This window comes from Pseudonocardia wallangbongensis (genome assembly GCF_054486945.1).
In genome coordinates this window covers 55,510-112,017 of the sequence record NZ_JBRERS010000018.1, presented here as the reverse complement: position 1 = coordinate 112,017, position 56,508 = coordinate 55,510, and the positions used below count along the sequence as shown (strand labels likewise).

The 56,508-nt window shown below is 73.3% G+C and carries 55 protein-coding genes (2 of these 55 cut by a window edge); 23 read left to right on the top strand and 32 right to left on the bottom strand.

What is annotated here, in order from left to right; all coding sequences use genetic code 11:
- The 6 genes from pheT to infC form a co-directional block, all read right to left on the bottom strand.
- Positions 1 to 2,372, bottom strand: the 5' portion of a protein-coding gene (gene pheT, locus ACU436_RS38880; RefSeq protein WP_459032126.1) for a phenylalanine--tRNA ligase subunit beta. 115 nt of this gene lie to the left of the window's left edge; the window shows 2,372 of its 2,487 coding nt (coding positions 1–2,372); its start codon is at positions 2,370 to 2,372; its stop codon lies off the left edge, out of view.
- 22 nt (positions 2,373 to 2,394) lie between these two features.
- Positions 2,395 to 3,450: a phenylalanine--tRNA ligase subunit alpha gene (pheS, locus tag ACU436_RS38875; RefSeq protein WP_459032125.1), complete on the bottom strand. Its 1,056-nt coding sequence runs from the start codon at positions 3,448 to 3,450 to the stop codon at positions 2,395 to 2,397.
- Positions 3,451 to 3,500: 50 nt separating this feature from the next.
- Positions 3,501 to 4,334 (bottom strand): TrmH family RNA methyltransferase, encoded by an 834-nt coding sequence (locus ACU436_RS38870; RefSeq protein WP_459032153.1) that lies wholly within the window; start codon positions 4,332 to 4,334, stop codon positions 3,501 to 3,503.
- Complete coding sequence (gene rplT / locus ACU436_RS38865) at positions 4,331 to 4,708, bottom strand: 50S ribosomal protein L20 (RefSeq protein WP_459032124.1); 378 nt, start codon at positions 4,706 to 4,708, stop codon at positions 4,331 to 4,333. Before rplT ends, ACU436_RS38870 begins: the two co-directional genes overlap by 4 nt.
- Before the next feature lie 83 nt (positions 4,709 to 4,791).
- Complete coding sequence (gene rpmI, locus ACU436_RS38860) at positions 4,792 to 4,986, bottom strand: 50S ribosomal protein L35 (RefSeq protein ID WP_459032123.1); 195 nt, start codon at positions 4,984 to 4,986, stop codon at positions 4,792 to 4,794.
- A gap of 75 nt (positions 4,987 to 5,061) precedes the next feature.
- A complete protein-coding gene (gene infC, locus ACU436_RS38855) occupies positions 5,062 to 5,649 on the bottom strand; it encodes a translation initiation factor IF-3 (RefSeq protein WP_459032152.1) in 588 nt (195 codons plus the stop codon).
- A 256-nt stretch (positions 5,650 to 5,905) separates the two neighbouring features.
- On the opposite strand from infC, the gene ACU436_RS38850 reads away from it, so the two are divergent.
- Together ACU436_RS38850 and ACU436_RS38845 are read left to right on the top strand one after the other, a co-directional pair.
- Positions 5,906 to 6,874, top strand: a complete 969-nt coding sequence (locus tag ACU436_RS38850) for an ATP-binding cassette domain-containing protein (protein WP_459032122.1) — start codon at positions 5,906 to 5,908, stop codon at positions 6,872 to 6,874.
- Positions 6,871 to 7,659: an ABC transporter permease gene (locus ACU436_RS38845; RefSeq protein ID WP_459032121.1), complete on the top strand. Its 789-nt coding sequence runs from the start codon at positions 6,871 to 6,873 to the stop codon at positions 7,657 to 7,659. The genes ACU436_RS38850 and ACU436_RS38845 overlap by 4 nt, the downstream gene beginning before the upstream one ends.
- Here ACU436_RS38845 and ACU436_RS38840 read toward each other — a convergent pair.
- On the bottom strand, positions 7,641 to 10,760 hold the full coding sequence (locus ACU436_RS38840; RefSeq protein ID WP_459032120.1) for a BTAD domain-containing putative transcriptional regulator: 3,120 nt from the start codon (positions 10,758 to 10,760) through the stop codon (positions 7,641 to 7,643). The two genes, ACU436_RS38845 and ACU436_RS38840, sit on opposite strands and share 19 nt — an antisense overlap.
- A gap of 81 nt (positions 10,761 to 10,841) precedes the next feature.
- On the opposite strand from ACU436_RS38840, the gene ACU436_RS38835 reads away from it, so the two are divergent.
- The 7 genes from ACU436_RS38835 to ACU436_RS38805 are packed head-to-tail and all read left to right on the top strand — an operon-like array spanning position 10,842 to position 16,734.
- Positions 10,842 to 11,369, top strand: a complete 528-nt coding sequence (locus tag ACU436_RS38835) for a hypothetical protein (protein WP_459032119.1) — start codon at positions 10,842 to 10,844, stop codon at positions 11,367 to 11,369.
- A 55-nt stretch (positions 11,370 to 11,424) separates the two neighbouring features.
- Positions 11,425 to 12,285: a DUF4097 family beta strand repeat-containing protein gene (locus ACU436_RS38830; protein WP_459032118.1), complete on the top strand. Its 861-nt coding sequence runs from the start codon at positions 11,425 to 11,427 to the stop codon at positions 12,283 to 12,285.
- The gene (locus ACU436_RS38825; protein WP_459032117.1) at positions 12,282 to 13,238 is read left to right on the top strand and encodes an ATP-binding cassette domain-containing protein; all 957 of its coding nucleotides are present in this window, start codon (positions 12,282 to 12,284) and stop codon (positions 13,236 to 13,238) included. Before ACU436_RS38830 ends, ACU436_RS38825 begins: the two co-directional genes overlap by 4 nt.
- Positions 13,235 to 14,014: an ABC transporter permease gene (locus tag ACU436_RS38820; RefSeq protein WP_459032116.1), complete on the top strand. Its 780-nt coding sequence runs from the start codon at positions 13,235 to 13,237 to the stop codon at positions 14,012 to 14,014. The genes ACU436_RS38825 and ACU436_RS38820 overlap by 4 nt, the downstream gene beginning before the upstream one ends.
- Positions 14,015 to 14,027: 13 nt before the next feature.
- Positions 14,028 to 15,230: a cytochrome P450 gene (locus ACU436_RS38815; protein WP_459032115.1), complete on the top strand. Its 1,203-nt coding sequence runs from the start codon at positions 14,028 to 14,030 to the stop codon at positions 15,228 to 15,230.
- A 42-nt stretch (positions 15,231 to 15,272) separates the two neighbouring features.
- The gene (locus tag ACU436_RS38810; RefSeq protein ID WP_459032114.1) at positions 15,273 to 15,701 is read left to right on the top strand and encodes a MerR family transcriptional regulator; all 429 of its coding nucleotides are present in this window, start codon (positions 15,273 to 15,275) and stop codon (positions 15,699 to 15,701) included.
- A 46-nt stretch (positions 15,702 to 15,747) separates the two neighbouring features.
- On the top strand, positions 15,748 to 16,734 hold the full coding sequence (locus ACU436_RS38805) for an aldo/keto reductase (protein ID WP_459032113.1): 987 nt from the start codon (positions 15,748 to 15,750) through the stop codon (positions 16,732 to 16,734).
- 570 nt (positions 16,735 to 17,304) lie between these two features.
- On the opposite strand, the gene uvrA is transcribed toward ACU436_RS38805, so the two are convergent.
- Positions 17,305 to 20,208, bottom strand: coding sequence for an excinuclease ABC subunit UvrA (gene uvrA, locus ACU436_RS38800; protein ID WP_459032112.1), 2,904 nt, complete (start codon positions 20,206 to 20,208; stop codon positions 17,305 to 17,307).
- A gap of 286 nt (positions 20,209 to 20,494) precedes the next feature.
- On the opposite strand from uvrA, the gene ACU436_RS38795 reads away from it, so the two are divergent.
- On the top strand, positions 20,495 to 20,908 hold the full coding sequence (locus ACU436_RS38795) for an OsmC family protein (protein WP_459032111.1): 414 nt from the start codon (positions 20,495 to 20,497) through the stop codon (positions 20,906 to 20,908).
- A 149-nt stretch (positions 20,909 to 21,057) separates the two neighbouring features.
- On the opposite strand, the gene ACU436_RS38790 is transcribed toward ACU436_RS38795, so the two are convergent.
- From ACU436_RS38790 to ACU436_RS38770, 5 genes are read right to left on the bottom strand one after another with little or no spacing between them, the layout of a single operon-like run.
- Complete coding sequence (locus ACU436_RS38790; RefSeq protein ID WP_459032110.1) at positions 21,058 to 21,759, bottom strand: ABC transporter ATP-binding protein; 702 nt, start codon at positions 21,757 to 21,759, stop codon at positions 21,058 to 21,060.
- Positions 21,756 to 22,589: an ABC transporter ATP-binding protein gene (locus ACU436_RS38785; protein ID WP_459032109.1), complete on the bottom strand. Its 834-nt coding sequence runs from the start codon at positions 22,587 to 22,589 to the stop codon at positions 21,756 to 21,758. Before ACU436_RS38785 ends, ACU436_RS38790 begins: the two co-directional genes overlap by 4 nt.
- Positions 22,586 to 23,554: a branched-chain amino acid ABC transporter permease gene (locus tag ACU436_RS38780; protein WP_459032108.1), complete on the bottom strand. Its 969-nt coding sequence runs from the start codon at positions 23,552 to 23,554 to the stop codon at positions 22,586 to 22,588. Before ACU436_RS38780 ends, ACU436_RS38785 begins: the two co-directional genes overlap by 4 nt.
- Positions 23,555 to 23,571: 17 nt before the next feature.
- Entirely contained in the window at positions 23,572 to 24,435 is an 864-nt protein-coding gene (locus ACU436_RS38775) for a branched-chain amino acid ABC transporter permease (protein ID WP_459032107.1), read from the bottom strand.
- The gene (locus tag ACU436_RS38770; RefSeq protein WP_459032106.1) at positions 24,435 to 25,661 is read right to left on the bottom strand and encodes an ABC transporter substrate-binding protein; all 1,227 of its coding nucleotides are present in this window, start codon (positions 25,659 to 25,661) and stop codon (positions 24,435 to 24,437) included. Before ACU436_RS38770 ends, ACU436_RS38775 begins: the two co-directional genes overlap by 1 nt.
- Before the next feature lie 153 nt (positions 25,662 to 25,814).
- Here ACU436_RS38770 and ACU436_RS38765 point away from each other — a divergent pair, with 153 nt between their 5' ends.
- The 3 genes from ACU436_RS38765 to ACU436_RS38755 all read left to right on the top strand — a co-directional run bounded on the left by ACU436_RS38765 (position 25,815) and on the right by ACU436_RS38755 (position 27,432).
- Complete coding sequence (locus ACU436_RS38765) at positions 25,815 to 26,498, top strand: MBL fold metallo-hydrolase (protein ID WP_459032105.1); 684 nt, start codon at positions 25,815 to 25,817, stop codon at positions 26,496 to 26,498.
- A 213-nt stretch (positions 26,499 to 26,711) separates the two neighbouring features.
- On the top strand, positions 26,712 to 26,978 hold the full coding sequence (locus ACU436_RS38760; protein ID WP_459032104.1) for a type II toxin-antitoxin system Phd/YefM family antitoxin: 267 nt from the start codon (positions 26,712 to 26,714) through the stop codon (positions 26,976 to 26,978).
- Positions 26,950 to 27,432, top strand: a complete 483-nt coding sequence (locus ACU436_RS38755) for a PIN domain-containing protein (RefSeq protein ID WP_459032103.1) — start codon at positions 26,950 to 26,952, stop codon at positions 27,430 to 27,432. The genes ACU436_RS38760 and ACU436_RS38755 overlap by 29 nt, the downstream gene beginning before the upstream one ends.
- Positions 27,433 to 27,644: 212 nt before the next feature.
- Here the strand turns inward: ACU436_RS38755 and ACU436_RS38750 are convergent, their stop codons facing one another.
- The 8 genes from ACU436_RS38750 to ACU436_RS38715 form a co-directional block, all read right to left on the bottom strand.
- Entirely contained in the window at positions 27,645 to 29,165 is a 1,521-nt protein-coding gene (locus ACU436_RS38750) for a tripartite tricarboxylate transporter permease (RefSeq protein WP_459032102.1), read from the bottom strand.
- Positions 29,166 to 29,181: 16 nt separating this feature from the next.
- Positions 29,182 to 29,727: a tripartite tricarboxylate transporter TctB family protein gene (locus tag ACU436_RS38745; RefSeq protein WP_459032101.1), complete on the bottom strand. Its 546-nt coding sequence runs from the start codon at positions 29,725 to 29,727 to the stop codon at positions 29,182 to 29,184.
- Positions 29,724 to 30,710: a tripartite tricarboxylate transporter substrate binding protein gene (locus ACU436_RS38740; RefSeq protein ID WP_459032100.1), complete on the bottom strand. Its 987-nt coding sequence runs from the start codon at positions 30,708 to 30,710 to the stop codon at positions 29,724 to 29,726. The genes ACU436_RS38745 and ACU436_RS38740 overlap by 4 nt, the downstream gene beginning before the upstream one ends.
- Before the next feature lie 48 nt (positions 30,711 to 30,758).
- Entirely contained in the window at positions 30,759 to 31,757 is a 999-nt protein-coding gene (locus ACU436_RS38735; RefSeq protein WP_459032099.1) for a hydroxymethylglutaryl-CoA lyase, read from the bottom strand.
- Positions 31,757 to 32,947, bottom strand: coding sequence for a CaiB/BaiF CoA transferase family protein (locus ACU436_RS38730; protein ID WP_459032098.1), 1,191 nt, complete (start codon positions 32,945 to 32,947; stop codon positions 31,757 to 31,759). The genes ACU436_RS38735 and ACU436_RS38730 overlap by 1 nt, the downstream gene beginning before the upstream one ends.
- Positions 32,948 to 33,014: 67 nt before the next feature.
- A complete protein-coding gene (locus tag ACU436_RS38725) occupies positions 33,015 to 33,794 on the bottom strand; it encodes an IclR family transcriptional regulator (protein ID WP_459032097.1) in 780 nt (259 codons plus the stop codon).
- A gap of 195 nt (positions 33,795 to 33,989) precedes the next feature.
- Positions 33,990 to 34,394, bottom strand: a complete 405-nt coding sequence (locus ACU436_RS38720) for a VOC family protein (RefSeq protein ID WP_459032096.1) — start codon at positions 34,392 to 34,394, stop codon at positions 33,990 to 33,992.
- 136 nt (positions 34,395 to 34,530) lie between these two features.
- Entirely contained in the window at positions 34,531 to 35,433 is a 903-nt protein-coding gene (locus ACU436_RS38715) for a hypothetical protein (protein ID WP_459032095.1), read from the bottom strand.
- Positions 35,434 to 35,744: 311 nt separating this feature from the next.
- On the opposite strand from ACU436_RS38715, the gene ACU436_RS38710 reads away from it, so the two are divergent.
- Positions 35,745 to 37,037: an LCP family protein gene (locus ACU436_RS38710; protein WP_459032094.1), complete on the top strand. Its 1,293-nt coding sequence runs from the start codon at positions 35,745 to 35,747 to the stop codon at positions 37,035 to 37,037.
- Positions 37,038 to 37,064: 27 nt separating this feature from the next.
- Positions 37,065 to 39,143 carry a S9 family peptidase gene (locus ACU436_RS38705; RefSeq protein ID WP_459032093.1) on the top strand — a complete coding sequence of 693 codons (2,079 nt, stop codon included), beginning with the start codon at positions 37,065 to 37,067 and terminating at the stop codon, positions 39,141 to 39,143.
- A 43-nt stretch (positions 39,144 to 39,186) separates the two neighbouring features.
- Here ACU436_RS38705 and ACU436_RS38700 read toward each other — a convergent pair whose 3' ends face one another.
- The gene (locus ACU436_RS38700; RefSeq protein WP_459032151.1) at positions 39,187 to 40,584 is read right to left on the bottom strand and encodes an MFS transporter; all 1,398 of its coding nucleotides are present in this window, start codon (positions 40,582 to 40,584) and stop codon (positions 39,187 to 39,189) included.
- A gap of 177 nt (positions 40,585 to 40,761) precedes the next feature.
- Here ACU436_RS38700 and ACU436_RS38695 point away from each other — a divergent pair, with 177 nt between their 5' ends.
- From ACU436_RS38695 to ligD, 3 genes are all read left to right on the top strand, one after another.
- Positions 40,762 to 41,130 (top strand): FKBP-type peptidyl-prolyl cis-trans isomerase, encoded by a 369-nt coding sequence (locus ACU436_RS38695; protein WP_459032150.1) that lies wholly within the window; start codon positions 40,762 to 40,764, stop codon positions 41,128 to 41,130.
- Complete coding sequence (locus ACU436_RS38690; RefSeq protein WP_459032149.1) at positions 41,127 to 41,624, top strand: metallophosphoesterase family protein; 498 nt, start codon at positions 41,127 to 41,129, stop codon at positions 41,622 to 41,624. Before ACU436_RS38695 ends, ACU436_RS38690 begins: the two co-directional genes overlap by 4 nt.
- 131 nt (positions 41,625 to 41,755) lie before the next feature.
- Positions 41,756 to 42,715 (top strand): non-homologous end-joining DNA ligase, encoded by a 960-nt coding sequence (gene ligD, locus ACU436_RS38685; protein ID WP_459032092.1) that lies wholly within the window; start codon positions 41,756 to 41,758, stop codon positions 42,713 to 42,715.
- Positions 42,716 to 42,720: 5 nt separating this feature from the next.
- Here the strand turns inward: ligD and ACU436_RS38680 are convergent, their stop codons facing one another.
- Positions 42,721 to 44,145, bottom strand: a complete 1,425-nt coding sequence (locus ACU436_RS38680) for a gamma-glutamyltransferase (RefSeq protein ID WP_459032091.1) — start codon at positions 44,143 to 44,145, stop codon at positions 42,721 to 42,723.
- A gap of 140 nt (positions 44,146 to 44,285) precedes the next feature.
- Positions 44,286 to 44,684, bottom strand: coding sequence for an NUDIX hydrolase (locus ACU436_RS38675; RefSeq protein WP_459032090.1), 399 nt, complete (start codon positions 44,682 to 44,684; stop codon positions 44,286 to 44,288).
- Positions 44,685 to 44,775: 91 nt separating this feature from the next.
- On the opposite strand from ACU436_RS38675, the gene ACU436_RS38670 reads away from it, so the two are divergent.
- Positions 44,776 to 45,549, top strand: coding sequence for a GntR family transcriptional regulator (locus ACU436_RS38670; RefSeq protein ID WP_459032089.1), 774 nt, complete (start codon positions 44,776 to 44,778; stop codon positions 45,547 to 45,549).
- Positions 45,550 to 45,627: 78 nt separating this feature from the next.
- Positions 45,628 to 45,843, top strand: a complete 216-nt coding sequence (locus ACU436_RS38665; protein ID WP_459032088.1) for a hypothetical protein — start codon at positions 45,628 to 45,630, stop codon at positions 45,841 to 45,843.
- A gap of 27 nt (positions 45,844 to 45,870) precedes the next feature.
- Here ACU436_RS38665 and ACU436_RS38660 read toward each other — a convergent pair whose 3' ends face one another.
- Positions 45,871 to 46,263, bottom strand: coding sequence for a cupin domain-containing protein (locus ACU436_RS38660; RefSeq protein WP_459032086.1), 393 nt, complete (start codon positions 46,261 to 46,263; stop codon positions 45,871 to 45,873).
- A 51-nt stretch (positions 46,264 to 46,314) separates the two neighbouring features.
- Here ACU436_RS38660 and ACU436_RS38655 point away from each other — a divergent pair, with 51 nt between their 5' ends.
- The 3 genes from ACU436_RS38655 to ACU436_RS38645 are packed head-to-tail and all read left to right on the top strand — an operon-like array spanning position 46,315 to position 50,271.
- Positions 46,315 to 46,620: an antibiotic biosynthesis monooxygenase family protein gene (locus ACU436_RS38655; RefSeq protein ID WP_459032085.1), complete on the top strand. Its 306-nt coding sequence runs from the start codon at positions 46,315 to 46,317 to the stop codon at positions 46,618 to 46,620.
- A gap of 46 nt (positions 46,621 to 46,666) precedes the next feature.
- Positions 46,667 to 49,375, top strand: coding sequence for an alpha/beta fold hydrolase (locus ACU436_RS38650; protein ID WP_459032084.1), 2,709 nt, complete (start codon positions 46,667 to 46,669; stop codon positions 49,373 to 49,375).
- Complete coding sequence (locus ACU436_RS38645; RefSeq protein ID WP_459032083.1) at positions 49,372 to 50,271, top strand: ABC transporter permease; 900 nt, start codon at positions 49,372 to 49,374, stop codon at positions 50,269 to 50,271. Before ACU436_RS38650 ends, ACU436_RS38645 begins: the two co-directional genes overlap by 4 nt.
- A 70-nt stretch (positions 50,272 to 50,341) precedes the next feature.
- Here ACU436_RS38645 and ACU436_RS38640 read toward each other — a convergent pair whose 3' ends face one another.
- The 7 genes from ACU436_RS38640 to ACU436_RS38610 form a co-directional block, all read right to left on the bottom strand.
- A complete protein-coding gene (locus ACU436_RS38640) occupies positions 50,342 to 51,445 on the bottom strand; it encodes an acetoin dehydrogenase dihydrolipoyllysine-residue acetyltransferase subunit (protein WP_459032082.1) in 1,104 nt (367 codons plus the stop codon).
- Positions 51,435 to 52,448 (bottom strand): alpha-ketoacid dehydrogenase subunit beta, encoded by a 1,014-nt coding sequence (locus ACU436_RS38635; protein ID WP_459032081.1) that lies wholly within the window; start codon positions 52,446 to 52,448, stop codon positions 51,435 to 51,437. Before ACU436_RS38635 ends, ACU436_RS38640 begins: the two co-directional genes overlap by 11 nt.
- Positions 52,449 to 52,462: 14 nt before the next feature.
- Positions 52,463 to 53,458, bottom strand: a complete 996-nt coding sequence (locus ACU436_RS38630; RefSeq protein WP_459032079.1) for a thiamine pyrophosphate-dependent dehydrogenase E1 component subunit alpha — start codon at positions 53,456 to 53,458, stop codon at positions 52,463 to 52,465.
- Positions 53,455 to 54,525: a 2,3-butanediol dehydrogenase gene (locus ACU436_RS38625; protein ID WP_459032078.1), complete on the bottom strand. Its 1,071-nt coding sequence runs from the start codon at positions 54,523 to 54,525 to the stop codon at positions 53,455 to 53,457. Before ACU436_RS38625 ends, ACU436_RS38630 begins: the two co-directional genes overlap by 4 nt.
- Positions 54,522 to 55,640, bottom strand: a complete 1,119-nt coding sequence (locus tag ACU436_RS38620; RefSeq protein ID WP_459032077.1) for an ATP-NAD kinase family protein — start codon at positions 55,638 to 55,640, stop codon at positions 54,522 to 54,524. The genes ACU436_RS38625 and ACU436_RS38620 overlap by 4 nt, the downstream gene beginning before the upstream one ends.
- A 95-nt stretch (positions 55,641 to 55,735) precedes the next feature.
- Entirely contained in the window at positions 55,736 to 56,464 is a 729-nt protein-coding gene (locus ACU436_RS38615; RefSeq protein ID WP_459032076.1) for an SDR family NAD(P)-dependent oxidoreductase, read from the bottom strand.
- A 5-nt stretch (positions 56,465 to 56,469) separates the two neighbouring features.
- Positions 56,470 to 56,508 carry the 3' portion of a carboxymuconolactone decarboxylase family protein gene (locus ACU436_RS38610; RefSeq protein WP_459032075.1) on the bottom strand. It continues 741 nt past the right edge of the window, so the window shows 39 of its 780 coding nt (coding positions 742–780); its start codon lies beyond the right edge, outside the window — the gene reads right to left on this strand; it ends in the stop codon at positions 56,470 to 56,472.

Sequence of the window (56,508 nt, the reverse complement as noted above, 5' to 3'; positions counted from 1 at the left end):
AACGCCAGGGACCGGCGCCCGGCGCCGACCTGCTCGCCCGTGTAGACGTCGAAGAGGCGGACGTCCTCGAGGAGGTCGCCGCCGCCGTCGTGCAGGGTGTCGGCGAGGTCGGCGGCGGGCACCGCGGCGGCGGCGACGAGCGCGACGTCGACCGCGATCGGCGGGTACGGGGAGACCTTCGGCGTGGGCCGGTGGTCGGTCAGCGGGATCGCGTCGAGGTCGAGCTCCATGGCGCAGGTGCGTTCCGGCAGCCCGAGCGCCTCGACGACCTTCGGGTGCAGCTCGCCGGCGTGGCCGACGATCCAGTCGCCGACGCGCAGCGCGGCGCACCGGCCGGGGTGGAACGGCGGCAGCGCGGCCGCGGTGACCCGCAGCTCGACGCCCGCCGCCTGCCCGACCAGGCGGGCGGCCTGCACGGCGTCGGCCCAGCCGGCGGCGCGACCCGGTCCCCACCAGCCGCGCTGCTCGCGCTCCCCGGTGAGGACCGCCGCGACGTGCAGCGGCTGCGCCGGCAGGGCGGCCTCGATCTGGGCCAGCTCGGCGTCGGTCGGGCGCCCGGTGACGTCGGGGTCGGGCATCGGCTTCGCCTCGGCGTGCGGCAGCACGACCTGCCCGAGGTGGTACAGCGCGACGGCGGAGGCGCCGCGGGAGCGGTTGCGCACCAGCGTGTCGAGGAGCCCGGGCAGCAGGGTGGTGGCGAGCTCGGCGCGCTCGGCGTCGAGCGGGTTGAGCACGGCCACGGTGCGGCGGCGCACGTCGCCGGCCGGCAACCCGAACGCGTCCCAGGCGGCCGGCCCCACGAACGGGAACGGCTCCACCTCGACGTACCCGGCCTCGGCGAGGGCCCGCGACACGGCACGGCGGCGCTCCTGGCCCCGGGTGAGCCCGCGGCCGGCGGGCGCGGCGGGCAGCACCGACGGGATCGCGTCGTAGCCCTCCAGGCGCAGCACCTCCTCCACCAGGTCGGCGGGCTGCGCGAGGTCCGGCCGCCACGACGGCGGGTGCGCGACGACGCGGGCGCGGCCGTCGTCGCCGGTGACGAGGTCGACGGCGCAGCCGATCTGCGTGAGCCGCCGGACGGTGACGCCCGGCGCGTAGGCGACGCCCGCGACCTGGTCGGGCAGGTTGATCGGCATCCGCACGGGCGTCTGCTCCGGGGCCGCGCCGGCGTCGGTGCGACCGTCGGCGAGGGTGCCGCTGCCGTGCTCGACGAGCAGCTGCGCTGCCCGCTCGGCGGCCACCGGCGGCAGCTGCGGGTCGACCACCCGCTCGAAGCGCTTCGACGCCTCCGAGGGCAGCTTGTGCCGCCGGGCGGCCCGCGCGATCACGGCCTGCTGGAAGTGGGCGGCCTCGATGAGGACGTCGATGCGCCCGTTCTCCCCGGGCCCGGCGATCTCCGTGGACGCACCGCCCATCACCCCGGCGAGCCCGATGGGCCCGGAGTCGTCGGTGATGAGCAGGTCGTCGGGATCGAGGGTGCGTTCGGCGTCGTCGAGGGTGACGAGCTTCTCCCCCGCCTGGGCGCGGCGCACGACGATCGGGCCGGAGACCCGGTTGGCGTCGTAGGCGTGCAGCGGCTGTCCGAGCTCGAGCATCACGTAGTTGGTGACGTCGACGATCAGGGAGATCGGGCGCATCCCGGCGGCGAGGAGCCTGCGCTGCATCCACCACGGCGAGGGCGCGGCGGGGTCGACGCCGTCGACCCGGCGGGCGACGAACCGCGCGCAACCGGGGTCGGGCAGCTCCACCGGCCAGGCGTCGCCGTCGGCGGCCGGCACGGCGATCCGGGCGGCGGGGTCGGCGAAGTCGGCGTCGAGGGAGCCGGCCAGCTCGCGGGCGAGCCCCCGCACGGAGAAGCAGTAGCCGCGGTCCGGGGTGATGGCCAGCTCGACGACCGGGTCGTCGCGCCCGAGCAGCGGGAGCGCGTCGGCGCCGGGCTCGGCCGTGCCGGGCGGGAGCACCATGATCCCGGCGTGGTCGGAGCCGAGGCCGAGCTCGCGCGCGGAGGCGATCATCCCGTCCGAGACGTGCCCGTAGGTCTTGCGCGCCGAGATCGGGAACGGCCCGGGCAGCACGGCGCCCGGCAGCGCGACGACGACGAGGTCGCCCTCGGCGAAGTTGGACGCGCCGCAGATGATCCCGCGCGCCTCCGCCTCCCCGACGTCCACCTGGCACCAGCGGATCGGCTTCTTCAGGCCTTCGAGGACCTCGAACGCCCGCACCCGGCCGACGAGGATCGGGCCGGTCAGCTCCGGGGGCTCGTGGACTTCCTCGATCTCCAGCCCGACGCGCACGAACGCCTCGGCGGTCTCGTCGGCCGGTGGGGTGGCCTCGCCGATGTGCTCGGCGAGCCAGGACAGCGGAACACGCACTCTTTCGCCCTCCCGGGCCGATTCAGACGCCGAACGCGCGGCTGAACCGCACGTCGCCCTCGACCATGTCGCGCATGTCGGGGATGCCGTTGCGGAACTGGAGCGTGCGCTCCAGCCCCATGCCGAACGCGAACCCGGAGTGCACCTCCGGGTCGATCCCGCAGGCACGCAGGACGTTGGGGTTGACCATGCCGCAGCCGCCCCACTCGACCCAGCCGGCCCCGCCCTTCTTCTCCGGGAACCAGACGTCGACCTCGGCGGACGGCTCGGTGAACGGGAAGAACGACGGCCGCAGCCGGGTGCGCGACTCCGCGCCGAACATGGCGCGGGCGAACGCGTCGAGGGTGCCCTTGAGGTGGGCCATCGTGATCCCGCGGTCGACGGCGAGGCCCTCGACCTGGTGGAACACCGGCGTGTGGGTGGCGTCGAGGGCGTCGGTGCGGAACGTGCGGCCCGGGCAGACGACGTACACCGGCAGCTCGCGCTCCAGCAGTGCCCGGATCTGCACCGGCGAGGTGTGGGTGCGCAGGACGGTGCCCGCATGCTCGGAGTCACCCAGGTAGAAGGTGTCCTGCATCGTGCGGGCCGGGTGGTCCTTGCCGAAGTTCAGCGCGTCGAAGTTGAGCCAGGACGACTCGACCTCGGGGCCCTCGGCCACCTCCCAGCCCATCGCGACGAACACGTCGGCGATGTGCTCGGCGACCTGCGTGATGGGGTGCCGGGCGCCGCGCGGGACGCGGTCCCAGGGCAGCGTGACGTCGACGGCCTCCTCGGCGAGCACCCGCGCGTCGCGCTCCTCGACGAGCACGGCGCGGCGGGCGTCGAACGCCTCCTGCGCCTGCTGCCGCGCGGCGTTGACGCGCTTGCCGGCGTCGGCGCGGTCCGGGCCGGGCAGCGAGCCGAGCTCGCGGCGGGCGAGGAGGATCGGGGCGCGGTCGCCCAGGTGCGCCGGGCGCACGGCGGCGAGCTCCGCGAGGTCGGACGCCTCGGCGAAGGCCCGCTCCGCGGCCGCGAGGGCAGCCTTCAGCGCGTCGGGGTCCAGCAAGCCGGGTACGTCGAGGTCCGTGCTCTCACTCATGGTGTTGCCGATCCTAACTGCGCCGCTACTGACGGCGACGTGCGACGGTCCTACCCACGACGATCCTCACGGCGGCGCGCAGCGGCACTCGCGTAGAGGCAGACGGCGGCCGCGGTGGCCAGGTTCAGGCTCTCCGCGCGGCCGTGGATGGGGATGCGGACGCGGTGGTCGGCGCGCGCCGCGAGGTCGGCGGGCACGCCGTGCGTCTCCCCGCCGAAGACCCAGGCCACCGGACCGGCGAGCACCGGTCGGGCGGCGGGTTCGTGCAGGTCCAGCTCGCCCGCCGCGTCGGCGGCGAGCAGGGTGAGCCCGGCGGCGGCGCAGGCGTCCAGCACGGCGGCGGCGGCGCGGTCGCGCGCGAGCGGCAGGTGGAAGACGCTGCCGGTGGAGGCGCGCACGGCCTTGCCGTTGTGCGGGTCGACGGTGTCGCCTGCGAGCAGCACGGCCTCGGCGCCCGCGGCGTCGGCCACCCGGATCACGGTGCCCGCGTTGCCGGGGTCGGCGATGCCGGCGCAGACCGCCACCAACGACGGCCGCTCGCCGAGGGCGGCCGCGACGGGCACGTCGAGCAGGTCGCACACCGCCACGAGGCCCTGCGGGGTGACGGTGTCGGCCAGCGACTCGGCGGCCCGGTCGGTCACGGGGCTGATCCGCGCGCCCACCTCGGCCGCGGCCGCGACCAGGTCGGGATGCCGGTCGGCGGCCGTCGCCGTGACGAACAGCTCGCGCACCCGGGCGTAGCGGACGGCCTCGCGGACCGCCTGCGCCCCCTCCACGAGGAACCGCCCGGCCCGATCACGGCCCGCGCGCCGCAGCAGCTTGCGGGCTGCGACGACGCGCGGGGTTCGTTCGGTGCCGGGCGGCTCGGCCTGAACTGCGATCAGGCGGCGCTCCCGTTCTGGGAGGGCACGTTGGCGCGGGCGAGCTCGACGAGCGCGGTGAACGCGGCCGGGTCGCTGATGGCGATCTCCGAAAGGATCTTGCGGTCGACCTCGACACCCGCGGCCTTGATGCCCTGGATGAAGCGGTTGTACGTCATGCCGTTGGCGCGGGCGGCTGCGTTGATCCGGGTGATCCACAGCTGCCGGAAGTCGCCCTTCTTGGCACGGCGGTCGCGGTAGGCGTAGTTCAGCGAGTGGAGCATCTGCTCCTTCGCCTTGCGGTAGAGGCGCGACCGCTGCCCGCGGTAGCCGCTGGCCAGCTCGAGGGTGGCGCGGCGCTTCTTCTGAGCGTTGACCGCGCGCTTCACGCGTGCCATGAGGGTGTTCCTTAATGTCGGCCGGCAGCGGGTTGGCCGCGCCGGTCAGGCGGGAGGGGAGGTCGGTGCCGTCGGCGCAGCCGTCAGCGGCCGAGCATCTTCTTGACGCGCTTCACGTCGGCCTTGTTCACCGGCACGACGCGGGACAGGTCGCGCGTCTCCTTGCTCGACTTGACCTCGAGGCGGTGCCGCAGGCCGGTCTGCTGGCGCAGCAGCTTGCCCCGGCCGGTGACCTTGACCCGCTTTGCGATCCCGCTGTGCGTCTTGTTCTTGGGCATGGCAGTTCCGTTCACCGTTGACGCCCCCTGGGGCAGGGGCGTCGAGCTTGTCGTACTGGGCGGTCCGTGGAGCAGTCAGCCCTCCGGCACGTCCGCCGGCCCCGCTGCGGGGGTGGTGACACGCGGGCGGGGGGCCGGCTTCTTGTTCGGAGCGATCACCATCGTCATGTTCCGCCCGTCCTGCTTGGGTGCGGCCTCGACCGTACCCAGCTCCGCCACGTCCTCTGCGAGGCGCTGGAGCAGCCGGAAGCCCAGCTCGGGGCGGGACTGCTCGCGGCCGCGGAACATGATCGTGACCTTGACCTTGTTGCCACCCTCGAGGAAGCGCACGACGTTGCGCTTCTTGGTCTCGTAGTCGTGGGTGTCGATCTTCGGCCGGAGCTTCTGCTCCTTGATCGTGGTGAGCTGCTGGTTGCGGCGGGACTCCCTGGCCTTCTGCGCGCTCTCGTACTTGAACTTGCCGTAGTCCATGAGCTTGCAGACCGGCGGGCGGGCCTGGGCCGCGACCTCGACGAGGTCGAGCTCGGCCTCCTGCGCGAGCCGCAGGGCGTCCTCGATGCGCACGATGCCGACCTGCTCCCCGTTCGGCCCGACCAGGCGGACCTCGGGAACGCGGATGCGGTCGTTGATGCGCGTCTCTGTGCTGATGGGGTCTCCTCGTATCGACGTCGTAGGGCGCGACGGAGCGAAGACCCGTGATACACCGGTGGAGGCCTGGTGGCTCACCGGCGGACCGGACCCGGTCACCTTCGAGGTGGCGGGTGGGAGCGGGGCTCCGCTTGTCGCCCTGACACGCAGCACAACGCGCGACAGGGTGGTCGCATTCCGGAGGGTACCAGGGTCGGTGCGCCCCGCGCCCACCCGGTTCTGTCAGCGGAATGTCGCCGGGCTGTCAGCGAGGTCCCGCAGTCTCGTCGCCATGGAACCAGTCATCCAGGCCGAGGGCCTGGTGAAGAACTTCACGGGGACGACCGCGCTCGACGGCGTCGGCTTCTCCGCCCGCCGAGGCACCGTGCTCGGCCTGCTCGGCCCGAACGGCTCCGGCAAGACCACGTCCGTGCGGGTGCTGACCACCCTCCTGCGCCCCGACGGCGGGCGCGCCCGCATCCTCGGCCGTGACGTCGTGCACGACGCCCCGAGCGTGCGCCGGCTGATCGGGCTCACCGGCCAGTACGCGGCCGTCGACGAGGCGCTGACCGGCACCGACAACCTCGTGCTCGTCGGGCGCCTGCTCGACCTGCCGCGCCGCGCCGCCCGGGCCAGGGCGGCCGAGCTGATCGAGCGGTTCGGCCTCACCGAGGCCGCGGGACGGCTCGTGCGCACCTACTCGGGCGGCATGCGCCGCCGGCTCGACCTCGCCGTCAGCCTCGTCGGCCGGCCCGAGGTGCTGTTCCTCGACGAACCGACCACGGGGCTCGACCCGCGGCACCGCGGCGAGGTGTGGGACGCGGTCCGCACGCTCGTCGCCGACGGCGTCACGGTGCTGCTCACCACGCAGTACCTGGAGGAGGCCGACCAGCTCGCCGACGACCTCGTCGTGCTCGACCGCGGCCGCGTGATCGCCGCCGGCACCCCGGCCACGCTGAAGGCCGAGGTCGGGGGCCAGCGGCTGCACGTCCGGCCGCTGCACCGCGAGGACCTGCCCCGCGTCGCCGCGCTCCTCGCCGAGACCGCCCCGGGCACGCTGCCGAGCAGCGACTCCGTGGGCGAGCTGATCGTGCCGGGCGGCGGGCCGGGCCTGCTGCACCGGCTCGGCCTGCGGCTGGACGAGGCCGGCATCGCGGTCGCCGAGCTGGGCCTGCGGCTGCCGAGCCTGGACGACGTCTTCCTGACCCTGACCGGGAACGCCCCGAGTCCGGCCCTCGACGAGCAGGAGGTGGCGGCATGACGACCGTCATCGAGGCGGCACCCGCCCTCCCGGCGAACCTCCGGCACAGCGCGGCGCTCGCCCGCCGCGGGATCGTCAAGACGATCCACTCGCCGGAGGCACTGCTCGACGTCACCCTGCAACCGGTGATCTTCCTCCTGCTGTTCGTCTACGTCTTCGGCGGCGCGATCTCCGGGGACACGCAGACGTACCTGCAGTTCGCGCTCCCCGGCGTGCTCGTGCAGACGTTCGTGTTCGCATCCGCCGGCACCGGCGTGGCGCTCGCCGACGACCTGAACAGCGGGATCTTCGACCGGTTCCGCAGCCTCCCGATCGCGCGGTCGGCCCCGCTGGTGGGGGCGATCGCGGCCGACCTCGTCCGGTACCTCACGTCCGGGCTGATCATGCTCGTGCTCGGGGTGGTCCTCGGGTTCCGGTTCGGCACCGGCCCGGTCGCCGTGATCGCGGCGCTCTGCCTGGTCACGGTGTTCGCGTTCGCGCTCTGCTGGGTGTTCACCGCGCTCGCCATGGTGGTCCGGCAGCCGCGATCGGTGCAGGGGCTCGGCGCATTGATCATGCTGCCGATCACCTTCGGCAGCAACGTGTTCGTCCCGGCCGAGACGATGCCGTGGTGGCTCCGCGCGTTCGTCGAGGTCAACCCGGTGTCGAAGCTGTCGGACGCCGTGCGCGGGCTGCTGACCGGCGGGCCGGTCGCCGGTCCGGCGACGGCGGCGCTGGTCGCGTCCGCGGTGATCGTCGCGATCTTCGCGCCGCTGGCGGTGGTCCTCTACCAGCGGCGGACCTGAGCGCGGTGCGGGGCCACCGGCCCGCCCACGTACGCGACGAGGGCGGCGAGGCCCTCGTCGCGGGGCAGCTCTTGGCCGCGCCGCACCTCCTCGTCGACGGCGGGGCCGAGCGCGGCGCGGGCGCGGTCGTACGCGTCCAGCACCTCCGGGTTGCCGAGGTCGACCGCCCCGCGCTGCGCTGCGGCGACGCCGAGCAGCCGCGCCGCCGTCGCGGCGTCACCGTCGTCCAGCGCGAGTGCCGCGGCCACCTCGGCGACCACCGCGACCACCGGCCCGTCGGCCGCCTCCGCCGCGGCCTCGGCGGCGTCCGCGAGATGGGCCCGCGCTGCGGTCCGGCCGCCGGCCGCCAGCTCGATCGAGGCCTCCGCCGTGGCCCGGGCCGCCGCCCGGTGCGGCCGGTCGACGCCGGCGGTCGTGCCCGCGCCCGCGAGATGGCGCCGGGCCTCCTCGAGGTTCCCGGCCAGCCGCTCGACGTGGGCGAGCGAGATCGACAACGCGCCGTCGTTCCCGGGCGTGGCCGACGGGAGGGCGAGCGCCTCCTGCAGGCAGGCGCGGGCGGCGTCGAGATCGCCGCGCCGCGCCGCGAGCATCCCGCGGCGGCCGAGGAACAGCGGCAGGTCGTCGTCGTTGCCCAGCTCCATGGCGAGCGCGATCGACTCGTCGTAGGCCCGCTCCGCCGCGTCGTGCTGGCCCGCGATGTCCTCGAGCTCGCCGAGCGAGTGGACGGCCATCCCGAGACCGAAACGATCACCGACGGTGCGGAACTCCTCGTGGGCCGCGCGCAGCTGGCGCCGCTCCTCGTCGACGCGGCCGTCGTTCTCGGCGACCATCGCCAGCATGTGGTGGGCGAAGCCGCGCACCCACGGATCGCCGGACTCCACGGCCAGGCGTTCGACGTCCGCGCCGTCGGCCCCGCCGAACAGCGCGAAGCACGGCCTGGCCAGTTCGAGCAGCGGTGGCAGCGGGCTGGGCAGCTCGCGGCACAGGTCGATCGCGCTGTCGATCTCGCCCCGCACCGCCGCGAAGTCGCGCCGGGACGTTCGGACGAGCGCCATGTGCGCGTGGTTGAGCGCCCGGGCCCGGGCCGGGACCGGGCCGTCCATCGCGTGGAGGGCGTCGAGCCACCGCGTCAGGTCGTCGAACAGCCCGCGGATGACCCACGACCACGCCATGGCGGCCACCACCCGGTGGGCCGTCGCCGTGTCCCCCGCCACGACCGCGCGTTGCAGGGCGACGTCGATCTCGTCGGCCTCGGCGCGCAGCCGGGCGAGCCACGGCAGCTGGTCGGCGCCGCGGAGGTGCGCCTCCGCCGTCTCGGCGAGATCGACGAGCACCGCGAGGTGCGCGGCCTCGGCGGCGCCGCGCTCCCCCGCCTCGTCGAGGCGCTCGCCCGCGTACTCGCGGATCGTCTCTAGCATCCGGTAGCGGGTCGGCGCGCCGTGGGGCTGCGGGACGGCGACCACGATCGACTTGTCGACGAGCGACGCGAGCAGCTCGAACACGTCACCGGCCACGGGCGGACCGGCGCAGACGCGCTCGGCGGCCGCGGCCGTGGCACCGCCGGCGAACGCCGCGAGCCGCCGGGCCACGGCCCGCTCCGGCTCGCCGAGCAGGTCCCAGCTCCAGTCGACCACCGCCCGCAGCGTCTGGTGCCGCGGAAGGGCCGTGCGCGCACCGGACGTCAGCAGCCGGAACCGGTCGTCGAGGCGCGCGGCGATCTCGGCGGGGGACAGCGTGCGCAGCCGCGCGGCGGCCAGCTCGATCGGCAACGGCTGGCCGTCGAGCCTGCGGCAGATCTCGGCCACGGCCGGCGCCACGTCCGGGGTGAGGGCGAACCCGGGCCGCACGGCGGCGGCGCGGTCGACGAACAGGTGCGTGGCGTCGGCCGGGGTGAGCGCGTCGACGGGGTGCAGCACCTCGCCCACGACGCCGAGCGGCTCCCGGCTCGTCGCCAGCACCCGCAGGGTGGGGCAGGCGTGCAGCAGCGACTCCGCGAGGGCGGCGACCGCGTCGACGAGGTGCTCGCAGTTGTCCAGCACCAGCACGACCCGGCGCCCGGTCAGCGTCGCGACGAGCCGGGCCGTCGTGTCCGGTTCGGCCCCGTCGCCGGAGCCGACCAGTAGCTCCGGCTCACCCACCGCGGCGAGCAGGGCCGCCGGCAGCTGGTGGGCGTCGGTCAGCGCGGCGAGCTCGGCCAGCCGGGACTCGTCCACCCGGCCGCCGACCGCCTCTCGCGCCAGCCGGGTCTTGCCCGCGCCACCGGGCCCGATGAGCGTGACGAGCCGGCCGGTGGCGAGGAGCTCGCAGAGCCGCTCCACGTCGCGCTCGCGCCCGACGAAGCTGGTCAGTGCGGGAACCGGCACCGGACGGCGCACCGGGCCCGCGGCGCCACGCAGGACGCCGAGCCGGGCGTCCTCGAGCTCGGCCCCCGGGTCGACCCCCAGCTCCTCGGTGAGGCTCAGCCGGGTGCGGTCCAGCACCGCGAGCGCGTCGGCCTGGCGGCCTGCGGCGTGCAGCACCCGGGCCAGCACCGCGGCGGTGGTCTCGCGCAGCGGCGCGGCGTCCAGCTGGGCGGTGAGCGCGTCGATCTCCTGGCCCGGTTCGCCGAGCAGCAGCGCCCGCCGCGCCCGCTCCTCGACGGCCGCCGCCCGGCGCTCGGTCAGCCGGTGCGCCGCGGGTTCGGCGAAGGGCAGCTCCCGCACGTCGGCGAGCGCGTGGCCACGCCACAGGCCGAGCGCCTGCCCGAGCAGCGCGTGGCCGGTGCGCGGGTCGCCCGCCCCGCTCGCGGCGCCGGCCAGGGCGTCGAACCGCGCGGCGTCCACGGCGTCCGCCGGCACGTCGAGGCGGTAGCCCCCGGCGACGGTGGCGACGAGGTCCGGTCCGATGGCGCGGCGCAGCCGGGACACCAGTGCCTGCAGCGCGTTGGCGGCGCTGCCGGGCGGGGCGTCGCCCCACAGCGCGTCGACGAGCGCCGCCACCGGGACGGTCCGTCCGGCGTCGAGCGCGAGCCGGGCCAGCAGCCCGCGCACGCGCAGGCCAGCGAGCGGGACGGCGGCGCCGTCCCGCCGCGCCTCGACGGCGCCCAGCAGCCCGATCAACACGAGGCCCAAGTCTGCCCCGACACCACCTGTGGCACCACACCCTCCTTGACTTGGCACCATTGTGATGCCATTCTGGCTCCCATGGACCTGACGCCCCACGTGGAGCGGCTGCGCTACGAGCTCGGGATCGCCGCGGCCGCGGGCGGCGAGGACGCGCACGCGCTCGCCGAGCGGCTCACCGCCCCGCTGGAGTCCGCCGTCCGGCTGGTGCTGCTGGAAGCCCTGTCCGAGGCCGCCGACGAGATCACCCGGGAGCTGGCGCCCGGCTCGGTCGAGATACGGCTGCGCGGGCGGGAGCCCGGCTTCGCCGTCACCCCGGCCCCGGCGGACGACGCGGGCGCCGCCCCCGACCACGACGCCGCCGGCACCACGGGGGGTGGCGCCGGCGGCGCGGCGCCACCCGATCTCGACGACGGCGCGATGACCCGGATCAACCTCCGGCTGCCCGACACCCTCAAGGCCCGGGTCGAGGAGGCCGCCGGCAAGGAGCGCCTCTCGGTGAACGCGTGGCTGGTCCGGGCCGCATCGGCGGCGCTCATCCCGGACGCACCCCAGCCGCCGCCCCGCACCATGCGCGGGGGCCAGAGCCTCACCGGCTGGGTCCGCTGACCTCTGCCCGTACCCGGGCCCCACATCCACAACTCCGACGCAGGAGGGCTTTGCCATGCCCACGTTCGCCACCCCGGAGCCGATCACGCTCGCCCTCGCCCTCACCGTCGCCGACATCCGGCTGCGGGCGAGCGAACGCACCGACACCGTGCTCACCATCGGACCGCGCGACCCGTCCAACGCCAAGGACGTCGAGCTCGCGGCACGGACCAGGACCGAGTTCGCCGACGGTCGCCTGGAGATCCACGCTCCGCAGCCGTGGCGCGTGCTCGGCCCGTCCCGCAACGCCGGGGCGCTCGACATCGAGATCGAGCTGCCCGCGGGCTCCGCGGTGCACGGCGAGGCGTGGATCGCCGACCTGCACACCACGGGCGAACTCGGGCGTTGTCACTTCACCACCTCGATGGGCGACCTCACCGTCGACCGCACCGGTCCCGCGAAGCTGAGCACGAACAGCCGGGTGACCGCACGCCGCATCGGCGGGGCCGCCGAGATCAAGTCCGCGGGTGCCGTGCGCATCGACGAGATCGGCGGCACCACGACGATCAAGAACCTCAACGGCACCACCCAGGTCGGCCGTGTCGAGGGCGACCTCACCTGCCGGTCCGCGAACGGCGACATCACCATCGACACGGCGCTGGCCGCCGTCACGGCCACCACCTCCAACGGCGGCATCCTCGTCGAGGAGATCGTGCGCGGTGACATCTCGCTCAAGACGGCCAACGGCCACGTCGAGATCGGCATCCGCCCCGGCACGGCCGCGCGGCTGGACGTGCACACGAAGTTCGGCCGGGTCCGCAACGGCCTCGATGCGGCCGACGGCCCGGGCGAGTCCGACGAGGTCGCGACCGTCAGCACCCGCACCTCCGTCGGCGACATCGTCATCCGGCGCCCCGACTCGCACCGCACCCGATGAGGAGCCCAGGCGTGCCTGCGATCACCGTGCGCGGCCTGCGAAAGGCCTACGGCGAGAAGGTCGTGCTCACCGGCCTGGACCTCGACGTCCCGACCGGATCGATCCTCGCGCTCCTCGGGCCGAACGGCGCCGGCAAGACCACCACCGTCAACATCCTCTCGACGCTGGTCCCCGCGGACGGCGGGAGCGCGCGCGTCGCGGGCCACGACCCGGCCACGGACCCCGACGCGGTGCGCGCGGCGATCGGCGTCACGGGTCAGTTCTCCGCCGTCGACGGCCTGCTCACCGGCGAGGAGAACCTCGTCCTGATGGCCGACCTCCACCACCTGCCCCGGGCCGAGGGCCGGCGCCGGGCCGGCGACCTGCTCGAGCGCTTCGACCTGGTCGAGGCCGCGCCCAGGCCGGCGGCCACCTACTCCGGCGGCATGCGCCGCCGCCTCGACCTCGCCATGGGTCTCGTCGGCCGCCCGCGGGTGCTCTTCCTCGACGAGCCGACCACCGGACTCGACCCGCGCAGCAGGCGCGCGCTGTGGGACATGATCCGCGAGCTCGCCGCCACCGGCGTCACGGTCCTGCTCACCACGCAGTACCTGGAGGAGGCCGACCAGCTCGCCGACCGCATCGCGGTGCTCGACCACGGCCGGATCGTCGCGGCCGGCACGGCCGACGAGCTAAAGAGCCTCGTGCCCGGCGGCCACGTCCGGCTGACCTTCCCCGACGCCGCCCGGTTCGACGCGGCCGCCCGCGTGCTCATAGGCGCTGCCCGGGACGACGCCGCGCTGGCCCTGCAGGTCGCCAGCGGCGGGACCGCCCACGAGATCCGCGACCTGCTGGACGAGCTGGACCGCCGCGGCCTCGCCGTCGACCGGCTGACCGTGCACACCCCCGACCTCGACGACGTGTTCCTCGCCCTCACCGGGCGCCCGACGCCGGAGGAGGCGATCTCCCGATGACCACCGCTCTCGCCGGTCACCCGCTGCGCGACTGCACCACCATGCTGCGCCGCCAGCTACGGCACCTGCAGCGCTACCCGTCGATGACGCTGATGCTCGTCGGGATGCCGGTGATCTTCCTGCTGCTGTTCGTCTACGTCCTCGGCGGCACGCTGGGCGCCGGGCTCGGCGGCGACCGCGGTGACTACGCCACCTACGTCACCCCGGGGATCCTGCTCATGACGGTGGGCACCGCCGTGAGCGGCACCGCCGTCTCGGTGGCGACGGACATGACCGAGGGCATCATCGCCCGGTTCCGCACGATGGCGATCTTCCGGCCGTCGGTGCTGACCGGGCACGTGCTGGGCAGCATGGTCCAGACGATGCTGTCGGTCCTCGTGGTCGCCGGCGTCGCGGTCCTGGTGGGGTTCCGCCCGACCGCGGGCGTCGGCGGGTGGCTCGCCGCGCTCGGCATGATCGCCGTCTTCTCGTTCGCCCTGATCTGGCTCGGCGTCGCGCTCGGCATGAGCGCGGGCAGCGTCGAGACCGCGAGCAACACACCCATGCCGCTCATGCTGCTGCCGTTCCTCGGCAGCGGGTTCGTGCCCACCGGCTCCATGCCGGCCGGGCTGGGCTGGTTCGCCGAGTACCAGCCGTTCACGCCGGTGATCGAGACCGTGCGCGGCCTGCTCATGGGCACGCCGGTCGGCGCGAACGCCGTCGCAACGCTCCTCTGGAGCGCCGCCATCGCGTGCGGCAGCTACGCCTGGGCGATCCGCCGCTACAACCGCCGCTGAACGGAGCACCGACATGACCGAGACCGTCGCCCCGCGCGTCACCACCCTCCCGACCCTGCGCCACCCGGACCGGCCCTTCGACCCGCCCGCCGAGCTCGCCGGGATCCGCGAGCGGCACCCGCTCGTCCGGATGACCTACCCGGACGGCCACGACGGCTGGCTCGCCACCGGCTACCAGTCCGTGCGCGCCGTCCTCGCGGACCGCCGCTTCAGCAGCCGCTACGAGCTCATGCACCTGCCGATCCCGATGGAGGGCGCTCCGCCCCAGCTGCCGACGGCCACGGTCGGCGACCTCACCGGGATCGACCCACCCGAGCACACGCGCCTGCGGCGCCTGCTCGTCGGCTACTTCACCGTGCGCCGGATGCGGGCGCTCACGGAGCGGGTGGAGGAGATCACCGCGGCACGGCTGGACGCCATGGAGCGCAGGGGCGGGCCGGTGGACCTGGTGACGGCGTTCGCGTCGCCGATCCCCGCGCTCGCCATCTGCGAGCTGCTCGGCGTGCCCTACGCGGACCGCGACACGTTCCAGCGCCACGTCCACACGCTCACCGACATGACCACCGCACCGGAGGAGAAGGCCGCGGCCGTCGATGCCCTCCACGCGTGCCTGCTCGACCTGGTGCGGGCCAAGCGGGCTGCACCCGGCGAGGACGTCCTCAGCAGCCTCACCGGCACCGACCTCTCCGACGACGAGCTCGCCGGCACCGGCGCCTTCCTGCTCAGCGCGGGCCTCGACACCACGGCGAACATGCTCGGTCTCGGCACGTTCGCGCTGCTCAGCCACCCCACCCAACTGGCCGTGCTGCGCTCCGACCCCGGGATCGTCGACGGTGCCGTAGAAGAGCTGCTGCGCTTCCTGACGATCACCCACACCAACGTCCGGGCCGCGCTGGAGGACGTCGAGGTGGAGGGGCAGCCGATCCGGGCGGGCGAGAGCGTCACGGTCTCGATGCAGGCCGCGAACCGCGACCCCGCGCAGTACCCGGACCCGGACACCCTCGACCTGCGCCGGCGCGCCACCGGCCACCTGACCCTGGGCCACGGCATCCACCAGTGCCTCGGCCAGCAGCTGGCGCGCGTCGAGATGCGGGTGGCCTTCCCCGCGCTGCTCTCCCGGTTCCCGACGCTGCGGCTGGACTGCGACGCGGCCGACGTGCCACTTCGCACCGACTCCAACATCTATGGCGTGCACCACCTCCCCGTCGCCTGGTAGCAGCTTGCTTTGGAGCGCGCTCGAAGGCCTACCGTCGTAGCCATGACCGCATCGGTGGACGCCGCGCTGGACCGCCTGAAGAGGCAGGACGAGGCGGTGCCCTCCCCGGGCGCGACGCTGACGATCGCCGAGATGGCCGAGCGCACCGGCGTCTCCGCCCACACGCTGCGGTACTACGAGCGGATCGGACTGCTCTCGGTCGCCCGCGACGCCGCGGGCTACCGGCTGTACAGCACGGGCGACTACGCCCGCGTGGTGTTCCTCAACCGGATGCGGATGACGGGGATGTCCATCCGCGACCTGCAGCGCTACATCGCCCTCGTCGCCGCGGGCGACGTCAGCGTGCCGGAGCGGCGGGAGCTGCTCGTCGCGCACCGCGACGCGGTCCGGGCGCAGATCCAGGAGCTCACGTTCGCGCTCCAGACCGTCGAGTTCAAGATCGCCGCGTACGGCGGGTACGCCGAGCCGTAATCCGCCACTCGTCCGTTCCTCTTCCCTTTCACCTCAGGAGACACCTGTGTCCCTACCCACCCGTGCCCTCGGTCCCCTCCCCGTGAGCACGCTCGGCCTCGGCTGCATGGGCATGAGCTTCGCGTACGGCACCGCCGACCGCGGCGAGGCGGTCGCGACCCTGCACCGGGCCCTCGACCTCGGAGTCACCCTCCTCGACACCGCCGACATGTACGGCCAAGGCGCCAACGAGGAGCTGCTCGCCACCGTGCTCGCGGACCGGCGTCACGAGGTCACGCTCGCCACCAAGTTCGGCATCCTGACCGGCGAGGACGGCTATCCGAGCGGCGTCGACGGAAGCCCCGCCCACGCGCGCCGGGCGTGCGACGCGTCCCTGCGCCGGCTCGGCGTCGACCACATCGACCTGTACTACCTGCACCGGCCCGACCCCGAGGTGCCGATCGAGGAGACCGTCGGCGCGATGGCCGAGCTCGTCGCGGCCGGGAAGGTGCGTCACCTCGGGCTCTCCGAGAGCTCCGCGGAGACGATCCGGCGCGCCGCGGCCGTGCACCCGATCGCGGCCGTGCAGTCGGAGTGGTCGGTGTTCAGCCGCGACATCGAGCGAGCCGTCCTGCCGGCGTGCCGGGAGCTCGGCATCGGCCTGGTGCCCTACAGCCCGCTCGGGCGGGGCCTGCTCACCGGCACCCTGCCCGTCGAGTTCGCCGACGACGACTTCCGCCGCACCCTGCCGCGGTTCCAGCAGGAGAACCTCGAGCGCAACCTCGAGATCGTCGGGGTGGTCCGGGAGATCGCCGCGGCCCACGGCGCCACGCCGGGGCAGGCCGCGCTGGCGTGGCTGCTCGCACAGGGCGAGGACGTCGTCCCCATCCCAGGGACGAAGCGCGTCCGCTACCTGGAGGAGAACGCCGGCGCGCTCGACGTCACCCTCACGCCGGCCGACCTGGCCCGCCTCGACGCCCTGCGCCCCGCGGGCGACCGCTACGCCGACATGACGTGGGTGGAGCGCGACACCCGAGAAGGAGCCATGCGCTGAGTTGTCGCGACTGCACGAACGGCACTTTCGTCCAATAGAGCGGGACGAACGTGCCGTTCGTGCAACAGGAGCGCTTCCTGGAGGTGCACGGCCGAGGCTCGCTCGGATCCGCCGCTGGTGATCCATCCGAGATGCGGGGAACCGCCCCCACGAGGACGCGAACCGTGGTCTCGGAACGATCAAGGCCGCATGATCGCTCCGAACTGCGCCGGATCGCCCCGGCCAGGGCGCTGAACGCGATCTCGCAACGATCATGCTCGGGTCGCACCTCGACCACTAGGTGACCACACGCGGTCGACGAGCACCCGAGGTGAGTGCTCCGTACCCAGGGCCGGGAGGCAGGACGAGCATCTCGCAGAGCGCCCACACGATCGGTAGTCCTCCAGCCGGCCCCGCCCGTCACCGCAGCGCGCAACGCGCCACATGCCCACCCGCGTGCCCGGGGCGAGTCCACGACAGTGCGGCGGGGCCGGCCGCATCACATCTCCGACAGGCCAACGCGAGGCACACCCGGAAATCCGCCAACCCCACCAACCCGCGCCCCCACGAAGGTGCGTACGAGAGCGCGAATCAGCTCGCGGCGGCTGCCTTCTTGCGGCGGGGTGCCTTCGGGGCCTCCGGCGTGACCAGGCCCTTCAGGAACTGGCCCGTGTAGCTCGCCTCGTCGGCGGCCACCTGCTCCGGGGTGCCCTGCGCGATGACCGTGCCACCGCCCGAGCCGCCCTCCGGCCCCATGTCGATGAGCCAGTCGGACGTCTTGATGACGTCGAGGTTGTGCTCGATGACGATCACCGAGTTGCCCTTGTCGACCAGCCCGTTGATCACGTCGAGGAGCTTGCGGATGTCCTCGAAGTGCAGGCCCGTGGTGGGCTCGTCGAGGATGTAGATCGTGCGGCCGTTGGACCGCTTCTGCAGCTCCGAGGCGAGCTTGACGCGCTGCGCCTCGCCGCCGGACAGGGTGGGCGCGGGCTGTCCGAGCCGGACGTACCCCAGGCCGACGTCGACGAGGGTGCGCAGATACCGGGCGATCGAGTTGATCGGCGCGAAGAACTCGGCGGCCTCCTCGATGGGCATGTCGAGGACGTCGGCGACCGTCTTGCCCTTGTAGTGCACCTCCAGGGTCTCCCGGTTGTACCGGGCGCCCTTGCAGACCTCGCAGGGCACGTAGACGTCGGGCAGGAAGTTCATCTCGATCTTGATGGTGCCGTCACCGGAGCACGCCTCGCAGCGGCCGCCCTTGACGTTGAACGAGAACCGGCCCGCCTGGTAGCCACGCACCTTCGCCTCGGTGGTGGACGCGAACAACGTGCGGATCTTGTCCCAGACGCCCGTGTAGGTGGCCGGGTTGGACCGCGGGGTGCGGCCGATCGGCGACTGGTCGACCCGCACCAGCTTGTCGAGCCCGTCGAGCCCGGTGATCCGGGTGTGGCGCCCCGGCACCTGGCGGGCGCCGTTGAGCTTGTTGGCGAGCACGGTGGCGAGGATGTCGTTGATCAGCGTGGACTTGCCCGATCCGGACACCCCGGTGACCGACACCAGGCAGCCGAGCGGGATGTCGACGTCGATGCCGCGCAGGTTGTGCTCGCGCGCCCCGACGATCGTGAGCTGCCGCTTCCGGTCGCGCGGGCGGCGGATGTCGGGCACCGGGATCGAGCGGCGGCCGGACAGGTAGGCGCCGGTGAGCGACGTGTCGTGCGCCTCCAGCTCCGCGACCGTGCCGCTGTGGACGATCTGACCACCGTGCTCCCCCGCCCCCGGGCCGATGTCGACGATCCAGTCGGCGTGCCGGATGGTGTCCTCGTCGTGCTCGACGACGATGAGCGTGTTGCCGAGGGCGCGCAGCCGGGAGAGGGTCTCGATGAGCCGCCGGTTGTCGCGCTGGTGGAGCCCGATCGACGGCTCGTCGAGGACGTAGAGCACGCCGACGAGACCGGAGCCGATCTGCGTGGCCAGCCGGATGCGCTGCGCCTCACCGCCGGACAGGGTGCCCGCGGCGCGGTCGAGCGAGAGGTAGTCGAGCCCGACGTCGAGCAGGAAGCCCAGCCGCGCCTGCACCTCCTTGAGCACCCGCCCCGCGATCGCGGTCTGCCGCGCGTCGAGCCGCATCCCGTCGAGGAACTCGGAGCACTCGCCCACCGACATCGCGGTGACCTCGGCGATGGACCGTTCCCCCTGCGTGCGGTGGGCCAGCGTGACGGCCAGCACCTCGGGCCGCAGGCGCGCCCCCTTGCACGCCGGGCAGGGCACGTCGCGCATGTACCCCTCGTACTTCTCGCGCGCGTACTCGGAGTCGGTCTGGTCGAGCCGCCGCTCCAGGAACGGGACAACGCCCTCGAAGTTGGCGTAGTACGAGCGCTCGCGCCCGTACCGGTTGCGGTAGCGGACGTGCACCTGGTCCTGGGTGCCGTGCAGCACCGCCTTCTGCGCCGCGGCGCCCAGCTTGCGCCACGGCGTGTCCATGCGGAAGCCGACCGCGCGGGACAGCCCGTCCAGCAGGCGCCCGAAGTACTCCGCGGACTGCCCGCCCGCCCACGGCGCGATGGCACCCTCCTCGAGGGACCGCTCCGGGTCGGGCACCACGAGCTCGGGGTCGACCTCCTTCTTGATCCCGATGCCGGTGCACTCGGGGCACGCGCCGTAGGGCGAGTTGAAGGAGAACGTGCGCGGCTCGAGGTCGTCGAGCGAGAGCGGGTGGCCGTTGGGGCAGGCCATCCGCTCGGAGAAGCGGACCTCGCGGTGCGGGTCGTCGTCGGGGAGGTCGACGAAGTCGAGCACGACAAGCCCGTCGGCCAGCCGGAGCGCCGTCTCCACCGAGTCGGTGAGCCGCTGCTTGGCCGACTCCTTGACGGTGAGCCGGTCGACCACCACGGAGATGTCGTGCTTCTCCTGCTTCTTGAGCTTGGGCGGGTCGGTGAGCGGGTGGATCGTGCCGTCGACCATCACGCGGGAGTAGCCCTGCGCCTGCAGGTTGGAGAACAGGTCGACGAACTCGCCCTTGCGGGTGCGCACCACCGGCGCCAGCACCTGGAACCGGCTGCCCTCCTCCATGGCGAGCACCTGGTCGACGATCTGCTGGGGGGTCTGCTTCTCGATGACGTGGCCGCACACCGGGCAGTGCGGCACGCCCGCGCGGGCGTAGAGCAGGCGCAGGTAGTCGTAGACCTCGGTGATGGTGCCGACCGTGGACCGCGGGTTGCGGTTGGTGGACTTCTGGTCGATCGAGACGGCCGGCGACAGGCCCTCGATGAAGTCGACGTCGGGCTTGTCCATCTGCCCGAGGAACTGCCGCGCGTACGCCGAGAGCGACTCGACGTAGCGGCGCTGCCCCTCGGCGAAGATGGTGTCGAACGCGAGGCTGGACTTGCCCGACCCGGAAAGGCCGGTGAACACCACGAGGCTGTCGCGCGGCAGGTCGAGGTCGACGCCGCGGAGGTTGTGCTCGCGGGCGCCGCGTACTACCAGACGGTCGGCCACGGTGGTGAAGCCTCCTGAGATGCGGGTGCAGGGCCGAGAGAGGCCCTCGATCCATGCTAGGCGCGGCCACCGACAGAACCGGTGCGCCGGCCCGGCGACGGCCGCCGGGGAGCCGGGCAGCCACAAGGAGGATCGCACACACGTTCGATCAACTACCGGACGGGTACCCACCGGCAGCGCCGCCCCCGCGTCACACACCAACTTCGGTGCCGGCACACCAACTGCTGTTCATGTGCCGCCACCACGGTTGGTGTGCGAGCGAGATCCGGGGTTCTACGCTGACCCGGTGGGAGAGCCGAACGTCTGGTCCGTCGCCTGCCTGCCGACGCCCGAGAGCGACGCCGCCGACCTCGTCGTCAACGGGTTCGAGCTGAGTTGCGCGGTGCCGGACGGCACCGGGGCCGAGCCGCCCGGCGCCACCCCGTTCGGCCTGCTCGCGGCGTCCCTCTCGGCGTGCACGGCCATGTCCGTGCGCACGTTCCTGCAGCGCTGGCACATCGACCCCGGCGCCGTCACCGTGCACGTGGGCGTGCACCCGACCGCGCCGCCGATGCTCGACCGGCGCGTCACGGTGGACGGCGAGGTGGGCACCGACCTGCGGGAGCAGCTCGCGGCAGTGGTGGACGGCACGCCCGTCACGGTGCTGCTGCGCGACGCGGTGACGATCCGCACGGTGCTGACGACGGGTGGGCGCACCTGAGGCGCTCGCCGCGCCGGCACACGAGCCACTTCACGCATCCAGCATTGGCTTCACACAAAAGCCGGCCTTCTGTGAAGCCGGTCCTGGGTGTGTGAAGTCTCGTGCGCGAGGGCGGAGGCTGCATCACGGCCGCATCGGCGGCGCGGTGGTCACGCCACGCCGAGCAGGCGGTACGCCGTGTCCGGGTCGCGGCGGAACTCCGGCGTCGGCACCCGGTGCACGAGCACACCCTTCTCCATCACCGCGATCTCCCCGGCCACCGCGAAGGCCAGGTGCAGGTCCTGCTCGACGATCAGCACCGCCACCCCCTCGTCGCGCATGGTCGTGACGACGCCGGCGATCTGGTCGACGATCGCCGGCGCGAGCCCCTCGGACGGCTCGTCGAGCAGCACGAGCCGCGGGTTCGTCAGCAGCGCCCGCGCGACGGCGAGCATCTGCTGCTCGCCACCGGAGAGCTGGCCCGCGAGGTGCCGGCGGCGCTCGCCGAGCCGGGGCAGCAGGTCGAGCACGGTGTCGACGGTCCAGGTGCCCGCGCGCGAGCGGGACGAGAGGGCGAGGTGCTCGGCCACGGTCAGCGTCGCCCACACCCGCCGCCCCTGCGGGACGAGCGCCACCCCGGCCCGCGCGACCAGGTCCGGCCGCTGCCCGGCCAGCTCGTGGCCGTCCAGGAGCACCGATCCCGCGGACGGCGGCACGAGCCCGGCCAGCGTCATGATCAGCGTCGACTTGCCGACGCCGTTGCGCCCGAGCAGTCCGAGCACCGCGCCCGCGTCCAGGTCGAGGTCGACCCCGTGCAGCACGACACCCCGGTCGTACCCGGAGACCAGCCCGCGGACCTCGAGGAAACTCATGTGAAGAACAGCTCCTCCCGCCGCCCGGCCCCCAGGTACGCCTCGCGCACGGTCTCGCTCGCACGCACCTCGTCGGGCGTGCCGGAGAGCAGCACGCGCCCGAGGTGCAGAACGGTGACGGAGTCGGCGAGGGAGAACACCAGGTCCAGGTCGTGCTCCACGAACAGCACCGTGATCTCCGCCGGCAGCGCCGCGAGCAGCTCGAGCAGCCGCGCGCTCTCGGCGGGCGACATCCCGGCCGCGGGCTCGTCCAGCAGCAGCAGCGACGGGCGGCAGGCCAGCGCGAGCGCCACCTCCAGCTGCTTGCGCTCGCCGTGTGAGAGGGCCGGCACGGGTACGTCGCGGCGGTCGGCGAGCCCGACCTCGGCGAGCAGCTCCTCGCACGTCCTCGCTGCGCTCGGCCGCGCGCTTCGCGCGGGCGCTGTGACATCGACTCGCTCGCAAGCTCGCTCATCGGCCCGCTCCCGCACCGCCGGGCGCCGGCGCGGGAACGGCGAGATCCGCCCGCCCCCGTGCCGGGCCGCCGCCAGCGCGACCGTCTCGGCCGCCGTCATCGAACCGAACAGGCTCGCGTGCTGCATCGTCTGGCTCATCCCGAGCCGGCAGCGCGCCACCTCCGACAGCCGGGTGACGTCGCGGCCGGCCAGCTCCACGGTGCCGGCGTGCGCCCGCATCGTGCCGGTGACGAGCTTGAACAGGGTGGACTTCCCGGCGCCGTTCGGCCCGATCAGCGCGTGCCGCGCGCCCGGCTCGACGGTGATGTCGACGCCGTCGACGGCCTTGAGCGCGCCGAAGGAGCGGCCGAGGCCCGTGCAGCGCAGCGCGGTCACGACGGCCTCCTGCGCAGCCGGATCCCCGCCGCGCCGCGCGGCAGCAGGTAGACGACCAGCACGAACACCGCGCCCAGCACGAGCGTGCCGTGGCCGCCGAGGCTGGGGCCGAGCGCGTCGCGGATCACGATGACGAGCGCCGCGCCCAGGCAGGCGCCCCAGAGCGACCCGGCCCCGCCGATGACCACGGCGAGCAGCGCGAACGCCGCCGTGGCGAAGCCGAGGTCGGGCAGCGCGACGAGCCGCGCCTGCGCGGCGAGCAGCGAGCCCGCGAGCCCGGCGACCCCACCGGCGAGCACGAACACCGCGTACTTGTAGAGCGCCGTCGGGTAGCCGATCGCCCGCATCCGCGCCTCGTTGTCCCGGATCCCGCGCAACGCGGCCCCGAACGGCGAGCGCGCCACCAGCCAGACCAGCGCGAACCCGAGCAGGAACACCGCGAGCACGTACCAAAAGGTGAACCCGGCGTTGGTGAGCGGCGCCCCGCCGATGCGCACCGACGGGATCCCGGTGAGCCCGTTCGCGCCGCCGGTGACGGAGTCCCACGCGTTGCCCAGCTGCTGCACGGTCTCGCCGATGGCGAGCGTGAGCATCAGGAAGAACACGCCCGCGCTGCGCACCGTGATCCACCCGGTGAGCGCGGCGGCCACCGCACCGACCGCGGCCCCGGCCAGCAGCGGCACCGGAGCCTCCGCCGTCACGTTGATCGACACCCAGCCGGCGGCGTAGGCGCCTGCGCCGAAGTAGGCCGCGTGGCCGAGCGACGGGAGCCCCGTCACGCCCACGAGCAGGTCGAGGCTCACCGCGAACAGCGCGAACACCAGGATGCGGGTGAGCGTGGTGGTGGCGAACGGCGCGAGGAAGAGCGGCACGGCCGCGAGCACGACGACCACGGCCACCGTGACGATCCAGGCCCGGCCCCGCGGCGCCCGCGGGGTGACCGCCGGCGCGCCACCCGGAACCATGGGGGCCTCCACCGCGGTCACCGGGCACCGACCGCCGCGGGCCCGCCGAACAGGCCCTGCGGCCGCAGCACCAGCACGAGGGCGAGCGCCGCGAACAGCACGAACGAGGCCAGCTCCGGTAGCAGCATCCGGCCGAGGGTGTCGACCTGCCCGATGATCAGCGCCCCGACCAGCGCGCCGCGCACCGAGCCGAGCCCGCCGATCACGACGACCACCAGCGCCAGGATGAGCACGGTGGCGTCGAGGCCCGGCCGGGCGCCGTAGATCGGCCCGCCGAGCACGCCCGCGGTGGTGGCGAGCAGCGACCCGACGGCGAACACGGCGGTGGTGACGAGGCGGTTGTCGACGCCGATGGTCGCCACCATGTCCCGGTCGGCCACCGTGGCCCGCACGAGCGCGCCGACCCGGGTGCGTTCCACGACCAGGTACACCGCGACCGCCAGCACCGCGCCGACGCCGATCAGCACGAGCCGGTAGGCCGGGTAGACCGCGCCGAACACGGTGACCGAGCCGTCCAGCGCGGGCGGGGCGGCCACCGACAGCGGGTCGTCCCCGAACGCGATGATCAACAGCTCGGCCACCACGAACGCCACCCCGAGCGTGAGGAGCGCCTGGTCCAGGTGCGAGCGCCGGCGCAACGGCCCCGTCATCAGCGACAGCACCGCCCCGGCGAGGAGCCCGCCCACCGCCGCGATCGCGAGCGCGCCGAGGAACCCGCCCCAGCTCCCGGAGAGGGCCGCGCCGAGGTAGGCCCCGCCGAGGAAGAGCGCGCCGTGGGCGAGGTTCAGCACGTCCATCATCCCGAACACGAGCGACAGCCCGACCGCGAGGATGAACAGCAGGAACCCCACGGAGAGCCCGTTGAGGACGGAGACGAGCATCAGACCGCCGCTGGCTGGCTCTGCGGACCGAGATCCTCCATCACGGCGTTCACCAGCGTGCCGCCGACGTTCTCGACCTTGCGCAGGTAGATGTTCTGCCGCGGCGTCTGGTTCTCGAACGCCCACGGGCCGCGCGGGCTGTCGTCGATCGTGCCGATGCCACCGAGCGCGGTGGCGAGGGCGTCACCGTCGAGGGCGGTGGCACTGCCCATGGCCCGGTGCAGCACGTTCGCCGCGTCGAAGGTGGCCATCGAGAAGCAGCTCGGCGCCTCGCCGTGGGCCGTGGTGTAGGCGTCGACGAACGCCTTGTTGGTCGGGTTGTCCAGCTGGTCGCTGTAGTGCAGCGTGTTCTGCACGCCGAGCGCGGCGTCGCCCTGCTCGGGCAGCACGTTCCCCTCGGTGAGGAAGCCCGAGCCGTAGAGCGGGATCGACCCGGCGAGCCCGAACTGCGCGTACTGGCGGACGAACGTGATCGCCTCGGAGCCGGAGAAGAAGCAGAACGTCGCCCGCGCCCCCGAGTCCTGGATCCCCGTGAGGAAGGGCTGGTAGTCCGACGTGGTGCCGAACGGCGTCTTCACCTCGCCGACCACCCGGCCGCCACCGGCCTCGAACGCCCGCTTGAAGTGCTCGATCACCTCGGTGCCCGCCGCGTAGTCGGGCGCGATCGCGTAGACGCCCTCCGAGAAGCCCGCCTCGGCGAGGTGGGCGCCCATCGCGGCGGAGATCTGCCCGTTGGTGAACGAGGTGCGCCAGACGTACGGGGTACCCCCCGGGCCCGTGACGTCCTCCGCCCCTGCGTTGGTGACGATCAGCAGCTTGCGCGACTCCGCCATCACGTCCCGCACGCCGAGCGCGGTGGCCGAGTTGACCAGGCCGACGACCACGTCGACCCCGTCGCTCTGCAGCACCTTCTGCACCGCGGGCACGCCCGTCTGCGGGGTCTCGCCCTCGTCCGCGACCACGGTCTCGACGCTGTGGTCGCCGAACTTGCCGCCGTTCTGGTCCAGCCAGAGCTGCCAGCCGCGCTGCATGTCCGTGCCGAGGGCCGCGTAGACGCCGGACTGGGGCACCACGAGCCCGACCTTGATCGTGCCCCCGCCCCCACCGGCGGCGTCCCCGCCGTCCGAGCCGCCGACGCTGCTGCCGCACGCCGAGAGGACCGGAACGGAGGCGGCGGCACCGAACAGGCCGAGGAGACGTCGTCGGGTGAGCGGGTGGGGATCCATCGCTGACAGCTCCTCATCGAACTCGTCTTGCCCGGGGGTCGAGTGTCGACGGATCGTTGTCGAGCGACCGTTCTGCTGTCAACGATTCGGGTGAACCTCGCATCCCGCCGCGATCCGATCGTGACGGACACGGGGCCCCACTAGGCTGTGGGGGTGGACGTCCTCGACAGCTACTCCGGCCATGTCGACCCGGGCGGCGCGGCCATCCGCCGCGACCTCGAAGCCCTCAGGATCACCAAGATCTCGGTGGGCCCGATGGACAACAACGCCTACCTACTGGTGTGCCGCGCCACGAACGAGGCGCTGCTGGTCGACGCCGCGAACGAGCCCGACCGGCTCGCCGACCTCGTCGGCGCCGACGACGGCCGTCCCGAGCTGAACCACCTGGTCACCACCCACCAGCACTACGACCACTGGCAGGCCCTCGGCGCCGTGGCCGGCATGTTCCAGACCCGGCAGATCGCGCACCCGCTCGACGCCCCCGAACTGCCGATCCCGATGGACGTGCTGGTCGAGCAGGGCGACACCATCGGCTTCGGCGAGATCGAGCTCGAGGTGGTGCACCTGCGCGGCCACACCCCCGGCTCGATCGCGCTCGTCTACCGCGACCCGGCCGCCGGTGGCCACCCGCACGTCTTCACCGGCGACTCCCTCTTCCCCGGCGGGCACGGGAAGACCACGACGCCCGAGGACCACATCCAGCTCATGGACGACCTCGAGGAGCGGGTCTTCGGCCCGCTCCCGGACGAGACGTGGGTCTACCCCGGCCACGGCGACGACACGACCCTCGGCCGCGAGCGCCCAGGCCTCGGGGAGTGGCGCGAACGCGGCTGGTGACGCCGGCGGACCCGTGATGATCGCCGCGAGATCGGCGGGTGCGCCCATGCGAGAGCGCTCGCACCGACCTCGGACGGATCACCGGCCGATGATCCGTCCGAGATCCGGGGATCCGTCCCGCGATGGGCGAGCGGGCGAACCTCGGACGGATCGTGCAGGCCCGAGGTGCCACGGTGTGGCACCGGGTAGCACACCGCGCTAAGATTTGGTGTCGTGAGCCAGCCCGAGATCACGCAGCGCGACCTTCGACAGCGGTCGAAAGAGATCATGGATGCAGTCGAAGGCGGCCAGTCGTTCACCGTCACCCGGGACGGCCACGAGATCGGGGAGCTGATCCCGCTGCGTCGGCGTCGACGCTTCGTCGCCCGGGAGGAGTTCGCTGCCATGTCGCACAACGCCGCGACCATCGACGTCGCGGGCCTTCGCGCCGATCAGGACGCTGCCGCCGATCATGAACTTACTGATCCCTATGCACGGTAGCGCCCATGATCGAGGCCTCCTCGACACGAACATCCTGATCCTTCGCCGCTGGATCGATTCGGACGAACTGCCGAAGGAAATGGCGATCTGCGCTGTGACACTCGCCGAGCTCTCCGCCGGCCCGCACCAGGTACGACCGAACAGCGAGCAGGACGACTACGACGAGTACGCGGAACGCGCCCGCCGCCTCGACGTACTCCAACGGGCCGAACACGAGTTCGATCCCATCCCGTTCAGCGCCGAGGCGGCCAGGACCTACGGGCGAGTCACTGCAGCAGTTGTCTCCGCCGGACGGAAGCCGCGACGGCGGATCGCCGATCTGATGATCGCCGCCACCGCGATCGCTGAGGAGCTGCCGCTGTTCACGACGAACCCCGACGACTTCGAGGGACTTCTGGGCCTGCTCACCGTCGTGCCGGTCACCCGCCCGCCCGTGCCCAGCGGACGCCGCTGACCGCGGTCGCGTGTTCACCGCTGAGACGACTCGCTCTTCCCCGGCGGTCACCGGAAGGCCACGACCACCGAGGACCACCTCCAGCTGATGGACGACCTGGAGGAGCCTTCGGCCGATCAAGGTGCGGGTCGACCTCGATCCCACCCCTGGCCGCTACCTCCTGACCGGGGACTGGCGGGAACGCGGCTGGTGACGCCGGAACGGCCGAGCGCTCATCGCGCACCCCCACCCACGGGGTTCGACCGGACGTACCTGGCGCGCACCCCCATCACCAACGGGGCCAGCACTCCGAGGGTGATCAGGATCAGCAGGCCGAGCGACAGCGGCCGGTCCAGGAACGTGGTCCAGTCGCCGTTGGCGATGAGCAGTGCCCGACGCAGGTTGAGCTCCAGCAGCGGCAGCAGCACGGCGGCGAGGATGGCCGGGGTCAGCGGGAAGTCGTTCTCCTGCATCAGGTATCCGATCAGACCGATGACGATCAGCAGGATCAGGGAGAAGAAGCTGAACGTCAGCGCGTAGGCCCCGAGCATCACGAACGCCACCACGCCGCTGTAGAGCAGCGGCGGCGGCACCTTCAGCAGGTTGATGAACAGGCGCACCATCGGCAGGTTCAGCACCAGCAGCATCGCGTTGCCCACCAGCATCGACGCCACGATGGTCCACACGAGGGGGCCGTCGGTCTGGAAGAGCTGCGGGCCGGGCTGCAGCCCGTACATCTGGAACACGAACAGCAGCAGCGCGGTGGTCGCCGAGCCGGGGATGGCCAGTGCCAGCATGGGCACCATGGCCCCGCCGACCCCGGCGTTGTTCGCCGTCTCCGGTCCGGCGACGCCCTCGATCGCGCCCTTGCCGAACAGCGCGCGACGCTCCCCCTTGGCGACCCGGCGCTCCAGGGAGTAGGAGGCGAAGGAGCCGAGGGTGGGCCCGAGCCCCGGCATCACGCCGGCGAAGAAGCCGACCAGGGTCCCGCGGGCGTAGGGCGCGGCGGACCGGCGCAGGTCCTGCTTGTTCATCCACGCTCGTTGCACGCTGATGGCCTTCGACGCCGTGCGCTCGCCCAGCGACAGGTGGCGCAGCGCCTCGGGAACGGCGAACAGGGCCATGGCCAGCAGGGCGATGTCGACGCCGTCGGAGAGCTCGATCGAGCCGAAGGTCCAGCGCTCGACGGAGTCCTGGGGGTCCAGGCCGATGGTGCCGATGCACATGCCGACCAGCACCGAGACCAGCGCCTTGATCTTCGACCCGGTCATCAGGGACGTGGTCAGCGCCAGCGCACCCACCAGCAGGACGGCGTACTCGGCGGCTCCGATGGAGGTGGACACGTCCACCAGCACCGGGGACAGGAACACCAGCCCCAGCACGGCGATCGAGCCGCCGACGAAGGAACCGACCGCCGAGGTGGCCAACGCCGGCCCGGCCTGCCCGTTGCGGGCCATCTGGTAGCCGTCGAGCGCGGTGACCGCGGATGCGATCTCCCCGGGCGTCCGGATCAGGATCGACGTGATCGACCCGCCGTACATGGCCCCGTAGTAGACCCCCGAGAGCAGGATCAGCCCGGACGTGGCGTCGAGCCCGAACGAGAGCGGGATCAGCAGGGCGATCGCGGTGATCGGCCCCAGCCCGGGCAGCACCCCGACGATGGTGCCGATCAGCACCCCGAGGAAGACGAACATCAGGTTCGTCGGGGTCAGCGCCCCGGCGAGCCCGGCGAGGAGTCCGTTCAGCGCGTCCATGCCAGCCCTCCCCGGTTCAGCCCAGCACGCCGGCGGGCAGCTGGACGCCGAGCAGCTCGGTGAACCCGAAGTAGACGACCACGGCGAAGACCACCGCGAAGATCAGGTTGCGTTTCCACCGCGCCCGGTCGATCACGGTGACCATGACGCCCAGGTACAGCGCGGTGGCGAGCATGTAGCCCAGCGGGACGAAGGCGAGCGCGTAGCCGATGAACAGCGCGACCACCACGGCGAGCCGTCGCCACGGCACGGGCGGTTCCTCCTGGTGGACCAGCTGCTCCACGGTCTCCACCCCGCCGTCGTTCCCCGCCTCGACGACCCGGTCCCGCCCGCGCCACCCGATGACCGCCAGCACGAGGCCCGCGATGATCAGCAGGACGCTCAGCGCCGTCGGCAGGGTGGCCGGGCCGACCCCGGGATCCGGGCGTACCGGATCCTCGATACCCCGGGCGGCGACGAGCAGCACCGTGCCGGCGCCGGCGACCACCAGGCCGGAGACGGCGTCGCGCCGGCCCGATCGCCGGTTGGGGGCTCGGCTCTCCGTCGGCGGGGGTGCCGTCACTGCGGGCCGATCTTCTCGAAGGCGGCGGTCACCTGCTGGTTCGTCTTGTCGAGGTAGGTCTTCAGCTCGTCGCCGACCATGAACGTCGTGACCCACTGGTTCCTCTCGGCCGCCGCGGCCCACGACGGGGACTCGACGACCTTCCGGAGGGCGTCCTGCCAGTACCCGACGGCGTAGTCGGGCATCCCGGGCGGACCGTAGATGCCACGCCAGTTGGAGATGGTCACGTCGAAGCCCTGCTCCACGGCCGTGGGCACGTCGGGCAGGCCCGGGAGCCGGTCCTCGCCGATCACGGCCAGGGCCCGCAGCTCGCCGGACCCGATCAGCGGGAGGAACTCGCTGGTGCCGGCGATGGCCACCTGGATGTCGCCCGACAAGAGCGCCGCGCTCTGGTCACCGCCGCCCTCGTAGGCGACGAAGTTGATCTTTGAGGCGTCGCCGCCGGCGGCGTCCACCAGCAGGGCGAACGGGAGCTGGTCGTCCGACGCCGCACCCACGGGCACCGACCCCGGATCCGCGACGACGGCCTGGAGCACCGACCGCAGGTCCTGGTACGGGGCGCCCGCATTCGTGACCACCACGAAGTACTCGGAGATCAGCCGGGCGAGCATCGTGACGTCGTCCACGTTGTAGTCCGACTGGCCCCGGGCGTTGTTCGTCATCATCACCAGCGAGGTGACCGAGACCTGGTCGTCGGCTCCGGCGTGCCGCTTGACCATCTGCTCGGTCCAGACCGCCGACGCGGCGCCGGGCCGGTTCTCGATCGGCATGGGGACGTCGACGATGCCCTCCTTCTGGAGGACCTCCACCAGGGTGCGCATCGTCAGGTCGAACCCGCTCCCCGGGTCGGCCCCGACGCTCATGGTGATCGGGCTGCTGGGGTAGTCCTCGGCGTTCCCGCCTCCGGATCCGCCACCGCCGGAGCATGCGGCCACGACCATGCCGACCACGAGCGCCATTGCCAGGACGGGCATCTTCTTCATGGGTGCGATTCCTTCAGGGAGGGCGATGTACTGCGGGAGTCCGTTCTGCTACCCACGGGTGAGCACCTGCCGGGTCGGCGGGGTGTGCAGGACCCAGGACGGGTCCGCCTTCTCGAACGAGGACTCGAGCGGGTGGCGTACCGCGGTGCCGACCGGCCCGCGCGCGATCCGGATCAGGGCGTCGAGGTCGACGCCGGTGTCGATGCCGAGCAGCGACAGCAGGTGCACCAGCTCCTCGGTGGCGATGTTGCCGGTGGCGCCGGGGGCGTAGGGGCAGCCGCCGAGGCCACCGATCGACGAGTCGTAGTGGGTGACGCCCGCGGCCAGCCCGGCGAGCACGTTCGCCATGCCCAGGCCGCGGGTGTTGTGCAGGTGCAGGGTGATGGCGACCTCGGGGAAGGCGTCCCGCAGCCGGGCGGACATGTCGTGGACGTGGGCGGGGTCGGCCAGGCCCGCGGTGTCGGCCAACGTGACGTGCCGGACCCCGGCGCCGGCGTACAGCTCCACCACCCAGGCCACCCGCTCGAAGCTGGTGCGGCCCTCGAACGGGCACCCCAGGGCGGTCGCCAGGCCGCCGACCAGCTGCACGTCGTTCGCCAATCCGAGCTCGATCGCGGGCCGGATCTGCTCGAACGCGGCCGCGGTGGGGCGGTTGCCGTTGGCGATGCTGTGCGCGTCGGTCGTCGACAGCATGAGCTCCCAGACGTCGGCGTCGAACTCCAGCGCCCGCTGGGCGCCCTTGAGGTTGGGGACGAGCACCGAGTACGCGACGCCGGGAGCCTTGGTGTAGCCGGCCATCACCTCGGCGGCGTCGGCCAGCTGCGGCACCGCGTCCGGGCGCACGAACGAGGTCAGCTGCACCGCGGGGACCCCGGTGGCGGACAGCGCGTCGATGATCGCGACCTTGTCCGCGGTCTCGATCACACCGGGCTCGAGCTGGAAGCCGTCCCGCGGGCCGACCTCCTGGATGCGCACGCTCGCGGGCAGGGCGAACGGCAGGGCGCCGCCACCTGCCGCGTAGTCCCGGGCGGAGTCGAACGTCGCCATCAGATGATTCCCTTCTCGCGGAGGCCCTTGATCTCCTCCGGGGACAGGCCGAGACCGGTCAGCACGTCCTCGGTGTGCTCACCCAGGGCCGGGCCGGCGTTGCGGATACCGCCGGGGTTCCGGCTGAACTTCGGCACCACCCCGGGCAGGGTCACCGTGCCCAGCTGGGGGTGTGCGACCTCGACGAGCATGTCGCGCGCCGCGTAGTGCTCGTCGGCGAAGATGTCCGGCGCGCTGTACACGGAGGAGTGCGGAACGCTGAACTCGTCCAGCCGGGCCTCGAGGTCGCTGCGCGTGAGCTGCCGCGTCCAGTCCGCCATGGTCCGGTTCATCTCGTCGCGCCGCTCCAGGCGGGCCCGGTTGGTGGAGTACCGGGCGTCGGTCAGCATGTCCTCCCGGTCCATGGCGCGGGCGAGGCGGGCGAACGTGCGCTCGGTGCTGGTCACGATGACCACCCACTGGCCGTCCTTGGACTCGTAGATCCCGGCGGGCGACGACGCCGCCAGCTCGTTCCCGGTGCGCTCCCGCACGGTGCCCAGGACGTCGTACTCGGCCACGACCACCTCGAGCATGCGGAAGATCGACTCGTACAGGGCGACATCGACCTCGTCGACGGGTCCCCCTGCGACCTTCAGCTGGTAGATCGCGGCCAGCGCCCCCATCGCCGCGTACATGCCCGTCAGGTAGTCCACGAGGGACACCGAGGGGAGCACCGGCGGCCGATCGGGGAACCCGCTGATGTGGGCGTACCCGCTGTACGCGGTGGCGGGGGTCCCGAACCCGGCCTTGCCCCTGTTGGGCCCGCTCTGCCCGTACCCGCTGACCCGCACGATGACCAGGTCCGGATTGGCCTCCCGCAGCCGCTCCGCCCCCAGCCCCCACCGGTTGAGGGTGCCCGGGCGGAAGTTCTCGATGAGCACGTCCTGGTCGGCGAGCAGCCGGACCAGCAGCTCCTGCCCCCGTGGGTCCTTGAGGTCGAGCGTCATGCTGCGCTTGTTGCGGGCCGACGCGGCCCAGGTCAGGGAGGTCTCCCCGGAGAAGGGGCCCAGCGCCCGCAACGGGTCGCCCGCGCCCGGCATCTCGACCTTCAGCACGTCGGCGCCCATGTCCCCGAGCAGCGCCGCGGCGAAGGGGCCGGCGAAGACGGTGGCGATGTCGAGGACGCGGAGGCCGGTCAGGGGACCGCTCACGTCGGCTCCCCTCCGACGCTCGTCGCGAGCCTCCGCTCGAGGCGCTGTGCCCATGATCCGCTCTCGCTCATGTGATCGACTCCTGGGACGTCGACGAGCCGGCGTCGCGGCCCAGTTCGGTGGAGATGGCGGCCGCCGCGGCGCAGATCTGTTCGACGACGGCCGAGCGGCGCGCGTCATCGGCCAGCCTGGTCGCGGTGCTGGAGACGACGAGCGCGGCGATGACGTCGTCGTGGCGGTCGCGGATCGGCACGGACACCGCCGAGGTCTCCGGGTCGCGCTCGCCGGCGCTGAACTCCCAGCCCTGCTCGCGCACCCGGCGCAGCCGCTCCCGGTAGCTCTGCGGGTCCCAGGACGTGCCCGGGTGCTCCGCGGCGCTGCGCCCGGCGAGCTCGAGAGCGGTCCGCTCGCCGAGCCATGCCACCAGCACCCGGCTGCTGGCTCCGAGGTGGATGGGCAGTGGCACCCCGAGCTGCCCCATGGTCCGGACCGTGCGACGACCGACGACCATCTCCACCGGGACCCGGCTGTGGCCGGTCAGGATCTGCAGCTCCACGGTCTCGCCGGTCGCATCGCGCAGCTCCTTCATGTGCGGCAGGGCGAGTGCGCGCACCTCGACACCCTCGGAGACCCGGGCGCCGAGCTGGAGCAGCCTGGTGCCGAGCCGGTAGGCCCGGCCGTCGACGCCGAGCAGGCGGTGCTCGGCCATGGCGCCCATGAGCCGGTACGCGGTCGGGGCACTGATGCCGGTCCGCGCGGCGACCTCCGGTGGCTCCAGGCGAGCCGTCCCGTCGGCGAAGGCGTCGAGGATCGCCATCACCTTGTCGAGAACACCGACGCTGGTCACTTCTCTCCATTATGTGGACAGCCGCTTCACATGATGGAGCGCAAAGTACCCACCGCGAACGGTCGCAACCACCCCTACCGACCAGTAACTTCAAGGCGCCGCAGTTCCGCGGCCGTCACACACCAACCGTGGTGCTCCCACACGAACTGCAGTTGGTGTGCGAGCGCCGAAGTTGGTGTGTGACGGGCCGGGGGCTCAGGCGCGCACGAGGCAGAACGGGTGACCCGCCGGGTCGAGGTACACCCGGAAGTTCTGCGGGGCCGGCTGCACCTCGTGCTTGCGGGCACCGATCGCCAGGACCTGCCGCTCACCCTCGTCGAGGTCGGGCACGTCGAAGTCGATGTGCAACTGCTGGGGCGCGTCCTGGCCCGGCCAGCGGGGCGGGGAGTAGCCGGACGCGACCTTCTGGAAGGCCAGCGCGGCGCCGCGGCCGTCGGGCGGGTCGAGCTGGACCCAGCCGTCGGACTGGCCCGGCGGCTCGAAGGGCCAGCCGGTGAGGGCGCTGTAGAAGCCGGCGAGGGCCACCGGGTCGGGGCAGTCGAGCGCGACGACGCTGAAGCGGGCGACGCCGGCAGCCGGCGCGTTCTCGGAAGTGGTCACGCGCCGGACGGTAGAGGCGGCCGCCGACATCCGCCCGCCGCCCACCATGCCGTCGCGACCGCCGGCATGGTGGCCGTGCTGCCGTGTTGCGCCGGCACGGCCACCACGCCGGTGGCGGAGATCCGCCGTGAGACCCTCAGCCGCCCAGCGCCAGGCGGTTGACGTCGGTGACACGGCAGTCCGCGGGGCCGGGCTGCGCCCGCCCGTTGACGGTGCCGCTCGCCTGCGGGCCCGACAGGACCATGCTCTGCCCCGGCTCGACGGCCGTGGAGATCGCGTGGATCTCGCCGACGCGGGGACCACCCTGGTCGTTCACGGTGACGGTGATGTTGTACGACTGCCGCTGGTCGCTGTGGTTGGTGATCTCCAGCGTGGCCTCGGCACTCGTGACGCCATCCTGGCTCACCACCGTGCAGTCGCGGACGGCCACGTCCTGCGCCGCGGCCTCGTCGCCGGTGAGCGGGGTCTCCGACCCGGGCGAAGCGGCCACCTGGGCCGTCATGGCGACGACGATCGCACCGGCGCACAGGACGATGCCGATGCCGGCGAGGACCTTCCGGGTGCCCACGAGCGCGATCACCGCGAGCAGGATTCCGACCGCGGCGAGGCCGATCGTCAGGTACTTCAGGACGAGGATCGACGAGCCCACGAGGACGCCCGCGACGCCGGCGATGATCCCGATGATCCCGAGGACGAGGGCCGTCCAGGCCAGGGCCTCGAACCGCGTCCTCCGGACGAAGATCGGCGGTGCGGGCACGGCCGGGCGGCCGGGGGCTCCCGGCTGGGTCCGCGCCTGCGCCCGGCGGAGCTCTTCCTCCGCGGCGTGCCGGCCGGACTGCGGGTCCCCGCCCTGGGGCCGGTACGGCTGGTCCGGGTACGGCTGCTGCTGCTGTTGCTCGGGGTTCACCGGCCACGGGCGCAGGTGCTGCCCGGGGGCCACCGGCGGGTGCACCGGCTGGTTCGGCTGTTGGTGGGGCTCCTGCGGGTACGGCCGTTCGGGGAACGCCGACTTCTGCTGGGAATTGTGGGGAGCGGTCATCACGAACGTCCGTTCTGCGCTGTGATCTTGCCGTGCATTACCTCGATCTCTGTCAGGAGCCGTTACGGGCGGGCACGATCCGGGCACGGTCCGGCGCGAACGACCGTCGCGCGGACGTCTTTCGGCGCTGCCTGTGCAGTGCGGTCATCAACGTGTCTCCCCCCGTGGCAAGCCTGGTAGGCGGCGACCCTAGCGCGTTGATCATGGATTGGTCACCGACCGTATGATTTCAACTCGCAAACATGCTGTGACGTGCACCGTTCGGAGCAGCGGCGTCGAACGATGCGTGACTAAAGTGGACCGGAGCCGCTGTGGCGGCCGAGCAGCCCCGGGCGGTCACGGCGCTGGTCCAGGCGCAGGGCGGCCGCGGTGACCCGGAGTGCAACATGGACGCGAGACGCACGGTGCGCGCAGCCGTCCGCGTCGTCATCGCACTCGTGTCGGCCGCCACACTCGTCGCCACCGGGTTCGTCTGGTCGCTGCACCAGCGCGTCGACACGGCGGCCGTGAGCAGCACCGAGGCGATCCCGACCCCGCGCGCCACGCCGGCGGGCGAGTCGTTCACGGCGCTGCTGGTCGGCCTTGACGCGCGCACCGACGCGCAGGGCCGGCCGCTGCCGGCCGCGATGCTCGACGCCCTGCACGCGGGCCCGGACGAGGGCCAGCTGCACACCGACACGATCATCCTCGTGCACGTCCCGGCCACGCCGGGCGAGCGCGCGGTCGCCATCTCCATCCCGCGGGACTCGTTCGTGCCGATCGCGGGCGGCCGTGGCACCCACAAGATCAATTCCGCGTACCGGCGCGGCATGGAGGCCGCCGAGGAGTCGCTGCGGGCACAGGGCATCGACGGTGCGGACCTCGACCGGCGCGCCCGCGAGTCCGGCCGGCGCACGCTGGTCGCCACGGTGGAGCAGCTGACCGGCGCCCGGATCGACCACTTCGCCGAGATCGGGATGGCCGGGTTCGTCGAGCTCACCGAGGCGCTCGGCGGGGTGCCGGTGTGCCTGAAGGCCCCCGTCCGCGACTCCTACTCCGGCGTCGACCTCCCGGCGGGCCAGCACCTCGTCAGCGGCGCGTCCGCGCTCGCCTTCGTGCGGCAGCGCCACGGGCTCGAGGACGGCGACCTCGACCGCATCGCCCGCCAGCAGGCCTTCGCCGCCGGCCTGGCCCAGCGGGTCCTCGCGGCGAGCACGATCACCGACCCCGCACGCGTGGCGCGCCTCGTGGACATCGCCACGCGCTACGTCGTCCTGGACAGCGGCTGGGACCTCGAGCAGGCGATCTCCCAGCTCCGCCAGGTCTCCGCGAACGCGCTGACGTTCCGCACCATCCCCACCGGCCGGCCCGACCTGCGAACCCCCGTCGACGGCATCGCCGTGCAGATCGACCGCGACGACGTGCGGAGCTTCGTCGGGTCGCTGCTCGGTCCGGTCGCCACCACTCCGGCCCGGCCCGAGCCGCCCACCACGGCACACCCCGCCGCGGACGACGACCCGATCACGGTGCAGCCGGCCGACGAGCCCGACGCCGGCGGAAGCACGGCACCGCCGACGAGTGGCCGTCCGGTGATCACTGCGGAGGGCGTGCCCTGCGTCGACTGACGACTGTTCGGGGCACACTGACCTCCCGTGACCGACAGCTTCCCGCGCCGGCAGGCCCGCACCCGTCGCTTCACCCTCGGCGCCCCGCGCGGCGTCACCGTCTCCCCCGACGGCGAGCGCGTGGTGTTCCTGCGCAGCCGCGGTGGCACCGACCCCGTCACCTGCCTCTGGACGCTGGACCTCGACAACGGGGAGGAACGGCTCGTCGCCGACCCGCGCGAGCTCGAGGGCGCCCCCGAGGAGGACCTGCCGGCCGAGGAGAAGGCCCGCCGCGAACGCAGCCGTGAACAGGCCGGGGGCGTGGTCGGCTACGCCACCGACCGGCCCGTCACCACGGCCGCGTTCACGCTCTCCGGCCGGCTCTACCTCGCGGACTTCGCCGGCGGGTTCGGCCCGCGCCTCGTGGACACCGCCGCCGGTGTGATCGACCCGCGGCCCGACCCCTACGGGCGCGCCGTCGCGTTCGTCCGCGGTGGGGCGCTGCACGTCCACGACGTCGCCTCCCGCATCACGACCGCTCTCGCCGAGCCGGACGGCCCGCACGTCACGTACGGCCTCGCCGACTTCGTCGCGGCCGAGGAGATGGGCCGGATGCGCGGCTACTGGTGGGCACCGGACGGCGAGTCGCTGCTGGTGGCGCGGGTGGACGACGCCATGGTGCGGCGCTGGCACATCGCCGACCCGGCCAACCCGGAGAGCGAGCCCGCCGTCGTCGCCTACCCCGCGGCGGGCACACCGAACGCCCGGGTGACCCTCGAGGTGATCGCGCTCGACGGCACGGTGGTGCCGGTGCGGTGGGACACCGAGCGGGACGAGTACCTCGCCGACGCCGTCTGGGACGGCCACGGCCTGTTGATCGTCGTGCAGCCACGGGACCAGCGGGCCCTGCGCGTGCTCCGCGTCGACCCGGCCACCGGGGCGACGACACCCGTGCGGGAGCAGACCGACCCGGTCTGGGTCGACATCGTCCCCGGGGTGCCCGCGCACACCGCGTCGGGCGCGCTCGTGACGGTCGGCGACGTCGAGGGCAGCCTGCGGCTCCTCGTCGACGGGGAGCCGGTGACGCCCGCATCCCTGCAGGTGCGCGACGTCGCGGACGTCGACGGCGACGTCGTGCTGTTCCGCGCGAGCGAGGAGCCCACGTCGATCGGCCTCTGGACGTGGGGTCCCGACGGGGTCACCGCCGTCGCGACCGGTGCGGGTGTGCGCAGCGGTCGGCTCGCCGCGGGCACCCTCGTGGTCACCCGGCAGGACCTCGGCACCGACGGCACGACCACCACCGTCCACCGGGGCGGGGCCCAGCACACGATCCCCTCGTTCGCCGACCTCCCCGGCCTCACCCCGCGCGTCGCGCTGCTCAGCGCGGGCGAGCGCGCCTTGCGCACGGCCGTGCTGCTCCCGTCCGACCACGAGCCGGGCACGCGGCTACCGGTCCTCATGGACCCCTACGGCGGCCCGCACTCCCAGCGCGTGCTCGCCGCCCGCGGCGCGTTCCTGACCAGCCAGTGGTTCGCCGACCAGGGCTTCGCGGTGGTGGTCGTCGACGGGCGCGGCACGCCGGGGCGCGGGCCGGCGTTCGACCGGGCGGTCCACGGGGACCTCGCGGGCCCGGTGCTGCAGGACCAGGTCGACGCGCTGCACGCCGTGGCCGAACGCCACCCGGACCTCGACCTCACCCGCGTCGGGATCCGCGGCTGGTCCTTCGGCGGGTACCTCGCCGCCCTCGCCGTGCTGCGCCGCCCGGACGTCTTCCACGCGGCGGTGGCCGGCGCCCCCGTCACGGACTGGGCGCTGTACGACACCCACTACACCGAGCGCTACCTCGGCCGGCCGGACACCGACCCGGAGGCCTACGAGCGCTCGTCGCTCATCGCCGACGCGCACCGCCTCACCCGGCCGCTGCTGCTCGTGCACGGCCTCGCCGACGACAACGTCGTGGCCGCCCACACCCTGCGCCTGTCCTCGGCCCTGCTCGCCGCGGGCCGGCCGCACAGCGTGCTGCCGCTGTCCGGGGTCACGCACATGACGCCGCAGGAGGTCGTGGCGGAGAACCTCCTGCTGCTGCAGGTGCAGTTCCTGAAGCAGGCCCTCACCCCCGGGTCGTGAGTGGATACGAGTGCTGGAGCACCCGTATCCACTCACGGGTGGTTCAGCCGTGGGCGGCGTGGTCGTAGCTGTGGGTCTCCTCCTCGGTGCACCGGCGCCGGGCGACCCGTTCCTGCCGCAGGTCCCACACGGCGATGACGAGCGCCGCGCTCACCGAGAGCACCGCGCCGGAGAGCGCCACCGCGGCGGCGACCGGGTGGTTCTGCCCGGTCGCGCCCAGCACCAGGTAGTACCCGCCGGGCAGCGCGGCCGTGCCGATCGCCGCCCCGACCCGCTGGCCGGTCTGCAGCGCTCCCCCGGCCGAGCCGGCCATGCGCACCGGCACCTCGCGCAGCGCCAGCGTGATGTTCGGTGAGATCACCAGCCCACCGCCGAGCCCGGCGACGAGCAGTGCGGGCGCCATCGCGCCCATGAGCGCGGTCGCCGGCACGACCAGCACGACCCAGATCGTCGCGACCAGGCCGGTCAGCACGCAGACCAGCCCGACGACCGTCAGCAGGCGGCCGAAGCGCTCGACGAGGCGCCCGCCGGCCGCCGCCGAGACCGCGGACCCGAGCGCGAACGCCGTGACCGAGAGCCCGGACTGCAGCGGCGTGTAGCCCAACCCCGTCTGCAGGAAGAGCGCGAACACCAGCCAGATGCCGGAGAAGCCCAGGAAGTAGACGGCACCGAGCGCCGCGCCGGGCGCGTAGCCGCGCGTGCCGGAGAGCAAGCGGAGGTCGAGCAGCGGGGCACCGTGCCGCCGCGTCACGCGCCGCTCCCACCACACGAACAGCGTCCCCGCCGTCGCCGCGACGAGGAACAGCCACCACAGGCGGGCGACGCCACCGGACTCGGCCTCCACGAGCGGCAGCAGCACGGCGAACACGGCGCCGCCGAGCAGCAGCCCGCCGACGACGTCGATCCGCCCGGTGCGGCCGGCGGGGGCCGACGGGATGAGCCGGGCGGCGAGCACGAGCGCGACCACCCCGATCGGCACGTTGACCAGGAAGATCCAGCGCCACCCGTCCGGCCCGCCCGCCAGGGCGAGGATGACGCCGCCGACGACCGGGCCGACGGCCGTCGAGATCCCGACCGTCGCGCCGAAGAAGCCGAACGCCCTGCCGCGCTCGGCGCCGCTGAAGAGCTGCTGGATCAGCCCGGAGTTCTGCGGTGCCAGCGCCCCGGCCGCGAGGCCCTGCGCGAGCCGGGCCGCGACCAGCATCCCGATGCTCGTCGCCGCCCCGGCCAGCCCGCTGAACAGCACGAACGCCGCCAGCGCCCCGAGGAACATCCGCCGCCGCCCCAGCGCGTCGCCGAGCCGGCCCGCGGGGACGAGCGCGAGACCGAACGTGAGCGCGTAGCCCGAGACGACCCACTGGACGGCGGCCGGGTCGGCGCCGAGTCCCTGCTGGAGGGACGGCAACGCGACCGAGACGATGCTGACGTCGAGCAGGCTCATGAAACCGGCGACGAGCGTGACCGACAGCGCCCGCCACCGGTTCGGGTCGGGCGCTCGGGAGTCGGACCGATGCGCGTCCGGCCTGGCCACGAGCCATGTCTACCCGCCGCCATCCCGTCTGGCACGCTGGGCGCGCCCACCATCAGGAGGAAGAACGTGGCTCTGCAACAACCCGGGATGGAACGACCCGACGTCGACCCGCACGACGGCCCCGCCCCCGCCGACCTGCTGGTCGAGGACCTCAAACCCGGCGACGGCACCGAGGCGACCCCGGGCCGCACCGTCGAGGTGCACTACGTCGGCGTGGCCCACTCCACCGGGGAGGAGTTCGACGCCTCCTGGAACCGCGGCTCGACGCTCCAGTTCCCGCTGGGCGCCGGGCGCGTCATCACGGGCTGGGACCGCGGCGTGGCCGGGATGAAGGTCGGCGGCCGCCGCCGGCTGGTGATCCCGCCGCACCTGGGCTACGGCGACCGCGGCGCGGGCGGCGCGATCAAGCCCGGCGAGACGCTGATCTTCGTCGTCGATCTGGTGGACGTGCACTGAAGCTGCTCCTGACCTCCGACACCCACCTCCCGGTGCGGGCGAAGGACCTGCCCGCACCGGTCTGGGCGGCGGTCGACGCCGCCGACGTGGTGATCCACGCGGGCGACTGGGTGTCGGTCGACCTGCTGGACGCGCTCGAGGCGAGGGCGCACCGGCTCGTCGGCGTGTTCGGCAACAACGACGGCGCCGCGCTCCGGGCCCGGCTACCCGAGGTGGCGCGCGTCGATCTGGAGGGCGTCCGGTTCGCGGTGGTGCACGAGACCGGCGCCGCCACCGGGCGCGAACGGCGCTGCGTGCGCGAGTACCCGGGCACCGACGTGCTGGTGTTCGGCCACAGCCACATCCCGTGGGACACCACCGCGGAGAGCGGGCTGCGCCTGCTCAACCCCGGCTCCCCCACCGACCGCCGGCGGCAGCCCACCTTCACCTGGATGACCGCCGACGTAGCCGGCGGCACCGTGAGTGAGGTACGTCTGCACCACCTGCAGCGCTAACCTCAGTGACCACTTCGCACATCCAGCACGGGCTTCGCGCAAGGCCGGCCTTGTGCGAAGCCGGTCCTGGGTGTGCGAAGTGCGATCGGGAGGGCCTGGCCCGGTCGCCGTGATCGTGGTACGAGTGCTCGGTGAGCCGTGCGAAGACCGTGGAGACGCGGGACGGGGTGGAGCTGTCCAACCTCGACCAGCCGCTCTTCGACGGCGCCGACGCCACCAAGCGCGACCTCGTCGACTACCTCGACGCGGTGCGCGACCGGATCCTGCCCGAGCTGCGGCAGCGGCCGCTCTCGGTGATCCGGATCCGGCCGGGGCAGGAGCCGTTCATGCAGAAGAACGTGCCCAAGTACACGCCGGACTGGATCGAGACGACCACGGTGTGGGCCGAGGCGTCGCGGCGCGAGGTGCGCTACGCCCTGGCGAACGACCGGCGCACGCTGCTGTGGTTCGCCAACCAGCGCTCGGTGGAGTACCACCCGACGCTGATGCGCGTGGGTGAGCACCACCCCACGCACCTGATCATCGACCTCGACCCGCCGGAGGGCGACGACTTCGCGCACGTCGTCCGGACCGCGCACCTCGTGCGCCAGGCCCTCACCGACAGCGGGCTCGAGGGCGTCGTCAAGACGAGCGGGTCGAAGGGGCTGCACATCTTCGTGCCCCTCGCCGACGACGTGGGGTTCGAGGATGCCGCGGCCGCCACCCGCGCGCTCGCCGCCCGGGCCGAACGGGTCGACCCCGACGTGGCGACCACCGCCTACATCAAGGAGGACCGGGGCGGGAAGGTGTTCGTGGACTCCACCCGGTCGGGTGGCGCCACGGTGGTCGCCGCCTACAGCCCGCGGGTGCGGCCGGGCGTGCCGGTGTCGTTCCCGGTGGCGTGGGAGGACCTCGACCGCGTGACACCCCGCGACTTCACCGTCCGCACCGCCGTCGACCTCCTCGGCGACGCGGACCCGTGGCGCGAGCGCACACCGCCACCCCAGGGCCTCCCCGCCGACCTGCTGGAGGAGGGGCACGCCATCCCGATCGCACGGGTCGCGGCGATGCACGAGGGGAAGCGCCGGAAACGGGCGCAACAGCAGCAGTAGCCGCCTCACACCACGACGACGCCCCCGCACCGCCGCCCGTCCGCTCCACCGTCCAGCGCGCCGGCGCGGACGTCGCGCCGGACGGCCTGGCAACCCCCGAAGAACAGGTTCGGCGCGTCGAACCGCAGCACGGGGCCGGCCACGGCCCGAAGCGTCGCGACGTCGATCCCCGGCTCGGCGTACGCGACCCCCCGCTCCACGTGCAGCCGCGGCGCGTCCACGGCGTCCTGCGGCGACATTCCCCGGTCGACCATGTTCACGAGGACCTGCAGGAGGGCGCTGCGGATCCGGCTCGAGCCCGCGGAGCCGACCACGAACTCGGCGGCGCCGTCCCGGCGCACCACCGTCGGGGCCATCGCCGAGGGCAGCCGCTCGCCGACGCCGTACGCACCGAGCAGGTCGTGCTCGCCGAGCATGTTGTTGAGGTGGATGCCCGTGCCGGGGACGGTCACGCCGGAACCCGTGCCGTTGGTGCAGGTCACCGAGCAGGCCCAGCCGTCGGCGTCGAGGACCGAGACGTGGGTGGTGGAGCCCAGCCGGTCCACCGCGACCGGTGCCATCGCGTCGCGGTCGCCCACCGCGAGGGCCGCGGCGAGGCCGGGCACGTCCGGCACGCGGCCGGTGGCGCCGAGGTGCACCAGCGCGCGGACGAGCCTGCTCCCGCCCGCGCTCGGCGGCGGGTTGGTGAAGACCTCCCGTCCGCGGTACCCGACGCGCAGCGGGATCCGTTGCACGACCTGGTACCCGGCGAGATCGGCCGGGGTCAGCACGCCACCGCCGGCGCACACCCGGTCCGAGACGGCGTGGCCGATGTCGCCGGTGTAGAACGGCGCCGCGCCGTCCGCGCCGAGCCGGTCGAGCGAGTCGGCGAGCTCCTCGTCCCGGAGCAGCTCGCCCTCCCGCGGCGGCCGGCCGTCCAGCAGGAACCGCGCCGCGGCGTCCGGGGTGGAGCCGACGACGGCGGCCAGCAGACCGAACAGGTACGCCTGCATCGCGTTCACCCGCACCCCGGTGCGGGCCAGCCGCGCCGCCGGCGCGGTGAGCTCGGCGAGCGGCATCCGCCCGAACCGCTCCACCGCGCCGGCCACGCCCGCGGGCGCCCCGTACGTCGCGCAGGAGGAGGCCCCGATGTCGAAGATCTGGGTCGCGTCCTCGAACGACACCACGATGTGGGTCATCGGCGCCGGGGGCGCGGCGGCTCCGCGGCCGGGGGCGGCCACGAAGAAGTCGAGCAGGACCGGCAGCTGTCCCGGGGGCGCGACGAGCAGGTACCCACCGGCGCCCAGCCCGGTGAGCAGCGGCTCCGCGACGAACGACGTGACGACCGCGGCCACCGCGGCGTCCACGGCATTGCCCCCGGCCTGCAGGGCCGCTGCTCCGGCGGCCGCCGACGCCGGGTGCCCCGCGGCGACCACGCCCCGCTGCACCACGGTCGGAAACTAGCGCGTCGCGGGCGGGCGTGTCAGCGTCGCCGAACGCCAACGACGCGATGGGGGCTGCTGCGGACGCACCGACTACTGGGAGTGGTGTGGGAGCGACATGTCCGTCGCTCCCACACCACTCGCGACGATCAAGTCACGCGGACGCCGTCGTGTGCACGAACGGCGACGCCGTCGTTCAGCGCGTCCAGGATCCGGATCGCGTACGCGGGACTCATGTGCCGGCGCACCTCGTCCAACGTGAACCACGCAACCCGTCTCGACTCGTCCGTCACGGTGGCCTGACCGGCCGCGGGGCGGCAGCGGAACACCAGAGCGACGATCCCCCGCGTCATGTTCTTGTACACGCCGGTGAGGCGCCCCACTTCGACGTGCACTCCGGTCTCCTCGGCGACTTCCCGGCGCACGCCCTCTTCGAACGTCTCCGCAAGTTCGAGCACCCCGCCGGGCGCTTCCCAGCGACCGTTGTCCCGGCGCTGGATGGCGAGCACCCGCCCGTCGTCGCGCACGACGACCCCGGCAACGCTCACGGAGTGTCTGGGCGCACTGCCCATGTCGAGCCCTTCCTCCGACGATCAGGGACGTACCCTACGGGGTGCCTAGACGACTGGAGGTGTCGGCGTGCAGCTCGGCCGCATCGATCGGCTGAAGGATCGGCCGCCTTATCGGCAGATCGCTGAACATCTTCGTGCCGCGATCGACACCGGTGAACTCGGGCCAGGGGATCGGCTCCCTTCCGAGGCGGAGTTGAGGGAGCACTACGGCGTAGCGCGGATGACAGCGCGGCAAGCGATCCAGGAGCTGCGCGCCGAAGGTCTGGTGGTCGCAGAACACGGGCGCGGCGTCTTCGTTCGGCAGCCGCCACCCGTCCGGAGACTGGCGTCGGAACGGTTCTCGCGCGAACACCGCGTGGCGGGGAAGGCAGCCTTCCTCGCCGAGGCGGAGAGAAGCGGCTTCCAACCCCGTGTCGACCAGATTGAGATCACGCGCGTCAACGCGCCCGACTTCGTGCGTGACCGCCTGCGATTGAAGGAGCATCTCGTGCTGAGCCGCTCTCGCCGCTACTCCGCCGACAACCGGCCCGTCGAGCTCGCGGTGTCATACCTGCCCCTCGCGCTCGCGGAAGGCACCCCGATCACGGAGATCGCTACCGGTCCCGGTGGCGTCTACGCCAGGCTGGAGGACGCCGGACACACCCTCGATCGGTTCGTCGAGGAGGTCACGGCCCGCATGCCAACGGTCGAGGAACGTAGCCGGCTGGAGCTGCAGGCAGGCGTACCCGTCATCGTCGTCATCCGCACCGCCTACGACACAGCAGGCAGTCCGGTCGAGGTCTGCCACACCGTCAAGTCCGCCCCGGCGTACGTCTTGGAGTACGAGATCAAGGCCCGCTGACTCGGTTGCCACTTGTCTAGGGGACCGATAATCTCAACTTCCCTAGACGTCCAGGTGAGCCGAGGAGCCGTGATCTGCTTGAACAATGACGAGGTCGACGACTACCTGGCAGCGCAGCGGAGCTTCGCCGCCGCAGTGGCCTTCATGGCAGCGCAACCCGGCGGCCCCGAACGTACCCTCGGCCTCCACCGCCGCCGTGCAGACGGCTACTGCACGGGCTGCATGCACACCCTCTCGCGCTGGCCATGCACCGTGGCCCGAATCGCTCTCGGGGCCGTCGCCGGCCGCAACTGATCGTCGAGGCCGACGTCCCAGCCTCCCTCAGGACGTCGGGGGCTCGTCCTCCCCCGACTCCTCCGCCGCGTCGGCCTCCTCCTTCGTGCGGTGCACGGCGCCGTCGGCGTGGTCGGGCGGGCCGTAGACGGTGTACAGGACCAGCGGGTTCGGACCCGTGTTCACGAAGTTGTGCTTCGTGCCCGCCGGCACGACCACCAGGTCGCCCGCCTCCACGGCCTTCGCCTCACCGGCCACCCTCGCCTCGGCGGTGCCGCTGACGAACGTGAGGATCTGGTCGATCCCCTCGTGGACCTCCTCGCCGATCTCTCCGCCCGGCGGGATCGTCATGATCACGAGCTGGGTGTGCTCACCCGTCCAGAGGACGCGGCGGAAGTCGTCGCTGCGCTCCGCGACGGTCGCGATGGTGAAGTGCTCCATGCCGGATCTGTGCCCCGAACGCCCGCGTTCCACTCGTGCGAGGATGCCCGGATGGTCATGGAGATCGCCGACATCGCCGTCCGGCCCGGCACCGAGGAGGAGTTCGCCGCCGCCGTCCGCGACGGCATCCGGTACGTCTCCGACACCCCCGGCTTCCGGGACGCCCGGCTCACCAAGGGCATCGAGTCACCCGGTCGGTTCGTGCTGCTGATCGAGTGGGACAGCGTGGAGGCCCACACGGTCGGGTTCCGCGAGTCCGAGAACTTCGGGCGCTGGCGCGGCCACATCGGCCCGTTCCTCGACGGCGAGCCCCGCGTGGAGCACTTCGACGAGGTCACCCTGCCCGGGCACTTCTGAGAGCGGACTGAGGGCACTACCGAGAGCCACCCCGTAACGTCGCCCTGTGCACCCCGCCCGCGGCCGCCGACGGTCCCTCGCGCTCAGCGTCGTGCTCGCCGTGGTGGGTGGCCTCCTGCTCACGGGCGCGGCGCCCGCGGACGTCCGGGTGTCGGAGGAGCGGGTCACCACCCCCGACGGCGTCGAGCTGGACACCTCGCTCTACCTGCCGGCCGTCACCCCGGCCCCCGCGGTGCTGGTGGCCCACGGGTTCGGCGGCAGCAAGGCGTCCGTGGACACCGACGCCCGCGCGCTCGCCGCACGCGGGTTCGTGGTGCTCACCTGGTCGGCGCGCGGGTTCGGCACGAGCACCGGGCAGATCGCACTCGACTCCCCCGACCACGAGGTGGCCGACGCCCGGGCCCTCGTCGACCGGCTCTCGACGCTCCCCGAGGTACAGCAGGACGGACCGGGCGACCCGCGCGTCGGCGTCACCGGCGCCTCGTACGGCGGGGCGCTCGCGCTGCTGCTGGCCGGGTACGACCCGCGCGTCGACGCCCTCGCCCCGGTGATCACCTGGAACGACCTCGGCCAGGCGCTCTTCCCGAACGCGGCCACGGCGGCACCGCCCGCGGCCGACACGCCCGCCCGGGGCGTCGCCGCCCCGGACGGGGTGTTCAAGAGCGGCTGGGCGGGGATGCTCTTCTCCGCGGGGAGCGACCCGGCGGGAGGAACCGGCGCGAACCCGTGCGGCCGGTTCACCGCCGAGATCTGCGCCGCCTACACCGAGGCCGCCACCACCGGCAGGCTCTCCCCCGCCACCGCGGAGCTGCTGCGCCGCTCGTCACCCGCCACCGTCGCAGGCCGGATCACGGCACCGACGCTGCTGGTGCAGGGCGAACAGGACACCCTGTTCGGGCTCGACCAGGCCGACGCGACGGCCCGGCAGATCGCGGCCGCGGGCGGCCGCGTCAAGGTGGAGTGGTTCGGCGGCGGCCACGACGGCGCCGCACCCGGCGACGCCGTCCGCGGCGACATCGGCGACTGGTTCGACTTCCACCTCGCCCGCACCGGCGACGACCCGGGCACGGGCTTCTCCTACGTGGTGGCGAGCGGCGTCCGGGCGGGGGCGAACACGCCCACCAGCCGCGCCCTCGCCGCCCCCGCCTACCCGGGCCTGCCCGGCAGCGCCCCGCTCCTCACCACACCGCTCGCGCTCGAGGGCGACCCGCAGCAGGTCGTGCACCCGGCGGGCGGCCACCCGGCCGCGATCACGTCGCTGCCCGGGATCGGCGGCGCGCTCGGCTCCCTCGCCGGTCGGATCTCCGCGTTCGCCGCCGACCCGGCAGGCCAGTCCGCCACCTTCCGCACGGCGCCGCTCGCGGCCTCGCTCGTGGTGGCCGGCGCCCCGCGCGTCCAGGTGGGCGTCGCGCGCGTGCCGGGGCAGCCGGCCCCGGCGGAGGCCGTGCTGTTCGCCCGCATCACGGAACTGTCGCCGGACGGGCGGCGCACGCTGCTCGGCGGTGCGGTCGCGCCGATCCGGGTGCCGGTCCCCGCGGACGGGACGCCCGCGACGGTCACGGTGGCGCTGCCGGCTGTGGTGGCGCCGGTGGAGTCCGGCAACCAGCTCGTCGTCTCGATCGCCACCACCGACCAGGGCTTCACCGGCCCGGTCGAACCGGCGGTCTGGCAGGTCGGCGTCACCGGGGAGCTCACCGTGCCCGTGGTGCCGGGCACGAGCGCCACGGCCTCCACGGTGCCGCTCGGGCCACTCGTCGGGATCGCCGTGGTGCTCGCCGTCGCGCTGCTCGGCTGGGTGCTGGCCCGGCTGCGCGGCCGGCGTGCCGCCGTGCCCTCCGCGGATGACGGCCCGCCGCTGCACGTCACGGGCCTCGCCAAGACCTACTCCGGCGGCTTCCGGGCGGTGAAGGACGTCTCGTTCACCGTCGAGAAGGGTGTGGTGCTCGGCCTGCTGGGGCCCAACGGGGCCGGCAAGACCACCGTGCTGCGGATGCTCATGGGCCTGGTGCGCCCGACGGCCGGCACGATCAGCGCCTTCGGCGAGCCGATCGGGCCCGGCGCCCCGGTGCTGGCCCGGATCGGCGCGTTCGTCGAGGGCCCGGGGTTCCTCCCGCACCTGTCCGGCGCGGACAACCTGCGCCTCTACTGGTCGGCCACCGGCCGCCCGGTCGCCGACGCCCACGTCGAGGAGGCCCTCGAGATCGCCGAGCTCGGCTCGGCCCTCGACCGCCGGGTCGGCACCTACAGCCAGGGCATGCGCCAGCGGCTGGCCATCGCGCAGGCGATGCTCGGCCTCCCCGACCTGCTGGTGCTCGACGAGCCGACCAACGGGCTCGACCCGCCGCAGATCTCGGCGATGCGCGAGGTCCTGCGCCGCTACGTGGCGCGGGGCCGCACGGTCGTCCTGTCGAGCCACCTGCTCGCGGAGGTGGAGCAGACGTGCACGCACGTGGTCGTGATGCACCGCGGCGAGGTGGTGGCCGACGGCACCGTCGAGGAGATCATCGCCGGCGGCGGCGCCGCCACGTTCACCGTCGACGCCCCGGAGCGGGCGGCGTCGGTGCTCTCCGACCTCGCGGGCGTCCGCTCGGTCGAGGTGACCGACGGGGGCGTGCACGCGGAGCTGAACGGCACCCCGCGCGCCGAAGCGGTGCGGGCGCTCGTCACCGCCGGGGTGGAGGTGGCGGCGGCCGGGCCGCGCCGGCGCCTCGAGGACGCGTTCCTGCAGCTGGTCGGGGAGGACCGGACGCCATGAGTGAGCTTGCGAGCGAATCATCGGCACGGACGGAGACCCCCAGGAAGCCGCCCTCCGCGGTGACGCGCCGAGCCTTCCGCCCCGAGCGCACGCTGCCGCTGCGGGTCGAGCTGGAACGCCAGCTGCGGCGCCGCCGGACGCAGGTGGTGTTCGGCCTCGTCGTGCTGCTGCCGGTGCTGCTGTGGGTGGCGTTCGAGCTGGCCCCGGACACCTCACCAACGGGCTCGCTCACGCTCGTCGACCTCGCGACCAGCAGCGGGCTGAACTTCACGGTGTTCGCGATGTTCGCGTCGTCGTCGTTCCTGCTGGTCGTGGTCGTGGCGCTGTTCTTCGGCGACACGGTGGCGGCCGAGGCGTCCTGGTCGAGCCTGCGCTACCTGCTCGCGGCGCCGGTGCCGCGGGCGCGCCTGCTGCGGCAGAAGACCGTGGTGGCCGCCCTGCTGTCGCTCGCCGCGCTGGTCCTGCTGCCGGTCGTGTCGCTCGTCGTCGGCACCCTCGCGTACGGAGCGGGCGACATGGTGAGCCCGACGGGGGCATCGCTGGACTACGGGCCCGGCACCGCGCGGATCCTGTCCGGCGCGGTGTACCTCGCGGTGCACCTGAGCTGGGTGGCGGCGCTCGCGCTGCTGCTGTCGGTGTCGACCGACGCCCCGCTCGGCGCCGTGGGCGGGGCGGTCATGGTGTCGATCGTGTCGCAGATCCTCGACCAGATCACCGCACTCGAAGGCCTGCGCGACTTCCTGCCCACCCACTTCGACGACGCCTGGGCCGGCCTCCTCGGTGACCCGGTGGACTGGGACGGCATGACGCGGGGCGCGCTCTCGGCGATGATCTACGCGCTGCTCCTGGGCGCGGGAGCGATCTGGCACTTCCAACGCAAGGACATCACGAGCTGAGACGGCCGCCGGAGTCGCAGCAAGGTGGCTTTACTCCGGTGGGACCGGAGTAAAGCCACCTTGCTGCGGTTCACAAGTGGGCGCGGACCGCCCTCAGGACCTCGCCCGGCGCCTCCATGTGCGCCATGTGGCCGGCCTCCACCCGCGTCAGCTCCACCCCGTCCGGCACCGGGACGATGCGGTCGGACGCGCCCCACACCACCGCCAGCGGCACGTCGGCGCCCGCCAGCAGGCCCGGGGTGTCGATGGCCTGGCGGTCACCGTCGCCGAGCAGGGTGCCGAGCACTGCGGTGAGCGCCTTGTCGACGCCGTCGAGGCGCTTGTAGCGCAGCAGGTCGTCGACGAGCTGGCGCGTGACGAGAGAACCGTCCGCGAACAGCCTCCCGACCAGCGGCTTCAGCTCCCGCCGCGAGGACGCGGAGGCGAACCCGCGCAGGTACTCGGCGTCGACCTCCGGGGTGAACCCGGCGGGCGAGATGAGCGTCAGCGACGCGACCCTCCCGGGCGCGGCCTGCGCCACCGCGGCCGCGACGGCGCCGCCCAGCGAGTGCCCCACGAGGTGGGCCCGCTCGATCCCGACCGCGTCGAGGAAGCCGGTGACGGTCTCGGTGAGCGTCCGGAGCGACCCGTCGCCGACGTCCTTGCCGGACGCGCCGTGCCCCGGCAGGTCGAGGGCGATCGCGCGGTGTCCCTCCTCGGCGAGCGGCTGCTGCACGAACAGCCAGGAGTTCTTGTCCCCGCCGTAGCCGTGCACGAGGACGACGGGGACATCGGCCTCCTCGGGACCGAGCGCCAGGTAGGAGATGCTCCGCCCGCCGACCTCGACGAGCTGCGGCTCCGGCTCGTCCCCTTCCTCCAGCGCCCCGGACGCGACGGCCGCCTTCGCCTCCTCGACGACGGCGTCGATCTCGGCGTCGGCCACGTCCGCGGGCGCGACGACAGCGAGCACGGCGCCGACCGGCAGGTCCGAGCCCGGCTCGGCGATGATCCGCCGCACCGGCCCCTCGACCGGTGACTCGAGGGTGCCGGCGATCTTGTCGGTCTCGATGTCGACGATGTCGTCGCCCTTGGCGATCGTGTCGCCCTCGGACACGAACCAGTCGACGATCTTGCCCGTCTTCATCGACAGGCCCCACTTGGGCATCGTGACTGTCAGGATCCGCTCATCGGGCATAGTCGACCGCCGTCTTCACCGCTCCGGCGATCTTCGCCGCGTCCGGGATGAACAGGTCCTCCAGCGCGTCGGTGAAGGGCACCGGGGTGTGCGGGCCGGTCACCAGCTGGATCGGCGCGCGCAGCGACCCGAACGCGTCCTGCGCCACCGTCGCTGCGACGTCGGTGGCCAGCGAGCAGCGCGGGTGGGCCTCGTCCACCACGACGAGCCGGCCGGTGTTCTCCACCGACTCCAGGATCGTGTCGACGTCCAGCGGGCTGGTGGTGCGCGGGTCGATCACCTCGGCCTGCACGCCGGAGCCGGCGAGCTCCTCGGCCGCCTCCAGCGCGGTGTGCACCATCCGGCCGATCGCGACGATCGTGACGTCCCCGCCTTCACGCGCGACGTTGGCCTCGCCGAACGGGAGCGCGTAGCTCTCCTCCGGCACGTCGGCGGACGTGTCGTAGAGCATCTTGTGCTCGGCGAAGATCACCGGGTCGTCGTCGCGGATCGCCGCGATCATCAGCCCCTTCGCGTCGTAGGCGTTGGACGGCGCCGCGACCTTCAGGCCCGGGACGTGCGTGAACACCGACAGCAGCGACTGCGAGTGCTGCGCGGCGGCCCGCAGGCCCGCCCCCCACATCGTCCGGATCACCACGGGAGTGACGGCGTTGCCGCCGAACATGTACCGGAACTTCGCGGCCTGGTTGAAGATCTGGTCGAAGCAGACGCCCATGAAGTCGATGAACATCAGCTCGGCCACCGGCCGGAGCCCGCCGGTCGCGGCCCCGATCGCCGCACCGATGAACGCCGACTCCGAGATCGGGGTGTCCATCACGCGGCCCGGGAACTTCCCGTACAGGCCCTTGGTGACGCCGAGGACCCCGCCCCACGCGTCCATGTCGCCGGGGGCGCCCTCGCCGCCCGCGTTGTCCTCGCCCATGACGATCACGCGCTCGTCGCGCTCCATCTCCTGGGCCAGCGCCTCGTTGATCGCCTCGCGGTAGGTGATGCTGCGTGCCATGTCGGGCTCTCCCCTCAGTACGAGACGTAGACGTCGGTGAGCAGGTCGGCGGCCCCCGGCTTCGGCGCTGCCTTCGCCGCCACCACGGCGGCCTCGACGGCGATGGCGACCTCGGAGTCGATCTGGTCGAGCTGTGCGCCGTCGAGCTGCCCACCGTCGGTGACGTTGGCGCGGAAGCGCTTGAGGCAGTCGAGCTTCTCGCGCGCGTTCGCGACCTCGTCGGCGCGGTAGAGCTGCTGGTCGCCCTCGAAGTGACCGAAGTAGCGGGTGAACTTGACCTCGATGAGCGTCGGGCCGCCGCCCTCGCGGGCCCGGGCGATCGCTTCACCCGCGGCCTCGTGGACCGCGAAGAAGTCGAACCCGTCCACGATCACACCGGGCATGCCGAACGCCGCGGCCCGGTCGGCGATGTCGTCGGTGGCGACCGACCAGCTCGACGACGTGGCCTCGGCGTAGCCGTTGTTCTCCGCCACGAAGACCGCCGGCAGGTTCCAGACCGTGGCCAGGTTCAGCGACTCGAGCGTGGTGCCCTGGTTGGACGCCCCGTCGCCGAAGAACGCGACCGCCACGCCGCCGTCGCCCTTGTGCTTGGACGCGAGCGCGCGCCCGCAGATGAGCGGCGGGCCACCACCCACGATGCCGTTGGCGCCGAGCATGCCCTTGGACAGGTCCGCGATGTGCATCGAGCCGCCCTTGCCGCGGCACGACCCGGTGCTCCGCCCGTAGATCTCGGCCATCATCCCGCTGATGTCCACGCCCTTGGCGATGCAGTGCCCGTGGCCGCGGTGGGTGGAGGCGATCGCGTCGCGGTCGTCGAGGTGCGCGCACACCCCGGCGGCGGAGGCCTCCTCACCCGCGTAGAGGTGCACGAACCCGGGGATGTCGCCACCGGCGAACTCCTCGTGCACCCGCTCCTCGAAGTCGCGGATCGTCCGCATCACGCGGTAGGCGGCGAGGAGCCGGTCGGGTGTGAGCTCCTGGGACGTGGGGCTGGGCAGGGTGCCGGTCATGACAGCTCCTCCTTCGGCGAGACGAGGATCTTCACGTTCTCCTCCTTGTTGTCGATCAGCTCGCGGAAGCCGCCGTCGACGATGTCGGCGAGCCCGATCCGGCCGGTGATGAACTGCTCGGCGTCGACGGTCCCGTCGCGGAGCAGGGCGATCGTGTCGGCGTGGTCGCCGCAGTACGCGAGCGAGCCGATGACGTTGACCTCGGAGAACACGAGCTCGTTCATCGGCACCTGCGGCACGTGCCCCCAGATCGCGACGTTCACGACGGTGCCGCCGGGGCGGACGGAACCGATCGCGGCGGCCAGCACGGCATCGACGCCCGCGCACTCGAACGCGACGTCCGCACCGGCGCCGGAGGTGAGGTCGCGGATCGCGTCGGGCACGTCGGCGTCGCCCGGGTCGAGGACCTCGTCGGCGCCCGCCCCGGCCGCCTTCGCCTTGCGCGCGGCCGCGGGCTCGACCACGATCACCCGCCCGGCCCCGGCGGCCTTCAGCGCCGCCGTCGTGACGAGGCCGATCGGGCCGGCGCCGAACACGGCCGCCGTTCCTCCCGGCGCCACGCCGGACAGGCGCACGGCGTGGTAGCCGACCGCGAGGGGCTCGACGAGGGCCCCGACGTCGGTGGGGAGATCGCCCAGCGGGTGCACCCAGCGCGCGTCCACGACGCACCGCTCCGCGAACCCGCCGTCCTGCCCGGACAACCCGACGAAGCCGAGCTTGCGGCAGATGTTGTAACGGCCCGCCGCGCAGGCGACGCAGTCGCCGCAGACGTAGTACGGCTCGACGGCGACCCGGTCCCCCTCCTGCACCCCCGGCACGCCGGCACCGACGGCGGACACGACGCCCGCGAACTCGTGCCCCATGACGACCGGCAGCTCCGACCCGGTGATCGGGTGCGGTGCCCCCTGCTGCGGGATGAAGATCGGGCCCTCGAGGAACTCGTGCAGGTCGGTGCCGCAGATGCCGCACCAGTCGACGCTCACCTCGACCTGGCCCGGCCCGGCCTGCGGGTCCGGGACGTCCTCGACGCGGACGTCGCCCCTGCCGTGGAACCGTGCCGCTCTCATGATCGGACCTCCTGCGTGATCGCGCCCGGGTCGAGCAGCCGCCGCTGCGCCGCGGCGGCGAGGACCGTGCGCACGTCGAGCACCCGCGGCCCGTCCGGCGCGAGCGTGACCGTGACCGGCGTCGCCGGCCCGAACTCGATCTCCCGCTCCCCGTCCACGGCGACGGTGCCGCGCGCGAGGCCGACCGGATGCGGCTCACCGGCGGCGAGCGGGCCGGCGGCGCGCACGCCGATCGGCGCGACGACGCCCGGCGCGATCGGGGCGAGCACGGTCTGCGGGGCGGCCTCGGCGCCGGCCAGCCGGACGACGACCCCGTGCGGGTCGCTGCGGGCGGCCGGGTGCAGCAGCCCTGCGATGCTGGACAGGCCGATGGCGTGCGGCTCGGCGAACGCGCAGTAGAGCTCGTGCAGCGTGGCCGGCTGCCACAGCGCCCGGGACCCGACGTGCGTCACCGTCGAGACGCACACGTCGACGAGGGCGAGCTCGTGGCTCGCGCCCGCGACGACGTGCAGGACCTTCGCCCGGTAGCTGGCGTCGGCCACAGGCACCCGGCCCGTCGCGACGAGCCCGGCCGCCGTCCCGGCGACCGTCGCCTCCCACATCTCGGGGAACGCGTTGTTGGTGCCCGTGGACAGCGGCAGCAGCGCGACGTCCCCGCTCGCCGCCGCGGCCGCCCGCACCGTGCCGTCCCCGCCGAGCAGGACGATCACCGACGCCCCGGCGGCCACCATCCGCCGCACCAGCGCGCGCGTGTCCTCGGCCGTGCCGCTGATCGCGTCCAGCTCGACGAACTCCAGCTCGGGCCAGCGTGCCGCGCCCGCACGGCGCTTGTCCCTCGCCCGCAGCACCCCGGCCGCGACCCCCATGCCGTCGGTGGACATCAGCACCCGCCCGACGCCGGTGGCCCCGGCCGCGGCGACGAGCCGCAGCGCCATGTTGGTCTTCTCCGCGTTCGGGAAGACCGAGGCCTGCGCGACGAGCCTGCGGATGTCCCGCCCGGACATCGGGTTGGCGACGATCCCGATGGCCGAGCCCGCCACGACCGGCAGCCCCGTCGTCCCGGACGGGTGCTGCCCGTTCGACCCGCTCTGCTGCACCCGCGCCTCCGAGCTCACGCGAGGCCCCGGCGCCCCGCGTGACCCACTTCACTCCGGCGGGCGCGCCGGGGCAACAGTTGCAGCGGGGTTGCACCCCATGCGGCCCGCTGCTGCTACGGCGCCAGGTACCCGCCGTCGACGACGAGTGAGGTGCCGGTGACGTAGCTGGCCTCGTCGCTGGCGAGGAACAACGCCGCGTACGCGGTCTCGATCGGCACGCCCGGCCGCTTGAGCACGGTGCCGGCGATGAGCGCCGCGTTGATCTCGGGCGCCTGGTGCTCGTTCATGGGCGAGAGGATGTAGCCGGGGTGCAGGGAGTTGCAGCGCACCCCGTCGGTGCCGTGGGTGGCCGCGACGTTCTTGCTGACGTTGAGGATCGCCCCCTTCGCGGCCTGGTACGCGTACGAGTTGGGCACCCCGGCCAGACCCCAGATGGACGAGACGTTGATGATCGAGCCCGCCTGCTGCCGGATCATGTGCGGCAGCACCTCGCGCATGCCGAGGAAGATGCTCTTGAGGTCGATGTCGAGCACCCGGTCGTACTGCTCGTCCGTCGTCTCGAGGATCGGCTCGTACTCGCACACCGCGGCGTTGTTGATCAGGATGTCGAGGCGACCGTGTGCGGCCACGACGTCGGCCACGACGGACTTCCACTGATCGGCCTGCGTGACGTCCATCTTGACGAAGGTGACCGAACTGTCCGCCGTGTCGGCGGCGTCGAGTACGTCGCCCGACACGACGGCCTTCGCGCCCTCGCGCATGAACAGCTCGGCCATCTCCCGGCCCTGGCCGCGGGCTGCACCGGTGATGAGCGCGACCTTGTCCTTCAGCCGATCCACCATCGGGGTCAGGACCTCTCGTCCGGCAGTGCCGCGCCCGCCGCTTC

Bases quoted from the DNA above. Each gene is read 5' to 3' on its own strand.
- rplT (WP_459032124.1), bottom strand. From the start codon at position 4,708: ATGGCACGCGTGAAGCGCGCGGTCAACGCTCAGAAGAAGCGCCGCGCC.
- ACU436_RS38625 (WP_459032078.1), bottom strand. From the start codon at position 54,525: ATGAGAGCGGCACGGTTCCACGGCAGGGGCGACGTCCGCGTCGAGGAC.
- ACU436_RS38630 (WP_459032079.1), bottom strand. From the start codon at position 53,458: ATGACCGGCACCCTGCCCAGCCCCACGTCCCAGGAGCTCACACCCGAC.
- ACU436_RS38640 (WP_459032082.1), bottom strand. From the start codon at position 51,445: ATGCCCGATGAGCGGATCCTGACAGTCACGATGCCCAAGTGGGGCCTG.
- ACU436_RS38845 (WP_459032121.1), top strand. From the start codon at position 6,871: ATGACGACCGTCATCGAGGCGGCACCCGCCCTCCCGGCGAACCTCCGG.
- ACU436_RS38755 (WP_459032103.1), top strand. From the start codon at position 26,950: ATGAACTTACTGATCCCTATGCACGGTAGCGCCCATGATCGAGGCCTC.
- pheS (WP_459032125.1), bottom strand. From the start codon at position 3,450: ATGAGTGAGAGCACGGACCTCGACGTACCCGGCTTGCTGGACCCCGAC.
- ACU436_RS38770 (WP_459032106.1), bottom strand. From the start codon at position 25,661: ATGGATCCCCACCCGCTCACCCGACGACGTCTCCTCGGCCTGTTCGGT.
- ACU436_RS38815 (WP_459032115.1), top strand. From the start codon at position 14,028: ATGACCGAGACCGTCGCCCCGCGCGTCACCACCCTCCCGACCCTGCGC.
- ACU436_RS38775 (WP_459032107.1), bottom strand. From the start codon at position 24,435: ATGCTCGTCTCCGTCCTCAACGGGCTCTCCGTGGGGTTCCTGCTGTTC.
- ACU436_RS38660 (WP_459032086.1), bottom strand. From the start codon at position 46,263: ATGGAGCACTTCACCATCGCGACCGTCGCGGAGCGCAGCGACGACTTC.
- ACU436_RS38790 (WP_459032110.1), bottom strand. From the start codon at position 21,759: ATGAGTTTCCTCGAGGTCCGCGGGCTGGTCTCCGGGTACGACCGGGGT.
- ACU436_RS38740 (WP_459032100.1), bottom strand. From the start codon at position 30,710: ATGAAGAAGATGCCCGTCCTGGCAATGGCGCTCGTGGTCGGCATGGTC.
- ACU436_RS38835 (WP_459032119.1), top strand. From the start codon at position 10,842: ATGGACCTGACGCCCCACGTGGAGCGGCTGCGCTACGAGCTCGGGATC.
- ACU436_RS38615 (WP_459032076.1), bottom strand. From the start codon at position 56,464: ATGGTGGATCGGCTGAAGGACAAGGTCGCGCTCATCACCGGTGCAGCC.
- ACU436_RS38645 (WP_459032083.1), top strand. From the start codon at position 49,372: ATGAGTGAGCTTGCGAGCGAATCATCGGCACGGACGGAGACCCCCAGG.
- ACU436_RS38655 (WP_459032085.1), top strand. From the start codon at position 46,315: ATGGTCATGGAGATCGCCGACATCGCCGTCCGGCCCGGCACCGAGGAG.
- ACU436_RS38635 (WP_459032081.1), bottom strand. From the start codon at position 52,448: ATGGCACGCAGCATCACCTACCGCGAGGCGATCAACGAGGCGCTGGCC.
- ACU436_RS38820 (WP_459032116.1), top strand. From the start codon at position 13,235: ATGACCACCGCTCTCGCCGGTCACCCGCTGCGCGACTGCACCACCATG.
- ACU436_RS38825 (WP_459032117.1), top strand. From the start codon at position 12,282: ATGAGGAGCCCAGGCGTGCCTGCGATCACCGTGCGCGGCCTGCGAAAG.
- ACU436_RS38780 (WP_459032108.1), bottom strand. From the start codon at position 23,554: ATGGTTCCGGGTGGCGCGCCGGCGGTCACCCCGCGGGCGCCGCGGGGC.
- ACU436_RS38695 (WP_459032150.1), top strand. From the start codon at position 40,762: ATGGAACGACCCGACGTCGACCCGCACGACGGCCCCGCCCCCGCCGAC.
- ACU436_RS38810 (WP_459032114.1), top strand. From the start codon at position 15,273: ATGACCGCATCGGTGGACGCCGCGCTGGACCGCCTGAAGAGGCAGGAC.
- ACU436_RS38700 (WP_459032151.1), bottom strand. From the start codon at position 40,584: ATGAGCCTGCTCGACGTCAGCATCGTCTCGGTCGCGTTGCCGTCCCTC.
- ACU436_RS38750 (WP_459032102.1), bottom strand. From the start codon at position 29,165: ATGGACGCGCTGAACGGACTCCTCGCCGGGCTCGCCGGGGCGCTGACC.
- ACU436_RS38850 (WP_459032122.1), top strand. From the start codon at position 5,906: ATGGAACCAGTCATCCAGGCCGAGGGCCTGGTGAAGAACTTCACGGGG.
- ACU436_RS38830 (WP_459032118.1), top strand. From the start codon at position 11,425: ATGCCCACGTTCGCCACCCCGGAGCCGATCACGCTCGCCCTCGCCCTC.
- ACU436_RS38715 (WP_459032095.1), bottom strand. From the start codon at position 35,433: ATGACCGCTCCCCACAATTCCCAGCAGAAGTCGGCGTTCCCCGAACGG.
- rpmI (WP_459032123.1), bottom strand. From the start codon at position 4,986: ATGCCCAAGAACAAGACGCACAGCGGGATCGCAAAGCGGGTCAAGGTC.
- ACU436_RS38735 (WP_459032099.1), bottom strand. From the start codon at position 31,757: ATGGCGACGTTCGACTCCGCCCGGGACTACGCGGCAGGTGGCGGCGCC.